Origin of the sequence: Okeania hirsuta (assembly GCF_003838195.1) — a bacterium.
GTDB lineage: Bacteria > Cyanobacteriota > Cyanobacteriia > Cyanobacteriales > Microcoleaceae > Okeania > Okeania hirsuta.
In genome coordinates this window covers 1-57671 of record NZ_RCBY01000007.1, presented here as the reverse complement: position 1 = coordinate 57671, position 57671 = coordinate 1, and the positions used below count along the sequence as shown (strand labels likewise).

The following is a 57671-nucleotide window of genomic DNA, read 5'->3' as shown; positions in this document are numbered from 1 at the left end:
CAGCTATGCTCGTTCTGACCTACTTGTAGAGACACAAGATGAAGATGAAGTATACGAACTCCAATTTGGCCGCTATTTTGGCAAAGGAAAGGTAAGAGCGGGATTGCCATTGGATGAAGATTAGAATCATTTTTCTAGTTATAGCCTGGATACTTTTCGCTGGCTGCCAAAACTCAAATCCCCCCTCGGGCAAAATAATCAGAGTAGAAAGGGTTGTTAGTGGACAAACCATCGAGATAACTGACCGTTCTGCTGCTGTACCTATACTAGAACCCATTCGCTTGATTGGTATTCAGGCACCAGATGTCAGACAAAAACCTTGGGGACAAGAAGCTAGAACCCAACTAGAAAAGTTAACCTTGGGGCAAGAAGTTTTATTAGAGTTTGATGTCCAGAAAAAAGATAAATTTGATCGCCAACTAGCTTATATTTGGCTGAATGGGAAATTAATTAATGAATATATGGCAGAAGAAGGTTTGGCCTTGGCAGAGCCATATTTTCCTAACAATAAGTATACAGAACGTCTTGCTAATGCCCAAGAAAAAGCTAGACTGATGGGGCGAGGTATCTGGAATCCAGAACGTCCAATGCGTCAAACTCCAGCACAATTTCGTCGTGAAAATCTTAAACAGTAGAATTAATAAAGTCAAAAGTCAAAAGTCAGAAGTTATTGTTGTTATGGAGATGAGTTAGCAACCCTCCAAAAATATTTCGCTAATCAAGGTGGGGTTTCCTGTTAATTATGTAAGTTAATTATTTTTATGAGTGCAGAACAATTACAAGTTTTCTTAGATATTGCCACTGAAGCTGCTCTTGCTGGTGGTGCAGAGTTGATGTCTTATTGGGGCAATCTTCAAGATATTCAAGAAAAGGGCAGTCCAGTAAATTTGGTAACTGAAGCTGACAAAGCTGCTGAAAAGGCGATCATCAAGGTTTTACAGCGACATTTGCCAAACCATGGCATTCTAGCTGAAGAGTCGGGAGAGTTGGGAGATACAACAAGTAGATATCTATGGGCAATAGACCCTTTGGATGGTACTACTAATTTTGCTCACCAATATCCTTTTTCAGCATCCTCGGTAGGATTATTAATTGATGGGGTACCACAGGTGGGGGTGGTATTTAATCCGATTTTAGATGAACTTTTTCGTGCAGCTAAAGGTTTGGGGGCAACTTGTAACCGCAAACCAGTTAGTGTGTCTCAGACTACTACGTTAGAAAGAAGTTTGACGATAACGGGTTTTGCTTACGACCGACGGGAGACTACTGATAATAACTACAAAGAATTTTGTCAAATATGTTATCTAGCTCAAGGTGTACGACGTTCTGGTTGTGCTTCTATGGATCTATGTTCTATTGCTTGTGGTCGTGCAGATGGTTACTGGGAAAGAGGTTTGTCTCCTTGGGATATTGCTGCAGGTATAGTGGTGTTGCAAGAAGCAGGGGGTAAAGTTACAGCTTATAATGGTAGTCCTTTTGATATGAGTTCGGGTAAAATTTTAGCGACTAATGGCAAAATTCACGATTTAATGAGCAAAGCGTTGATTGAAACTCCGCCTCTATCTCATTGGTCTACAATAGACATCTCTAGAAAAGAGGCAACAGGCAACAGGCAACAGGCAACAGGGAGAAATAATTGTTGAAGAAGGAGACAGGAGACAGGAGACAGGAGACAGGAGACAGGAGACAGGAGGAAAATTACATGGGGATTCTAACCCCAAGTAATTTTGAACACCGTGTAGACGGTGGGGTATTAAACCCACAAAGAAAATGATAATTTATTGATAATAATTAATTTTATTTTTGATTTTTGGAGATGTCTATTAGATATCTCCGAGAAAGAATAGACTTTTTGCAGAAGTAGGCAATAGGCAATAGGGAATAGGGAAGAAAATTTCTGAAAAAAGACACAAAAAATGATCTATATGTCTAATTTCCGGAGATGTCTAATTAGAGGTAAAAAGGATTAAGTTTAGATTCAATGTCATTTTGTTAAGGAAAAGTTGTTATTATGTCTTTTACATTTAAACAAGGATTATTCCAATTTGATTTCACAGACCATCACGCAATTTTAGGGGTTTCTCTAGATGCAGAATTTGGTGAGATTCGTAAACGGTATATGCGAGTGGCGCGTCGTTTACATCCTGATACTTCACCCTTTGAAAGTGAAACTGATAAAGAATTTGCTAATCAGTTGTTATCTAAGTTGGTGAGTCCTGCTTATAATAAATTTTCTAAGGAAGGCGATCGCGCTGAACTTTTTGTTGTTCTCAAAAATCTCAGTAATACTGTTTCTCAACAGCGCAGTCAAATTCAGTTGACTACTGATGCAGCAAAAAAAATTGCTAAGGCGGGAGATTATCAAAACATATATAAGGAAACTCTCAAGGAATTAAGCGATCGCGAATATGAATCTATTGACAAAACTTTAGATATCATTGGAGAAATTAGTGAACTGAATTTAGCTTATTTACTGCGCAAAAGTGGTTCTGGAGTTGTTAAACCCTCACCTCCACCTACACCGAAACCTCCTAGTGATTCTGCCAAACCCACAACTATAAAACCCTCAACTAAAAATCCTTTGGTAGAGCAAGCTTGTAATAGGGCTAAAATATTAATATCTAATAAAAATTATGTGAAGGCAATTTCAGAGTTAAAAGGAGCTTTGAAATTTGAGCAAAATGATAGTCTTTGTCATGCTTTATTAGGTTTTTGTTACTTCCAGCAAAAGCAAGGCACAATGGCGAAAATTGAAGTCAAAAAAGCTCTTTCATTAAATCCTCAAGAGCCAAAAGCATTAGAAGTAAAAAAATTATTAGAACAAGCGGCAACTGGCAATAATAAACCAAGTAAAAAAACAGGTAAAAAAGGAACTAAATCTGATAAAGGCGGTGGTTTATTTGGGGGTATTTTTGGTGGAAAGAAAAAGTAAGGAAGTAAGCAAACAGCGACCAGCTAGCCTCCTATGGTCGAAACTGCGTTATCAGCTATCAGCTTCCGAATAATCCTTTTAATAATTAATAGCCAGTAGTGCGTTAATTATTTATATTTTTCCCGATAAATTGTGGTCTAAAGCCTCCCTTTTTAAGGAGATAAAAAGCGGTCGAGAGATGGCGAAGTTTCCTCACCATATCTAATCGACCAAGAGAAGAATAAATTTTCCTTTGACTCAATCCTATCCGCTTTCAAGGAGAGGTAATTGTTAATTATTAATTATTAATTATTAGTTGTTGAATACTCCCCTACTCTAAAGATGAGGTAAAAAATGGCAAAAACAGATAAAATTAATTATAGTTGTCCTAGTGGATTTCCAGAATTCCTCCCTGGTGAAAAACGATTAGAATCTTACTTAATGGATACAATTCGTCAGGTGTTTGAACGCTACGGATTTACACCTATTGAAACTCCAGCAGTTGAACGTTTAGAGGTTCTACAAGCAAAAGGAAATCAAGGAGATAATATTGTTTATGGTTTATCTCCTATTCTACCTCCAAATCGTCAAGCAGAAAAGGAAAAAGCTGGAGATACTGGCTCAGAAGAAAGGGCGTTAAAATTCGACCAAACTGTGCCTTTGGCTGCTTATATTGCTCGGCATTTGAACGATCTAAATTTCCCTTTTGCTCGTTATCAAATGGATGTTGTTTTTCGAGGGGAGCGGGCAAAAGATGGTCGTTTTCGACAGTTTAGACAATGTGATATTGATGTTGTTGGTAGAGGTAAATTAAGTTTATTATATGATGCACAAGTTCCAGCGATTATTGCTGAAATCTTTGAAGCGATTAATATTGGTGATTTTCTCATCAGAATTAATAACCGCAAAGTTTTAACTGGTTTTTTTGCATCTGTGGGAGTAGCAGCAGAGAATATTGTGTCTTGTATTCGGATTGTTGATACTGCGGAAAAAGTGGGAGAAGTAAAAGTTAAAAAAGCTTTGAAAGAAATTGGGTTATCTGAATATCAAGTAGAAAAAGTTGGGGATTTTACTAATATTAAAGGTTCTGTTGATGATGTTTTGGATAAGCTGAAAAGTATGACAGAAACTTTGGATAATTCTGAGGTTTTAACTCAGGGAATTTCTGAATTAGAAACAGTAATTTCTGGTGTCATAAATTTGGGAGTTTCAGACAAACGTTTTTGTATTGACCTATCAATAGCTAGGGGATTAGATTATTATACGGGCACAGTTTATGAAACTACTTTAATCGGACATGAAGCTTTAGGAAGTATTTGTTCTGGGGGTAGATATGAAGAGTTAGTCGGAACTTTTATTGGAGAGAAAATGCCAGGAGTTGGTATTTCTATTGGTTTAACTAGATTAATGAGTCGTTTATTAAAGGCGGGTATTCTGGAATCTTTTGCTCCTACTCCAGCAACAGTTATGGTTGTGAATATGCAAGAAGATTTAATGGCAACTTATTTAGATGTTTCCCAAAAATTGCGTCGTAGCGGGATGAATGTTATAACCAGTTTTGATAGTCGTGGAGTGGGTAAACAATTACAACAAGCTGATAAGCAAAAAATTCCTTTTTGTATAATTATTGGTTCTGAGGAAGCAGCAGCTAATATGTGTAGTTTCAAAGATTTACGAACTGGCGAACAAATGAAAGTGCCAATAGCAGGTTTAGCAGGTGTATTAAAACAAAGATTGGTTCAATAATTGATAATTGATAATTGATAATTGATAATTACCTCTCCCTTTTAGGGAGAGGATTGACACGGTAGGGAAAAAATTTATTTTTTTACCCTTGAAAGGGGAGACTTTAAACCTGAATTATTTAATTATTAATTCTTCGGTAATGTTGTAGAGTAATTAATTAGTAGTCAGATATCAGCAATTAGCTTTTTTATCTGGCTATTAATAGACATTTCCATTAAGATTTAAACCTTTTCTGAAAAGCTTGTAGAGTCCTTCGGTGGAACAGCAAGCAATTCTGTTTAAGGAGACATTGATATGACTACCAACGATTTTTTGCCATGAAAAAAATGGTATAATATTGTTTATTGTTTGTAATTGCCAGAGATTTAGTTCTCAAAATTGTTATCAAATCAGAATAGAAATTGATCGCAAGTAAGTGAAAAAATAACAGAAGTTGAATCGATATAAATACTATGTTAGAAATCAGATTAGCTCGGACTCTTGAAGAAAGAGAATAAATTTTCAAATTGCGCTATCAAATCTATGCAGAAGAACTAGGATGGTTGGAAAATTTTCCAAACTATGAACCAAACCACCAACAAAAGAAAGTAGAAGACCTATTGGACTTATCTGCTAATCTATTTATGGCTCTCGATCATCATCAATTGGTTGGTACTATTTAGATGCAATTATACTAAAGACTTAGGCTTGGAAAACTTAGATTTAGACTACTATATAAAACTCTATCAAATGGAAAAAGTAGGAGATATAAATACCTTATATACATCAATTACTGGGAGATTTATGGTTCAAAGTAATTTTAGAGGAAAAGGTATAGGGTTGAAAATAATGCAAGCATTATACAAACAACAGTTGCTAGATGGAATCAAATTTGATTTTGTAGATGCCGAATTATACTTGGTTCCTTTTTTTGAAAAACTAGGTTATCAAACTATTAGTGAAATTGATTATCAAATGTATGAAAGTAGTGTGCTGATGGTGCTAGGCCTACTTGATTTTAAACATTTAGAGAAAGTTAAATCACCTTTTCAATCTTTGTATAGAAACTTGTTATAATCTAAGAAATAATATAGTTTTTTCAATAAAATGTAAATCTATAACGTGGTTTTTTATCATAAAAAAATGCTGTATTAAGTAGCTCTTCCCTTTTATTTTTCAGAATTTAATACTGTTTTTCATCCTTTAAAATTGCTAATTGCCTATTCCTTATTCCCTTTTTAAGAGGATTTGGTTTCCGCATCTCAAATAAAAACGCTATATCTCTAATTATGTTAGAAATCAGATTAGCTCAAACTCCTGAAGAAAGAGAAAAAAATTTAAATTGTGCTATCAAATCTATGTAGAATAACTAGGATGGTTGAAAAATTGTCCAAACTATGAACCTAACCACGAACAAAAGAAAGTAGAAGACACATTAGACTTATGTGCTAATTTATTTGTAGCTTTTAATAATCATGAATTAGTTGGTACTGCTCGATGCAATTATGCTAAAGATTTAGATTCAGACTATTATATAAAGTTTTATAAGATTAGTGAAACAGTAGGAGATGCAAATGTCTTATCTACATCAATTAGTAGGAGATTTATGGTTAAAAGTTATCTTAGAGGAACGCTAATAGCTTTGAAAATAGTGCAAGCACACTATAAACAACTGTTGTTAGATGAAATCAAATTTAATTTGATAGATAATTTAGCATACTTGGTTCCCTTTTTTGAAAAATTAGGTTATCAAACTATTGGTACAATTGATTCTTCATTTTATGAAAGTAGGGTGCTGATGGTATTAGATATAGTGAATATTGAGCATTTAGAAAAAATCAAATCACCTTTGTATAGAAATTTATTAGAATCTAAGAAAGAATATCAATTCTAAATATTTCGGAAAAAAAATATAGAGACGTTAAATAAAACGCCTCTACAAAGTTTGCTGAATTGGGTGCATTTCATATTTGCAAAAATACTTTTTTTTCCTATATATTCCCTATTCCCTGTTGCCTGTTGCCTGTTGCCTAAAAGCGATAAATTTTTGGCTTTATTCTTGCATTGAGATGCTCCCGCTGAAGTAGCATGAATTGTAATTAATTTTGCTCGATTTTCTCTGGTGGAAATGTCAGAAAATTTCCCACTGCTCCAATAGTCTGATATCTATTACCACGAAACTCAGTTGTATAAACACTAAATAATATTAAATTCTGACGTTGAGTGGCATTATCCATTAATTCTTTAATCGTAGTTCTTTGACTCTTAATTAGCTTTTCACAACTTTGAACTAAATCACCTGTAAAATCACTCAAAAAATCTGGAACTTTTGACTCTTTACAAACAGATTCTCTAATCTCACTTGCCAGTTTATTAGAAGCATAATTAACATATTCACTTCTAGGAGGATTAGTAAATCCCATGACTGTCGCTGCTACTGTCAGAGCGATCGCTCCTGCTTTGCTCAGACCCCAAAATATAGGTGCTTTGCTATAACCATTCTTATTTTTATCTTGTAACATAATTATAAATACCTGATTATTTTGTATAGTTTTAGATACAGAAAACAGTAGACTAATATTTCTTACTAAGAGAAACAAATATTTGTACATATTTCATACTATTAACTACATCTAGATACAAGCTAGTTTCCGGATAAATTTAGGAAGTAGAGTATATTTTTAATTCCCCTTAATTCGATTAATTTCCTTTTGCAGTTCCTGAATTTGACGGCGCAACTCTTCAGATTCATTTTTTGGGGATTCAACTTCAACCTCAACAGCACCCTCAGCACCAGCTCTTTTGTAGTTACCAGCACGAATTTGACGATATTCTGAAGAATTTGCCCAGTTTTGTAAATACTGTAGCCTTTCTACAGGGAAAGGATGACTCAACATTACACCCTGACCACCATTATAAAGCAAGAATTTATACACTTGATTTAGGCCATCTTGGTCTAAGTCTTGATAATTATCGGACTGACGAATAAACTCTTGTAAACTACACTCATTGGCATACTTACTACTTACCCCAGCCAACTTCATCATAGTTTCCATGACTAAATTTAGGTCATCCATCACTAACAAAGCCGCCCGGTCTGCTGATAACTCAGCTTTGCGTCGCCACTCATAGAAAGCATAAATCAATCCACTACTAACTACATTACCCAAACCAAATGTTACTTCCCCAATCATAGAAGCTATACCCATTGCCCAAATTGCCATCTGGTTTAAAGTTGGGTGGCCACATTTAATATGTCCTAATTCGTGAGCTAGTACAGTCTTTAATTCTTTCTCATTTAATAAGTCTAAAAGACCAGTATTTAGGATAATTAAAGGTTGTTCTTTGCCTAGAGAATAGCTATTTACTTGAGGATTTTGAGATACAAATAAAGTAGGTTCGGGGAGTATATCTAAATCTCTAACGCATCCCCGAAATATCTGATAGATACTAGCATATTGACGAGGCCCAACTTGAATACTATTTCCCATTAAATAAACATATTGTGGGCGTTCGTAAACAAATTCTACAAATTTGCTGGCAATCAAGTCAAACCCAGGCACGCTGCGTAAAGCATTTTCTGCTTCCCGGTCCAAGGGATGGCGAAAAGCTTCACTAGAAATTCCAGTATAGGTAGGCATGATAAAATTTTTGGCGTTGCTGAATTAGTGTATGATATTAATTTTAATACTTTAGGAGTCAGGATTCAGCAGAGGAGTAGGGGAGTAGGGGAGTAAGGGAGTGTGAGAAGTGTGGAGAGTTCAAAATTTTCTACCTTAATACTGTGACAATTTCCCACAAACAAACAGCACCAAGCCTGCTGAAGTTATTGTCAGTTGAGCTGCTCTGAGCGAATAAATATTTTTTAGTGATGATATTCTATCTTTGAAAGCAAACTAGATGAAAATTTGTTTGCTAGATTGCCTTGCAGTAGCTGGATTCGATTTAGTATCTATAAATTGCACAGAATCAAAAGTATTAATCCACAGATGAGCGCCACAACTTGCTGGTTTGTAAGGTCGATAGACTATTTGGCAAGGACCTGAAATATATAACTCATAACCATAATAGTTATGACCGCTGTGCTTGAGTGACACTACAGGTTCCAATTCTGTTGGAGGCTTAGTTTTATTACTTTGAATTTTGTTTTGATTGACATGAATCATTTTTGGTGTAGTAGTTTCTTTCTTGCGCCACATACCTTTCGGACCCCGCCGAGCCGGAATTATTACGGGCATTCCACTCGAAGATACTGGTATTTCCCAGAATCTACCTTTTTTCTGTGCTCCTTTAACTCTTCCTTGAGCAAGTAAAACTAATAAACGTTGACGAGATATACCTAATAAAAAAGATGCTTCTCTAGTACCCATGATTTTTTTCCTTAACTGTTGGACAATAGTTAAATGTCCAAAAATAGAACAACATTAAATTAAGTTATCTAAATATTTTTTTTGCTAATTTTAGCTATGTTAGTGTTAATTATTATTATGTTTACTTCTCCCCCACTTCCCTACTTCCCCTCCTGGGAGCAGTAGGGGTGGGTCTCCTGCTCAAGAAAGCGTAGAAAAGTTTTTGAGAAATGGTCTAATTTATTAGACATCTGGTAAAAATCAAGAATAAAATCAATTATTATCCATAAATTATCAATTGCTCCTCCCTGTTCCCTCTTTATCTTGAATGTAAACATTACAATCAATATACATGAATTTACCTTCTTTTCTCTGGCTATGGAAAATAGCAGCTTGGTCTATGGGTCTTTCCCTATTTGCCTATTCATTATTAGCAGTAACAGGCGGTTGGATGTTTTTTGCCCGCCATAACAAACAAAAACGCCCCCAATGGTTACGAGGTTTTCATTATATTATTGGTGGTACAATGGTATTTCTAGTAATTTTGTTACTGGCAATTGGTTTGGTGGGAACTATTGGTTATTATGGTAACTTGGGTCATTCTGCTCATTTACCTGCTGGTTTAACTGTTGTAGCTTTGGTTTTAGTTTCCGCGTGGAGTGCGACTCAGATTGATCCTAAACAACCTTGGGCGCGATCGCTCCATATCACGACTAATATTATTTTGTTGTTTAGTTTCGCAACAGTATCTTTGACTGGTTGGAGTGTCGTGCAGAAATATTTGCCTTGAAGCAAAGAATTAAGGTAGGCATTATAACATACGAAACTCGATCTTAAAAAAATTGGTAAATCCACTGATGCAGAGCTAACCAGAAAAAGTTTATGTTGAAATCAAACACACATTTTTCTTGACCCAAACATTAGTGGGTTTCTAGCAATGAGCAAAAATTTACCTGAAAGTCTTCCATATATATCCATAGGCGCAACAACTGGCGCAACCTTTTCTACCACAGTCGGCAATATTGGATTAATAGGTAGTTTTGGAGGTATCAGCATCGGCGCAACTCCTATTATCGGTGCAGGTGCAGTTGTCGGTGCAGCAACTTATGGAGCGGTCAAAGCTATCACAGAATCAGACCCCACTGCTATTGGTTTTATTGGTATGGGTAGTTATGGAGGAGTTACTCTTTCTTCTACTATTGGTGGTATAGGTTTGGGAGTTGGGGGGACTGCTTTTGGTGTTGGTATGGGAGCAATGGCAACTTTTGGTGGAGTAGTTGGTCTTGGTCTTTATGGATTTTTTCAAGCGATTAACTCATCCCCACAAAACCGAATAGTTGATTCTTTTGCTATTTTTGAGCAGATGGAGGGGAAATTTTTAGATCGAGTTTCGTGGCAAGAAGCTTATAATCAAACCATGGTTGAATTGGATTTTGTCTTGACTGAAACTGTGGCAAAGCAAAAATTTACTGATTTGGAAATAGAGGCAGAGTTGACACAACTGAAGAAAAATATAGGTTGCCAAAATAAATCAAGTTTTTCTACCTCACCCACAGAAACTTCGGAGCTACAACCGCAGCAAAAATTAATTTGGAAATGTACAAAAGTTATCAAAGCACATACCGCCTCAATTAATGCTGTGACTGTTAGTGGAGATGGTCAAACTTTTGCCACAGCAAGTAGCGATCGCTCAGTCAGCTTATGGAATATCAAAACTGGTAAACGTCTCTACACTTTTTTCGGATATTCACAGGAAGTACAAACTGTCGCTCTTAATATCAAGACTCCCATACTCGTTAGCGGAGACTTCGACGGAAAAATCACCACATATAATATAGAGACAAAACAACATTGTCACACTTTTTTTGCTCCCAACTCTCCTACCAGTCATGGAGACTCAGTTTTTGCAGTTGCTATTAGCAGCGATGGAAAAAATGTGGTTAGTGGGAGTGCCGATCAAACTATTCGGTTGTGGCAACTAGAAACAGGAAAACTCAAACGTATTTTTAATGGTCATCAGGATAAGGTTTGGGCAGTTGCTTTAAGTAGCGATGGTAAAACTATGGCTAGTGGAAGTGCTGACAGAAGTATTCGTTTGTGGAATATCAATAGCTATCAACCACCTCGTATTCTTCAACAGCATTCTGGTTGGGTAACGTCTTTAGCTTTTCACCCGAATTGATTGATTTTTTTATTATATTTTCTGTCTTTTTTCCTTCCCTACACCATTTGTAATATTTTTTTTCAAAATCATATAAAACCTCAATTAAAATAACGTGACTTACGGTTAATCAAATATAAAAAGATATAAATCCAAAATGTTAGACTAGGTAACAACCAAGGTAATAAAATTGCTGCTGAAATATAAATTTGTAGACTCGCCAGTGCATAAATTAAAGTTAATAAAAACAATAACAGAATAATTTCTTGTTTTTGAGTATTAGTACTATTCCCTAATACTAATACTGTTCCTTTTCCTAACAAAGCAGCTAATACAATTAACCATAAATTAGGAATAGGTATAACTAATCTTTGATTGAGCAAATGATGAACCATATAAGCATGAATTTCCCCTCCAGTAAATACTGTACTGGGGTTTGCAGGATGTTGAGAGCGCCAGAAACCAACAGCAGCAGGTAAAGGAAAATTGTCTCCTCCTGGAGCAACTAATCCTGCATCTTTATATCTAGCAGCAATAATTACTATTGATGGACGTTTATCTAGTGTAATTAGTGGTAATAATGGGGAATCATTACTCTCCAAAAGTTGCCAAGCAGGTAAACGTTGAAAAACTGCTTCTGGGGGAACAGAAAAATCTATAATTGGATGCATCCACATTTGCCCTAATTTATAGGAAAATTTAGTTAAAGGTTGTAAGCGAGATGAATTGGAAAATAAATCCAAAAATCCATATTCACCTGTGGTCTGATTAATATGATTTTTCACTTGAGATACCCAACTCTCTGAAGAATTAATCTGAGGTTGAAGCAACTCCCCAGATTGTTCAAAGTTTAACCGGTGAGCAACTGCTAACCAATAAGCAAAGGGCAATGGTCTCTTGCTAGAATATTGCCTTGGTAGCAGTGTAAAATGGGTAACGTAACTGTCATAACCGACAACAAAAGTATCTCCCTGTAGTTGCCAATTTGGAGATGCTAACTCTGGCAAGGGTTCAAACCAACTACCAGCTAGATTACGAGATGTCGCTAAAACAAACCAAGTATTTTGTTTTTTTATGGATGAGCGCAGAGTACGAGCTAGTTGTCGGTCGTTTTTTGGTTGATGGCGATCTAATAGATAATCAACACCAATGATTTTGGCGTTTATAGATGTTAGTCGATCGATGATTTTGGCTATATAGCTACGATCCATAGGTCTAGGATCGGATATTTTGGCTTTTTTGATGGACTCTTCGTCGATTTCAACTAATAGCACGGGAGGCGAATTTTTGCTATCAGGTTGATTGGTAAATTGCCGATACATAGCTTGCACTAATACTCGCTTTTCAATTAAAAAGCTTTGAGTTGATAATTGCCAACTGCATAAAATTAATGAACCGAGCGCCATCGCTTCTTGTTTGCTAGGTAACCACCGTTTGCATTTGTCTTTAATTCTAGATGGTTGAAGACAAAATAGTGGAGCATCCGGGTGGCAAAACAAAGACGGTATTAAATATGTACTAGGATAGGTGAGATTTTTCTCTAACTTTAAAAATTGACACGCTGATAATAATGATTCGTGAACATCTTTGTATTCGGCTAAACTTTGTAGAAAGCGCACTAAAAATTCTTGGGCGACTTGGTTATGAATAGGTTCTCGCATGACGGCAACTTGACTTAAACCCAAGTCTATCAAGGTGTTAGCGATGCTTAAACCACTACAGGAATTGAAGATGGCAAATTGTAAACCTCTCTGTTTGGCTATAGTTAAGGATTGAGCAATTTCGATCATGGATAGAGATATCCCTGGAGCGATCGCTAGTTCCCCTCCTGTATTCAGATTTTCATTACTGTGTCCTGCGAAAAATAAGATATCCCACCCACGTTCGTCTTTTATTGCTTTGACAATTTTGTCTTTTAGCTGTGCTTGACGCTCATGAGGTTGCCAACCCACAAACTCTACTTCTGCTATTGGGGATAATGATTTTACTGCTTCTCTATCTACCTGGAAATTTAAACCTGTATCATCTCCCAGTATTGCTAATACCCTAGCTTTACCTCGACAGGGTTTGGATTGATAATTGACTGGTGTATCGTGGATATTAATAGGTTGGCGGACTATTCTAATTTTACTGGATGCAGCAAATTCTGTAATTTCCCATACTTCCCAGGGTAAACGACATAATTCTTGGCAGTTACAAGTTAAAAATATGTCAATAGTAGGTACATGAGTGTTGTGCTGTGATGGTAGGAAATTTTCTGTTTTTTGTTTGGCTGCTTGAGCAATAATTGCTCTAATTTCAAACAGTTCTTCGTGTCTTAACCAACGATGAAATTCACACAGAAGTTTTGCTTCTGCTTGGACCAATTTTTGTTCCCAATCAACTTGTCTGATTATTGTTCCTGTACTTACTACCCTTCCTCGTAAAGCTCTATGATAAAAACTTAGATATTTTGTTTGCCAATCTTGATAAAATATGGTAAGGTTTTCAGGATAAGGAATAGTTACACTTAATTGTTGTCCTCTACCCCAGGCAAGTTCAAATAAGCAGACTTTTTCAACTTGTTGAATCTTCAGGTAGAATCTATAAGCAGTCTGAGTCATTTTTCTTTGATTTTGATCGCATACCTCTTTACTTTAGCAATTATCAATTAATTACAGAGAACTTAGAGATATATAAGGACAACTCTATTAAGCTATAAAAACAGCGATCGCTATATCTTTTCTTCCGTAAAATAAGCGATCGCCAAAGTTTTAAATAGAAAGTTGAAAGGGAAAACGCACGATGCAAGAGAATATTAAAACATCCGAACCTGTATTCACAGTGTTATACCTTCTTTTTATACTAATTTTCCCTCAATAATTCTATAACACTAGTTAGGGCTTGCTGATTAAATCTAAAAGCACTGACAGGTAAAGGTTTTAGCTTTTTTACACCGAAAAAAAGTGCAACTTTTTAAGCTTGAGCGACTAAAAAGTTAGGATAAAAGGCAGAATAATTGTAGAAAAATCAAGGGATAAAATATCCGACTCCCTCCTCTAAATTCCCTATTCCTCCTGGCTTGGTCTTCCTGAGGACTGACTCCTACCCCATACCAAAAGACTTATTCAGCAAACCCTAAGTTAGCGAAATATAGCAATTTGTAGAACACCTAGAAGACTTATTTGTAATATCTTACTTACATAACAAACAACTATTGCTCTGAAGATTCAAGATATTGATAAGTTTTTTTGGATACATCGCGAATCAAGTCTACGGCAGTTTGTTCGTCATCTAGGCGTTTCACCAATACAGCCAATAGATAGCGCTTGCCATTGAGCAAATCAATCATACCCACATCTGCTAATACGGACTTCAGGTTACCTGTTTTGTGAGCAATAATAGTACCTCTACCTATGCCCCGAGGTAACAATGAATCATTTTTAGTCCTTTCCATAATTCTAAACAGGCGATCGCGAGACTTTAGAGATACCAACCCACCTTGATTTACCTGTGAAATTAAATTTATCAAATCCTTGGGAGTTGTTGTATTAGTGCCAGAGAGGTCTGGTAAGGAGTCATTAATAGTAGTATTCTTCAAACCCCAACTCTGAAACAACTGATTCAAAACTTCAGATCCACCAAGTGTTTCAATCAACATATTGGTTGCGGTATTATCACTAATCACGATCATTTTTGTCGCTGTTTGCAAAGCCGTATATTTAGTACCAGGTCTGCGAAACTGCATATCTCCCGAACCCTCAGCTACATGAGATTCCTCCATTGTCAACATATCATCTAGTTTGATGCGGCCTTGGTCCACAGCTTGAAAAAAAGCTACTAATATTGGCACCTTAATGGTACTAGCTGCTGCAATAGCGACATTTCCATTAATATCTAGATAAGCACCAGTATCAACATCAATCAGGAATATTCCTGGGGTGAGTTTTGGATATTCTGCGATGACTGTATCTAGCTCTGTTTTCAAAGCTGTAATTTCTCTAGTTTGTTGTACTGCTAAAGGTACAATGGAGGGAGATTTCCATTCTTGATTTGGTTCTATATCTGCTGCTTGAGAAAGGACACTAGAACTACTTCCAGGTTTCAACATTGATAGCAATGTTCCACTAATTACCGCTATTCCCATACCCAAAATTAACATCCGAGTTGTGTACAACACTACCGAAGAAGACACAGAGCGTTTACGACTTGTGAGTGGGGACTTTTTTTGGAGTGGTGGCTGAGAAATAAAAGATTGGGCTTTTTCTAGCCGTTTTTGGGGTCGAGTAGATGTTTTGGGTTGTTGTTCTGCGATGGATCTTAATCTAGCCAGTTCATCTCTTCGACTACGTTTAGCTCTGTGAGATTGAAATCTAGGAACTTCTGTTTTTAAGGTTCTAGGGGGAACAACTTTCTTTCTTGGGGGGACAGACCTAAGATAAGGTTCCTCAGAAGGTGGTAGAGGAAATTTAGCTACGTTACGCTTTCTTTTGAGGGGTAGCTGCGGTTGTACGGGATGATTTTGTTGTCTACTACTAGATTGCTTCGATTGAGAATCTGGCCTAGTAGGGGATGATACTACTGAAAGAATTGATGGACTAGGAAATCTCTGAACCACTCCAAATACCTTAATTTATAACTATAATTTTGTTTATCTAACAGAAGTAAATCAAAATCAACAAAAATTGACTATTTCTGCATGAAAATTTATTGGACTTTCAGTTTTCAAGAGGTATATTAATTTATTCCATTTCACAAAAGTCAAAAGTCATATAACTAATATATCAAGGGAAAAAACTTAAGACCAAGAGAAAATATAGATAATTATTTGATTTCTCACGGGTTGTGACATTATTAATATTATTAATATTGAGTTAGATTGGTTAGAACTAGAAAACTAACTTAATCTCAGATTAACTTTGCTCGATCGCCTATAATTTAGGTAAGTTATCTATTACTTTAGCGCAAGTCGTAACTATATTTTGACTATTCTAGACAAAAAAACACTTTACAGATAAATCCAGAAGATTTTCACAAGCATCTCTAACTTGGTTCTCAGATATTTCTATTCAGCCATTTATTTATATATTGGACTTGTCGCTTTATAACTTAAAAATGTCGCTTTATAACTTAAAAAAATCCCAAAAACCTTGTTCTGTAAGGATTGTAGCTATTATTATGCAAAAATGCTTGTATTTATTGCTCTGTCTAGGTTAGAGTGATTTTTTCCCTTTATTTAGCGACAACTCTATTAAAGAATACCCAGAAAAAATAGATTAACTATCATTTTCACAATGATTAGAAAGTGCCCAATTCATTTGCCTAATCATTCCGCGTAACATGGCCACTTCTTCAGTAGAAGGATAGGCGCGATTGAATAGACGACGAATTTTTTCCATCCTGCTAGATGCTGTATGGGGATAAAGATAACCTATTTTCAGTAGCAGGGTTTCTAGATCCTGATAATATGCCTCTATTAAATCTATTGGAGCTTCTAAATTAGGGGCCGGGTTAGGTGGACTATCCTGACTTTTTTGGTCGCTCAGTGCTATAGTTTGCAAATGATATAGTTCATAACAACAGATAGCTACTGCTTGAGCCAGATTTAGTGAACGATAGGTATTATCTGATGGAATACGGACAAATCTTTGGGCATAGTTTAATTCTACATTAGTTAAGCCTCTGTCTTCTCTGCCAAATATTAAGGCTGCTGGATATCCTAATAGCCAAGGTAGGGAATGTCGGGGGTTTTCTAGCTTGGTGGGTAATGAACGGTCTAGGGATGTTGTGGCGATCGCTCTTTGACATCCTTTCAGTGCTTCAGGTAATGTTTGAACTATGGTGGCCGTTTCTAAAATTTCTGGGGCATGAACTGCCATTTTCCTGGCTTCTAGTCCATGGGGGTCGCATTGAGGATTAACTAAGACTAGGTGATGGAAACCCATATTTTTCATAATCCGGGCTACAGAACCAACATTCAGTGGTCCGGCAGGTTCTACTAATACTATTCTTATTTGTGTTGATTGTTGTTTAAGCATTAAGGGAAGAGGGAAGAGGGAAAATCTGGCGTTATCTGAGTTTGACAGCGCAATTCATTATATGTATTTGGTTTTTACTCTGATTTTTTAGTTGAATAAAAAGTCATGTATATGGGCAAACGCAACCCAATATATAATTCTATTCTCAGATTATCACGATTTTTTGTGACATACAACCCCTAATTTTTTGAGCTTCAGAAAATGAAGTTGATGAGTAAATCAAATCCCTTCCATTTGTTCTGTGCTTCTGAAAGCGAGAGAACTCAAAGGCATATTTTCTCAACTCCAGCTTTTTGAAACCTACAAAATCTGTGACAAAAATTGGCGCGTGCGCTCCTCCTTCGGGTTTTGAAAAAATTCTTCTGGGGTCGCCTCCTCTACCAATAACCCATCAGCCATTAATACGATCCGGTCTGCCACCTCCCTGGCAAAACCTACTTCATGAGTCACAACTACCATCGTCATTCCCGAATTTGCCAAATTTCGCATTACATCCAAAACTTCTCGCACCATCTCTGGGTCTAATGCAGAAGTCGGTTCGTCAAACAACATAATTTTTGGTTGCATCGCTAAAGCGCGGGCGATCGCCACCCTTTGCTGCTGACCGCCAGAAAGTTGACCGGGAAATTTTTTTGCCTGTTCCAAAATACCCACTCTTTCCAAAAGTTGCATTGCCACTTCTTCCGCTTTGACTTTTGGCCATCGACGCACCCATATTGGCGCTAAGGTGACATTTTGCAAAACTGTGAGATGGGGAAATAAATTAAACTGCTGAAATACCATTCCCACATCTCGCCTAATTGCCTCAATATTTTTCAAGTCATGGGATAAACTGATGCCATCAATAATAATGCTACCTTTTTGATATTCTTCTAAAGCATTAAAAGTACGGATAAAGGTGGATTTACCTGAGCCACTTGGCCCCATAATTACTACTACTTCTCCACGTTTTACTGTGAGACTTACTCCACGAAGGACATGAAAATTATTGCTGTACCACTTTTGAACATCTCTAGCAACTATTGCTAAATCAGAATTTATTTGTGCTTCAGTTTGTTTGGTTTTTGTTTCTGTCATGGAAGGGAATAGGGAATAGGGAATAGGGAACAGTAGGAAAAATATTTCCCTGTCTAAAGATAATTATCAGTATAAGTCCGCGCCTTATCTGTCTATTTCTATAATACCTGTGACATCCTCCCGACGCTGACCTCTAGGAGGTGCAGTGCGGGCTTCCAACATCGCTGTTAGACATTGCTGCCCTGCGCCACTTGTCTAGACAAAAAGTCCCCGACAGCCCGACTTGACAGCCCATTTCTTGCCCCCAGAGTCCCTGGGTACTAAGTTGCTCATAACCTCGGTTACATATTTCCTGTGCTGAAGCTACGTCTCTATCAGCCTCATATTTGCATTCTGGACAGCTATGCCATCTATTAGAGAGTTCTTTTCTGACTAGACTACGGCAGTTTGGGCAAGTTTGAGAAGTACCTTTGTGGTCTACTTGAGCAACGTATACTCCCCGCTGTTTCCCAACATCAAATAAAATACTCCTAAACTGTCCAAAACCTGCATCAACAGTATGTTTACCCAAGAAACCTTTAGCCATGGTTCTAAAATCTATGTCTTCTACAAAGATAGTCTCAGCCATGTCGCATAATTTATGGGCTAATTTGAGCTGATAGTCTTTGCGTCTGAATGCAATATGATTATGCTGTTTCTCTACTTTAATCCTTGCTTTCTCATAATTAGCAGAACCCTTATTTTTCTTAGACAATCTGCGTTGTAGCACTTTCAGCCGACTATGCTCTGTCTGGAAAAATTTTCGTCCAGGTTCTACGAAACCATCACTGGTCGCTAGGTATTTATCCAGTCCTACATCTACCCCGATGAAATGCCCGTGGGGTAGGGGTTCTGGAATAGAAATATCAGATTGAATAGTAATTACAGCAAACCACCCCATTGCCTTCTTTAGTATCCTGACCTGCTTGACAATAAAATCTTCAGGTATTGGACGATGCAAGTTTATTTGGACTTTTCCTAATTTAGGGAGTTTGAGAAGCCATCCTGTAATCGGATTGACTTTAAATTGAGGAAACAACATAGACTTCATTTGTCCGTACTTTTTGAAGCGAGGAAATCCATAACCTCTGTTCTGGAAAAAGTCCCAAGCATCGTGCAATCTTCGGATAGTTGTCTGCAATACCTGAGAAGGAACAGCAGCTAGTCGCGGAAACTCTTTCTTAGCCTTGGGGAGATTGTTTTGCTGTTGCTGATATCCAGGGAATGGGTAATCAGCACTCATAATATACTCACTGTCCAAACTACACCGGTCTATTGGACATTTTCTCGAGGCAATCCAATCCTTAAGTTCTCGAAGAGCATAGTTATAAGCACTACGAGAAGTTTCGAGCCATTCATTCAATAACTCGACTTGTTTTTGGTCGGGATAAATTCGATAAGTGTAGTTGAGTACGAGCATAGTTTGAACGATACCACAAAGCGCAATTGCTGTAAATGCTGATTTGAAGGGATCGATAGATAACTTTTGACTACTTTTGTTTTTGTTAATGATCGGTATTTAATTTTTTTTCTAACTGCCGACTTCCAATTGACATGGCATAACAAATAATCCAAAAAAGTATGCCGTTAAATAAATAAACTTCTGCATAATCTCCTAAAAATTGTGGTTGAGCTAAGATTGAGCGACTCATGCGTAATAATTCTGATAATCCGACGATTGATAATAAAGTTGTATCCTGAAATAGACTAATAAACTGACCTACAATTGAGGGAATAGCAACTTTTAATGCTTGGGGTAATACAATTAATCCTAATGCTAATGGAGTATTAAAACCTAATGCTTTTGCTGCTTCTGTTTGACCTCTTGGTACGGACTGTAAACCTCCTCTAATATTTTCTGCTAGGTAAGCTGAACTAAATAAAGTTAATCCTAATATTGCTCGTAAAATCCGGTCTGGTCGCATTCCATCTGGTAGAAATAGGGGAATCATAATTTGCCCCATAAATAAGATTGATATTAAAGGTAATCCTCGGATAATTTCAATATAACCAATAGAAAATATTTTGATTACTGGTAATTTACTTTGTCTGCCTAAAGCTAATAAAATTCCTAGAGGAAAAGATAGAAAAATGCTAACTATAGCCATTAATATAGTTAACATTAAACCTCCCCAGTCGTTTGTAGATACAGATTTTAAACCTAATCCTCCTCCGATTAACCAGATAATTAAGAGAAAGGCTATAAACCAAATAAAAGATATGTATTTACCTATATTTGGAATTTTTTTGCCTAAAATTTTTCCTACCCATGCAGTACTAATAACTAAAATAACTATTCCTATTAGTAAGAGTTTGAATGGGGTTGTTACTGGAATTAATAATAAAATGGCAGGTATGACAGCTAGAAAAATTAATACTGGTTGGGAAAATAATGTGGCTGAGTTTCTGGCAATAATTCCCCAAGAGAAACCAGATAAACTAGAAATTATGCTAACTATTAACCAGATGCGCCAATATTGGTCTTTAGGATATCTACCTACCATTAATAATGGCAAATTAACTTTGATTACTTCCCATTCTGCTTGAGTTGTTGCCCAAGAGATAAAACCTGTTATTCCCTTGGTAATAATGCTGAGTAAGATAATAGTTAATAAGGTGTTATACCAGGTACTAAAAAAATTTTGTCTGAGCCATTCTATAGGATTATTTTCCTGAAATGGAGGTGCTGATGATTTATTAGTATTAATTGTTTTCATATAATTAGGGTTTACCGAATAATTAATAATTAATAATTAAGAGTTGATAGTTGATAGTTGATAGTTGATAGTTAATAATTATTAATTCAACAATTCACGCCTTGAAGCAGCCCCTTGGATAGGGGACAAAATAAGTGCTTATGCAAAATTAATTACACATTAGTTCTTATGCAAAATTAATTACACATTTTATTATATATCTCCAATCTTATCCAGAAGTTATCAATTATTTCTCCCTGTTCCCTGTTCCCTGTTCCCTGTTCCCTGTTCCCTCTCTCAACTAGGAAATTGATTTTGCACGACTACTTAAAAAAATCATTTTAGTCAATCCTATCCGTTTTAAGAAGAAGTAATTATTAATTATTAATTGTTAATTGTTAATTGCTGAACTATCTAATCTCAAAGCATTGACTGATATTGGCTAAAGTGTTTTTAGGGTTGAAAAAACTGCCTGGTTTTCAGTCCAAAACCCTCAAGGGGAGCGGAGGAGTTAGGGAGATGGGAGGATTTTTCGCTGGTGGTGAATTGCCATTATTTTTGTGACGTAAGGAGAGTTCATTAATTGATAATGGATAATTGATAATTACAAGAAGGTTAAAACCGTTACGGAATTGAAAATAAGGAAATATTATTTCTTCTCTTGGTCGATTGGATATGGTTAGGAAACCCATCCATCCCACCCTTCGGGAAGCTCCGAATATCGACCGCTTTTTTGCCTTTGAAAGGGGAGGCTTTAAAGCAAAATTATTTAATTAATAATTATTAATTATTCGGTAATTATTAATTAGGGCTTGCTGATTTAATATTAAAGCATTGACTGATATTGGTTGTAGCATTTTTTTGTCTAAAAAAGTATGAGCTTTTCGGTGGAAAGAGCTGCATAAAGCTATTGTTTCGGGATGATTATGACAGAAAAATTAAGGGAAAACTTTTCCGACTACCTCATTTATAATTCCTATTTTTCCTGATTTATGACTCCTGACTTCTACCCCTAGCACTCATACTTGATTCAGCAAACCCTAATTAATAATTATTCATTATTCATTATTCATTGTTTTGTTATCTTTCTTTGAGTTGAACGCTTTTATTTAAGGAATTCATAGACAATGAAATTATCAAATTTATCAAAAGATAAACTGCCATAATTAGAATAAATACTTCTACTGGACGACCTGTTTGATTATAAGTAGTATTAGCAACGGAATATAAATCTGGATAACCAATAGCTATTGCTAAACTAGAGTTTTTTGCTAAGTTCATATATTGACTATTTAATGGTGGAATCATTACCCTTAATGCTTGGGGAAAAATTACCAACCGCATGACTAAACTAGATTTTAATCCTAAAGATTTTGCTGCTTCCCATTGTCCTTTTGGTACTGCTTGAATGCCGGAACGAACAATTTCAGCAATAAATGCACCTGTATAAAATACTAATCCTACCAGTAAAGCTGACAGTTCTAATGTTAAATTTAATCCCCCTTCTGTTGCGCCTGTTTCTGTTGCTATTGGTGGTTGCCAACCTAGAGCAAATATAATAATTAATAATTCGATAATTCCAATACTAATTACAGCGATAAGTTGAGGTTGACCAGAGGTAGCTTTTTCCGTCATTAACTTATTTCGCCACTGCCAAATAAATATAACAGCGATCGCTCCTAAGACCAAAACTATTAACCATAACCAAACATTCTGAGTATTTTCCGGCCAAGGAATAGATATTCCTCGTTTACTCATAAATATTGGTCCTGGTAATTCTAATTTTTCTTCTGGTTTGGGAAGAGTGAAAAAAACTGCAAAATACCAGAAAAATAACTGTAATAGTAGAGGGGTATTTCTGACAACTTCTACATAAACCCGATTCAAATTTCGTAGTAACCAGTTTTCGGAAAAGCTAGTAATTCCTGCTAATATTCCGACTATTGTTGTGAAGAAAATTCCCAAAATCATTACCCGCAGAGAATTAATCAGACCTGCTAATAATACTTGATTATAGGGGTCTTTTGCTTTGTAGGGAATGAGACTTTCACTAATACTAAATCCAGCTTCGTTTCCTAGAAAACTAAATCCAAATTTTGTACCTTGTTGTACTAAATTACGGTTAAGATTGCTAATCATTATAGCTACAACCGCAACAAAAATTACTATAGCGATAACTTGTAAGGCAATACGCCAAAATCTTTCATCTCGCCATAGTGGAATTTTTTGATTTTCCTGGTCAATCATTTTTATACCAAATTCAAGAAAGATTGTTACAGTAAAATATAGATGCTGAACGGAATTGAAAAATCTTCACTGTTTATTTCTTATACCTACCACCTACCACCTAACACCTAATACCTTGAATAGCCAATGTAGCAATATTTTTTGAAAATGGCATTATTGTTTAAAATTTAAAATTTTTAGCGAAAGGGAGGTGAATAAAGTAAACCTCCATTAGTCCACAAATTATTTTGACCGCGAGGCAGTTTAAATGGAGAATTTTTTCCTAGGTTTCGGTCATAAATTTCACCATAGTTGCCTACTTGTTTAATTACACGATAGACAAAATCATTACTTAAACCTAGACCTTCACCTATATTTCCTTCTACTCCTAAAAAACGTCTTATTGTTGGGTCATCAGAATTTTTATTCTCGTCTACATTTGCTTGAGTAATACCTAATTCTTCAGCTTCTATCAAAGCATAAATTACCCATTTAATTACATCAAACCAAGCTGAATCATTATTCTTTGTTGCTGGACTTAAAGGTTCTTTTGAAAGGTTAGTATTTAAAATAATATGTTGTTCGGAATTAGGTAAAGTGCTACGACGACCCAATAACTGAGATTTATCGGAAGTTATCCCATCACAACGTCCTTCTTCTGCATAAGCAGCATAAGCTGAGTCTGCTTGTTGAAATGTTAATGTCTCAGCTTGAATATTTCGTTTAAGGAGATTATCTGATAAAATAAGTTCTCTGGTCGTACCTGCTTCAACACAAATTGATTTACCTTCGAGGTCCTTTAAAGATTTAATTCCACTATCAGCACGAACCATCATTCCTTGACCATCATAAAATGTTGTGGGGGCAAATTCTAGACCTACGGTGGTATCTCGACTTACTGTCCAAGCTGTGTTTCGAGAAAGCATATCTACTTCTCCACCATTGAGAGCTGTGAAACGCTCAGTTGAATCTAGGTTACGATACTCTATAGCATTTTGGTCATTAAATAAAGCTGCTGCTACTGCCTTGCAAATATCCACATCTATTCCGGAATAGTTGCCATTTTTGTCTACAAAACTAAATCCGGGTATGTATCCTTCTACACCACAATGTAGTTTGCCACGTTCTTTCACAACATCTAAACGACTTTTTCCTGGTGGGGTTGGTTCAGATTGGGAATTTTCACAAGATGTCAAGTATGTGGAAAATAGCAAAATTGTCAATAGCAAATATACCCATTTTTGCATAATTTCTTTTCACTCTCCTGCTAAGAACTTTTCATTTACCGAATAATTAAGGTTTAAAGCCTCTCCTTTAACTTTTGAGGGGGTTTGGGGGAGCTATAAGTCCCGCGCTATATTCGCGGATAATTAGCGCCGGGATACATCGACTCCCCCAAGCTAATTTTATCCGGTCAAACCCGGTAAAATTAGCAGTTACTACAATCTGTTTTTTGTGGTAAGATTCTTTTCATGCTAAATCTAAACTACACCTATCGCATTTACCCCGATCAAAAACAAGTCGAGTTGCTCAATGAATGGCTCGAAACTTGTCGAGTAACTTACAACTACGCGCTCAGGGAACTGAAAGACTGGATTGCTTCTAGAAAGTGTCCAGTAGATAGGTGTAGCTTGGAGTCAGAGTACATAATGAGCGCCGATTATCCATTCCCTGGGTATCAGCAACAGCAAAACAAACTCCCCAAAGCTAAAAAAGAGTTTCCTCGTTTAGCAGCAGTCCCCTCTCAGGTTCTGCAAACAACCATCAGGAGATTGCAGGATGCTTGGGACTTTTTCCAGAATAGAGGTTACGGATTTCCTAGGTACAAAAAGTATGGACAAATGAAGTCGATACTTTTCCCTCAGTTTTCCACCAACCCAATTACAGGGTGGCAAATCAAGTTACCCAAGTTAGGGAGAGTCCAAATCAACTTGCATCGACCAATCCCTGACGGGTTTGTTGTCAAACAAGTCAGAATTCTCAAAAAAGCGATGGGGTGGTTTGCTGTTATTGCCATTCAATCTGATATTTCTATACCAGAACCAGAGCCTCATGGTCATTTCGTGGGAATAGATATCGGACTGAACAGTTATCTGGCAACCAGTGACGGCTTTACAGAACCAGGACGCAAATTCTTTGCAACAGAGCATCGTCGGCTGAAAGTGCTACAACGCAGATTGTCGAAGAAGAAAAAACGTTCTGCTAACTATGAAACAGCCAGGATTAAAGTAGAAAAGCAGCACAATCATATCGGTTTCAAGCGCAAAGACTATCAGTTCAAGTTAGCTCACAAATTGTGTGACATGGCCGGAACAATCTTCGTTGAGGATATTGATTTCCGAGTTATGGCAAAAGGATTTCTTGGCAAACACACGATTGATGCGGCTTTTGGGCAGTTTCGGAGTATTCTTTCTTATGTGGGAAAAAAGCGAGGGGTATATGTCGCCGAAGTAGACCACAAGGGGACATCTCAAACCTGCCCAAACTGCCGAATTGAAGTGAGGAAAGAACTGTCTGATAGATGGCATAGCTGCCCAGAATGTAAGTATGAGGTCGATCGCGACATAGCCTCAGCTCAGGAAATCTGTAACCGAGGCTACGAAGCACTTAGTACCCAGGGACTCTGGGGGAAAGAAATTGGCTGTCAAGTCGGGCTGTCGGGGGCTTTTTACCTAGACAAGTGGCGTAGGGCAGCAATATCTAACAGTGATGTTGGAAGCCCGCGCTTTATCTATTGATTCAGCGCCGGGAGGATGTCACCGGAATGGAGGAGAATAAAGTAATCCACCATTTGTCCATAAATTATTTTGACCGCGAGGTAACTTAAATTGAGATTGTGCTCCTAAATTACGGTCATAAACTTCACCATAGTTGCCTACTTGCTTAATAACTCTATAAGCAAAATCATTACTCAAACCCAAACCTTCACCTAGGTCTCCCTCTACTCCTAAAAAGCGTTTGACTGTGGGGTCATCAGAATTTTTCTTTTCATCTACATTTGCTTGGGTAATACCTAACTCTTCTGCTTCTATCAAAGCGTAAGTTACCCACTTAACCACGTCAAACCAAGCTGAATCATTATTTTTCGTCACAGGACCTAAAGGTTCCTTGGACATAGTAACATCTAGGATAGTATGAGTATCTGGATTAGGTAGAGTACTACGACGACCCAATAACTGAGATTTATCAGAAGTCATCCCATCACAACGTCCTTCTGCATAAGCAGCATAAGCAGGGTCTGCTTGTTGAAATGTTAATGTCTCTGCTTCAATGTTTCGTTTACGGAGATTGTCTGTTAAATTTAGTTCTGTGGTTGTACCTGCTTCAACACAAATTGATTTGCCTTCCAAACCCTCCAAAGAATTAATCCCACTATCAGTACGGACCATCATCCCTTGACCATCATAAAATGTTGTGGGGGCAAACTCTAGACCAACGGTGGTATCCCGACTTACTGTCCAAGTTGTGTTTCGAGAAAGCATATCTACTTCTCCACCATTCAAAGCTGTGAAACGTTCAGTTGAATCTAGGTTACGATATTCTACAGCATTTGGATCGTTAAATAAAGCTGCTGCAACTGCCTTACAAATATCCACATCTATTCCTGAGTAGTTGCCATTTTGGTCTACAAAGCTAAATCCTGGTATAGCTCCTTCTACCCCACAGTTTAATTTACCACGCTCTTTGACTATATCTAGACGACTGGTGGTTTGTTGACTTTCTTCTTCGCAGGCTGTTAATGGTAGTACCATTAACACAGTTGCTATTAGTAGAGATAAGCATTTTTGCATAGTTTATTAAGATTTTTTTAATCTGGGAAAAATAACCTATTCAAAACTACCATAACGTTTAACTTAGCGATCGCTTCTGGAGGATTTCAAGTAAATACTTTCCACATTTAGCAGGGAACAGGGAACAGGGAATAGGCAATAGGCAAAAGTTGGAAAAACATTTTCTAATCTAAGATTTGTCATTAGTTTATGTCTTAACCAATTCTTTCTTAGCTATATTTATTTAAATAGTTTCTACTTATATTTGACATTATTTGAATATATAGGACTATATTTCTGTAGAACTTTTACTATACCGATGGTGAAGGTTCGCTACCCAAACGTTCTTCAGCTAAATCTCTAATTAAAGACAGCCGAGACTGGATATATTCGTTAATTAAATCTGCTTCCCTGCCATTTAGGGAATTTCTAGTTTTCAACTGTTTGATTAACCACTGAACTAGGGTAGCATCATCTAGGGATATTAAGGTTGTAGCTTGGGAGTTCTCGATTAAAGACCAAAGCTGACGCAACATTGTGGGAGTCATAGAACCTCCATATAAGTATAAATAATCATCTTTTTGGCAGATTGGTACAGGCTAGTTAGTAACCAGGACGTAACCCAAAGCATATATATTCCCAATCTTATGCTTTCTTAACTATTCTTTTATATTTAGTTAATAGTAACTGAAATCTACTAATATCAGAAGCAGTTAAACACAATAAGTTACAATTATTACCAATATCTTTACAAACCGATGTTGTTCTTTACTTATTTTTGATGGGACTCAAAAGGTTTCATGGGTATTTTATCGGAACGAAAATTAAAGTTAAAGCAGTTTCCAAGTTGATTAAGTACATATATTGATGGTTTTAGGGAGTAGGGAGTAGAGGAGATGGGGAGGCAGGATAGGGAACAAACAAAAAAAATATTTACCCCGTCAGTGCTACCACATTAATCACCTAATCTGTTGCAGGTTGATGTACATATTTGTGAGGTAAATGATACTTTCTTTTGTATAAAAAACAGTATTCTTCTATACAAATATCTAATAGACATAGGAGTGGAAATTATACATATTAGAGATATCCAGAAAATAAATCTTTTAATTAGAGCAGACTAAGGATACGAAAAATTCACCCTAAAAAATCTTTTTTCGTGCCTTCGCGCGTAAAAACATCTTACCTGTTGCCTGTTGCCTTTCGGAGCTGTTGCCTACTCCTGCAAAAAATCTATATCTTTTTCGGAGATGTCTATTGATCATTTTTTGTGTCTTTTTTCAGAAATTTTCTTCCCTATTACCTCTGTTGGTCAGCATTCCCTTGCGTCTGTCGCCGAGGCGGGGTCTGACCACTTGTGGCTAGCCTTTTCCAGAGGAGCTAAAACTAACGTCGTCGCGGGGTCGCACCGCTGTTCCCTGTTACCTGTTCCCTACTTGTGCAAAAAGTCTATTCTTTTTCCCAGATGTCTAATATACAAATATCTAAGAATTAATTTGTTGATCAACTTTTTGTATTCTGTCCAATTCAAGGTCTGATAGATAATCTACACACCAGTTGGCCAAACGCTGGAGCATATGAAAAGGATAAGTATGAGCGACACCAACTACAGACATTCCTGCGAGTTTAGCTGCTTCAATTCCGGCAAAAGTATCTTCTATTGCTAAACATTCTGAAGGCTGTAGATTCATGTCTGGATATTGTTGATTTAGAATATTTACTGCCAACAAATAAGCATCGGGTTTTGGCTTACTAGCTTCTACATCATCTCCAGCAATAATTGTCTTAAAAAAATCAATTAAATTAGCTTTATTTAAGACTAATTCTACTTCGGATCGAAGAGCGCCACTAACTACAGCCATTTTCAGATTAGCTTGAGCGACCTGAGAAATAAAATCTATCGTATCTGAATAAATTGGTAACTCTTCAAGACTTTCTAATTGTTGTTGATAAGCTAGAGCTTTACGTTTAATTAACTGGTCTAAATACCCTTCATTAATATATCTACCTCTTTCCGTAAGTATTCCTTCTAAACAAGCACGATCGCTTCTTCCTAAACAGAATTGGTTGTATTCTCCTGGTCTAAGTAGCAAATTTTCATCAATTAATACTTGTTCTATTAATTTTTCATGGAGAAATTCATCATTAATAATTACACCATTAAAATCGAACAAAATAGCTTTGATAGTCATAAATTATAGCCATTTATATTTCAACTAATTATAATCAAAAAAAAATTCAGAACTCATATTTTTAGTGGTCTAAAATTATAGTAATTTAAAATAAGAATGAAACAGTTTTTATACTGAAAGTCTTTCAAGGCAAGAAACCCTATCTCAATCTAAATTTAAATGACTATATAATACTAAATAAGGTGGCAAAAACCAACTTTTCAATATTGATAAATATTTTTATATCAAGCAGTTACGGTATAAAAATAAGACATTTATGAAAACCGGATTTAGTATCAATAAGAAAAAAAGTATCTCAGGTTATAAGTTGACCCAATAACCTCTGGTTGTATAAATAGCTGTTTTAGCATTAAGGTCATTTCAGTTATCAGTTTAAGAAGAGGATTGACTAAAAAAGAATATTAATTATTTTCCTCCTTAATTAAAGAGAGACTTCAAACCTAAAATTATCAATTATTCAGTGAGGCGATCGCTTTATCCCTCCCAACATCATACTATTGCGGAATAGTTCCATAGCTTCTTGGTAAATTAAAAAGTTGCTGACCAATGGCGCTAGAAATTTTTCGTATTTTGTATTTTTCTTAACGGCCATCAAATTTTTCCTGTCTTAATTTCCTAAATGTCAGTATAAGGTGAGTTTTTCTTGCTTGCACTATGGAGCAAAAAATTAGGAAATTTTCTTCTGTAGAGCTTTTCTAGCAATTTTTGTCACATAAACGGTTACAGCAACTGTAGCTATTAGACCTATTCCATAAAGAATCCATTCTGCTGTGGTACGCGTCCCTCCTTCTGTGCCCAAAGTTGCCAAACTGCCAGCTAGGGAACCAAGATATACATACATTACTGTTCCTGGCATCATCCCAATCCAAGAAGCGAAAAAATAGTCTCGTAAAGATACTTGAGTTACTCCAAAAGCATAGTTTAGTAGGTTAAAAGGAAAAATAGGAGATAAGCGAGTTAGTCCAACAATTTTCCATCCTTCGTCAGCTACTGCTTCATCAATGGCCTTAAAGTTTTCATTTCCTTCTATTTGTTTAGAAACCCAACCTCGCGCTAGATAGCGACCAACTAAGAAGGCACAAGTTGCACCTATAGTTGAAGCAACAGAAACGTAGATGGAACCGAAAATAGGGCCAAATAACAGACCTGCACCTAGAGTTAGTAGTGAGCCTGGAAGGAAGAAAACTGTGGCCAGAATATAAATAATGATAAAAGCTATGGGACCCCAAGGGCCAAGAGTTTTTATCCAATCTAGGGCATTTATCAAGAGTTGTTGAGCGTTAAATTTATGAGCAATAACTAGGAGAGTTGCGACTACAAAAACGATTAAGAGTGGTTTGAGTAGTTTGTTTGATTTTGACTTTTTTTCTGTTTCTTGTTCTAGGTTATTCATCTATTAGTATATACGACATTTACAATAATCTTAGTATTAATGTATATGATACTCGTATATAGAGGTAAAAACCTTTATTTTCATCGTAGTCTTATCAGATTTTTATCTAATTTTCATGTAACATTGATTCTGACTATGGGGTATTTTGGGATAATTTTTTTGACGATTTCTTAGATATCTCTGATACTCATTTTTGACTGAGTTGCTTTATCAATAGAGATGTTTGGTAAACATTTAAAATTGAATGATTCCTAGAAAGAGGATTTAATTCAAGTTTAGATGTTATGCCTACTTTTCTAACAAATATAGCAATTAGAAATCATTTGTAAACAATCTAAGGATATATAAAAACTCTGAAACTTTTACCTCTATTCCCAGCTCCGGTGTTCCCTAAATTAAAAGATATTTTTACCCGCAACTGAAATAGGATTGCTACATTTTTATAGTCATTCTAAAATAGTTATTTTTCTCCATACCTTATTTGTTAAGTAGTGTAGGTGATATGACTAATTCGAGTCTTCAAATTAACTTGCTAATTAGTTGAAGTTAATGGCTCTGTAGCTACATCATTTAAACCTACTGAATTAAGTAGATTTTGCCATTCTGATTTAAGTTTGTTATCGTTCGGATTCAAACTAATTTTTTCTGCTAAGGCATCCAGTTTTTCGTGCCATATACCTGCGTCCGAATAAATTAACCAGCGGTCTCTCTCTGATTTTTGCTGTATTTCTGTTGTCAAATTTGGATTGGGATTAACTCTTTTAATTGAGCTTTGAACAATAGTTCCAGAACCACTTCCTTCGCAGCTCAAAGAGAATGTCCATTGATAATTTTCTCCTACTTTTAATTCTGGTTGATTGTTGGGAATTTTAATACGTATAATGCCCTGACTATTTGACACTGGTAGTAGCTTTTCATAAACTATTTTTTGACTAGAGTCTTTCAAGATAAATTCTCCAGCTATAGCTGTATTTTCTGGCACATACATATAAATTGTTGGATGTGAGGCTAAGGTTACTAGGGTTAATTCTTGTTTTTGATTTATCTTGGGAATTAGAGGAGTTAGAGGTTTTTGACCTTCATCTATACAATTATTTGCTCCTCGCGATCCTCCACCATAAGTACCTGTTGAACCACCTTCGACTCTAGGAACAATATTTGCTAAGGTATTTTGAGAAATACCTAGAGTAGTATTTGCTTTCCTATTAGTTGAACTAGCAGAATGAGTAGAGTTTGCTGATGTACTGTTGGGAAAAGAAGTAGTAAATAATCCTAAAACTAATGTCAAAATCATAGTTTTGAGAGTAATAGAAAAACGGAAATTTTGTAGATACATATTCTAAATTCCTTTTTTGGGTAACTGTTTTAATTACTTATTACTATTATAGTTTATCCATTTATGAATTGTGTAACTAGCTAGTTGAAGAAGGAATAAAGCAGGAAGAAGAAGGTAAGAAAGCTTGTACAATCAGCTTTTTAAGCTGATTTTAAGTGGTTATACGAATTCCCATGCATTAATGCTATACTCGCTATACTTAGGTAAAGTTCAGTTATTAAGTAATTAACACAGGCCGAATCACCTTTTTACTAATTTGAGTCAAGTTAATGTTAATTATTCTTATGTTTACTTCTCTGTAAGGATGTTGCATACAACGTCCTGTACGGATGTTAACGACCGCGCATACTTCCCAGGTGCCCCTACTCCCCTACTCCCCAGCCAAAGAAAATGTAGAAAAGTTTTTGAGAAATGGTATTAGTTATTTCCACCATCCTGCACTAATGTGTGAAAAAATAGTTTAATATTTTTTTGTGGCTGTAGAAAAATAGCAACATTGATGAGGAGTCAAAATTGAAAATTATTTGTTGTTTATGGTTAATTTAAAAATAGTTTTTCCCAGTAACTAAATATACATTTACTGGTATTTTTTTTCCTTTTAAATTTAAATTACCCCAAGCTTCTACTGAAAATTTTCTATCTAAATATTCCAAAGTTTCTTGAGCAATCAAAACTCGACAAATTCCTGGATGACGTTCTTTATCAAAACTTTCTAAGCGAGAAGCAATATTAACACCATCGCCAATTACTCCATATTCTAAGCGATTTTTTCCACCTAAACTACCAACTGTAACAGTTCCTGTATAAATCCCTATACGCATTTTTAATTCAGAAGAATTTTGTTGTTGCCATTTTTGATTTAATTGTGATAGATGTTGACCGATTGCTAAAGCACAATTAACTGCATTTTGGGCATCTATAGCAATCTCTTCAACACTGGTACGAGGTACTGGTATTCCAAATACTGCCATAACTCCATCTCCAGTAAATTTGTTGACTATTCCGTGATGATTTATGACAATATCTGTCATGGCACTCAGATATTCATTCAACCAATTCATTAAAGCTTCTGAAGTTTTTTTTTCAGAGATAGTGCTAAAGTTTTTTAGGTCAGTAAATAAAATTGTTGCTGTAACTGTTTTTGGAGGCAAAATTCCACTATTAATCAGATATGAACGTTCTTGCCAAAGAGCTTGAGCAATCTCTGGAGAAGTTTGTTGACCTAATAATTTCATCACCATATTTTGTTGTTGCCATGATGCCTGAATTTTGTAGACTATTACTACCCCAGTTGTCATGATTATTCCTAATATTGGTGCTGCTACAGGTATCCATCCCATCTTGATAAAAATGCCATAACTAATAGCTATTAAAGCTCCTAAAGCTAGAACATTAATTAGCAACAAAATAAAAGGTCGTCTGATATGCCAAGCAATACTACCACTGACTATTGACCAACTGAAAATCCATAGTATTTCCGTTGATTCATCCCAGTACCAAAATAGCTTTTGATCGTCAAGAACTGCACTAATAATTTGACTAGTAGCTTGAGCATGAGTCTCTACTCCTGACATCTTTGACTTTAACAAGTTTAACTGAGCAAAACTGTAAGGAGTAAGAAAAAAGTCGTTGCTACTAGAAGCTGTATTACCAATTATGACAATTTTGTTTTTAACTAATTCAGGGTCAAAGTTACCTAATAAAACATCTTTGATTGTGATTTTTGGAGCTATAGATTGAGAATTACGATAATTAATTAAAATTGGATATCCCTGAGCATCAATTTGTTGATATCCTCCAGAGTTTGGTTGTAATTTTTTAAATATTGCGTCACCTAATTGATATTCGTTATTTTCAGTTATCTGAGGGGATATTTTGTATTCTTGGAGATAAGCGAGAGCTAAATGTAAGCCAAACGCCACCATTGTTTCTTGATCATTATTAATAAATAATGAATAGCGACGCACTACACCATCTGGGTCTAGAGGAATATTATTAAAGCCAATTCTTTCCTTTGGAATACTAGGAGGTGGCGGTGTTGTACTCACAAATTGATTGCCAATAAAAGTAATACCAAAAACATTCGGTTTCTGTAGTTGTTCTACTAATTGTGTATAACCGGGATATTTAGGGAAATCTCGGTATAAATCTACACCTATTACTGAGGGTTGATGCTCTTGTAGAGAGGCTAAAACATCTGCTAAATTTTTGTCGGATATTGGCCACTGTCTTAAATACTGTATATCTTCTTCAGTAAGCTCTACTACTAATAATCTGGGGTCAGAGATTTCATCAGGCCCCAGACGCACCATCCCATCAAATACAAATAGCTCTAGTCGCTGTAATACTCCTAAGTACCTGAAAAATAATAAACTCAGAATTGCTCCACCAGAAACTAAAATTGCTGATATTGGTATTCCGTAAGAATGGACTTTTTTATCTATCCACTTAACAAAATGTATAGGATGCATAATTTTGATGGCCATTCATCCTGAATCTAATTAGGATGAAGCAAGTATTCTCCACACTCTTGGTCAACTTAAACAGAAAAAAGCATGGGAATTACTCAACTTCACCTAATTGCACTTACTCATGTCTTCCGCCATCTGGCATAATTGCACCGCTGAGGAGCGCCCCTTCTATACTAGCTCCTTCGAGGTTTGCTCCCCCTAAATTTGCTCCTTCTAGATTTGCTCCTGCTAAATTTGCACCTTCCAAATAAGCTCCTCCTAAGTTAGCTCCTGATAGATAAGCTCCTTCTAAATTTGCACCTTCCAAGTAAGCTCCACCTAAGTTAGCTCCTCCCAGATAAGCTCCTCCTAAGTAAGCTCCTCCCAGGTTAGCTCCTCCCAGGTTAGCTCCTCCTAACTTTGCTCCTGCGAGGTTAGCTACTGGTAATTTTGCTTCTCCAAGATTAGCTCCTCCTAAATTTACACCTCCAAGTCTGGCTCCTTCTAGGTAACAGTTTGGACATTCGCGAGTTTCGAGCAACAGTCTAATGTTTCGTTCTATTTGTTGGTTAGTCATTATTTGGAATAATAAAATATAGTCTAGATATCTATTTTATAAACTATAGTGCTATAGAGTGGATTAAATATTTTTACGACTGCTTATTAAGATATGATGTTAGTTAAATTATGAGATTAGTTAAAGCACCTATCTGTTGAGGATTAATTTAGAGGGTATTATTTTATATGTATTATCTATAATGTTGATTTTTATAAAAACTGGAGTCATATTATATCAGCTTAGATATTTGTAGTACTAAATTTGATTTACTTAAGATTGTTGATGAAAGGAGGAAGTAGAGCAAAATCATCAATTTTTTTTCATGTATGATACTTAGTATGAATCATGGGAAACAAGGAAAAAAGAGAAGACAAAATGAGGATTGGATAGAATTTTTTGGATTTTTAATTAAGCGGTGATGATATTAGTATTACCCTGATTTTCAGATTTGCTGCCAAATTTTACTGAAAAATTTGTGGGTATGCGCCTCCCCTTTTAAGGGAAAAAAAAGAGAATATTTCTTATGCCAAGCATCCTGATTGTAGAGGTACTGATAACTGTTAACTGATAACTGAAATAATCAGGCATTTCAGTTAATCATTATTGACACAAAGGTGAGCTGGTAAGGGGCTAATTTTTTGATATTCTGATAGGTACTTTTCTAAACTTTCAAGTTGAGATAAATTAAGACTGTAATATATCCAACGACCATCCTGGCGACTTTTAACTAAAGCAGCTTCTTTGAGATTTTTGAGATGAAAAGATAGTTTGGACTGAGAAACTTGAAGGCGATCGCATATATCACACACACATAGTTCTTGTGTACGCAACAGTTCTAATATTTTAATTCGTAATGGGTCAGAAAGTGCCTGAAAGCTTGCTGCCATATAAGTAGGGGATAAGTTTAGTGATGTTTCTAGCATTATTCTTGTGATAATTTGCTGGCTTTGTATATAAGTTAGTAATATATAGTATTGCTAATTTAGATATTATCATAGATTTGGGAATTCAGGAAATTAAACATCTCTAAATTAATCCTTTAGTAGTAGCTTGGGGATTAATTTAAACTATATTTTTTACTTGCTCTAAATTATATTAATGACCCACTGCAACTAGAGCCACAACCTGCTGTACAACCGTAACAATAATTTTCTGTCTGCACTTGTTCAATTATGTCTAAACTATTAGCTTCTAATAACTTAGCTACTGTGATTTTTTCAATTTTGTTAGTTTGAGCTGGGATCTTTTCCATCTGATTAAAGTCACAGTCATAGACATTACCTAAATAATCAATTGATAATTCATTTCGACACATTAAATTTTCTACAGTCTCAGAATTAAAATTTGACTCCAAAAAATCTAGATAAGGCTGATATATTTTTCTATTTTGCAGATATAGCTTAGTTCTACCTATGGGTAAATTGGTAATTGTAAGAAGTTGGTTAAAGTAGATGTTAAAATTCTCTTCTAAATATTTTTTATAATCTTCCTCTAGATTTTTTTGATTAGGAGGAAGGGTAAATTTATTTTTCTTTGGAACGGGAGGATTATAAACTAAATCTAAGATAAGATATCGATCTTTTCCATATCCTAATTTGTTTAACCATTGCAATGCTTTAATTGATTCACTATAAACGCCATAACCGCGCATTTTATCGACATTATCTTCTAAATAACAAGGCAATGATGCCACAATTCTCAGTTGATTTTCAGCACAATATTCTGGAATATCTGCAAATCCTTTAACAAAATAAATTGTCAAATTAGAACGAACAATTACTTCTTTTTTATTTGTTCTAGCAGCTTTAACTAATTGTTTAAAACCATAATTCATTTCTGGTGCACCGCCAGTCAAGTCAACTGTTTGAATTTGAGGAAATCTATTAATTAGTTCAATTAATTGTTCACAGATTTCTGGGGAAAGTTCTTCTGTTCGTTTCGGACTCGCTTCGACATGACAATGGGCACAGGCAAGATTACAACGTTTGCCAAGGTTAATTTGTAAAACAGTAATTTTTTTCTTAGTTAAGGTTTTATCAAGTTTGGTTTTGAAAGGTGTAAAAGCTGTCTGAATCATTGTTATTATTTGATAATAAGGAGTTGAAAAATTTGTGATATATTTTTTTTACAGATAAGTATTGATTGAAGTGAATTTTATATTTACATTTTCCTGAAATTTTTCATCATTATATTTTGATGTAATGATATTAATTTTAATGATTAATTACCACTTTTGTAAAATGGCTATATCTCTATTTTTTCAATAACTTTTGTACTCCTTTACTATAGTTTAAATCAAGTTTTTCATCAACAATTGTATTTACGGCTTCCTCGCACTAATTAACTTTGACTAAAGTAGGTTATGAGGTCAGTGCTACAGATAGCTATTCTATTTTTTTTGTAGATGTTTGTTTAAGAATTTTTACCAGTACAGAGATTTTTACTAGGGTCAGAGTTTTGGGCGATCGCTCCACTTGTATTATACCAATTTAAAAAAAGAATGTTACGAATAATAAGTGCGATAAAAAGATTTTACAGGAAATGTTCCTTTGACAAAAAAGATAATTTACACCCTAAAAATGGTATTAAAGCCATTCATTATGACTCCTGACTCCTGACTTCCCCTCCTGGGAGGGGGAGGGGCGAGGGGTGGGTTGACTCCTAAGAAATAGCCTAACTATTTGTAGCAAACATTTATCAAATTGGTATTAGTATTTGATTCAATAGTTGGTTTAGAGTTAGGAAAACAATCATTAGTTATTCCTACACTCAAATATAACAGTAATAGCAAATGTCATAAAATAGTGATGTTTGATAAAATTCAATTTATAGATTTTTTAATTTAATTATTAATTACAGACATTTATAATTAAATCTAGATAAACTGAGTTTAACCTGAGAAATAATTAAGAAATAGGCAAGTATCTATAAGTATCTGTGGTTTAAGTTAGAGAGTCAGGAGTCGGCATAAAAGCAAATTATTGAATAGTTCGGCAGGTAATTTTGTCAATAATTTAAGGTTTAAAACTTCTCTTTGACTTTGTCACTAGCTGTCGCCCTACAATATAAAAAAATTCTTTTAGTAAATCTTGTTCTTTTCAAAATAAATAATGATTAATTATTTATTTTTGAATATTAGCACCTTTTTTGATTTTTGCATGACTGCCCTGATAATCCTAAAATTTATACAATTTTATCCGCCAAATTTTTGGAGAGTTAGAGTAAGTTTTTTAATATTCAATCTGGGATAGATAAAAAATAAAAATGTCATTGTTTTATCCAGATTTTTAACATTTGCTTTAATACTAAATTCAAAAAATGTAGTTGCGTCTCTCTTGGTCGATTGGATATGGGGAGGAGACCATTCCCTACAGGACGGACGCGTTAACGTAGTTGTGCGCTATCAAAGCTATCCTACCCCTCGGGAAGCTCCACTTTTTCCGTTTGTCATGCTCCGCAAAGATGTCGCGCAGCGTTAACGCAGTTGTGCGCCAGCAAAACAACCGCTTAATCTATATTTTTGGCCTTAAGTCTAAAATTTTCTCACTCGCAGATATTGTAAATATTGAAATAGGTAGTTTATCGGATTGGAGAAGTTATTTTTAAGCATGATTTTCAGCTTTTTTTTTGTAGCATTCTTTTTTCAAATTGGTATAAGACCTCTACGCTTATTTAAAGAAATTAGTGGTGCGCCTTTGTGACAGGTATGAAACCCGCATTCTTCAAATGTTAACACAGTTCCTCCGTAGGAGGCTAACTGAGTCAAAATCTCAAAAATTATTTTATGGAAAGGATAGTTGTTGTGATTAGCAGGATTTTGTTTTGATCGAGTATAAGATTAAATTTAATCCTTGTATTTACTATGATTAAAAATTAGGAAGAAGGATGAAAGCTAGAAATAAGTTAATTAAAATTATCAGCAAATCTTTGCGGCCTGAAGATGATTATATATAGCTGTCCTAAATAGATTTTGAACAAATTTTAGTTATCTAAATACTGAGGATTAATTCTCTTGATCTATAGCTAATGTTCATATTCTATCTAGGATAGCTATAGCAGTGCTGAAAATCAAAAAAAAATCTTTTCTATTCCTTCTTTATTCCTCCTTTCCTAAAAAATGCTGCACTAACAAACCTAGTTATTTTAAAGAGTGGAAAAAATATTAATCCCCTAAGCTTCGTTCCACATAACCTTAACTTTATCTGGCATAAAATTAGCTATTTCTTGAATTCTTTCTGGAGAAAGTTCTTCCTTTATCGCAGAAAAAACAGCTTTAATTACAGTTTCCGGTGCTATTCCTTTAGGAACACCTGATTCTTGATTCACTCGGAAAATAAAAGTATCACCATCAAATGTAAGTGGTGGTCGAATTTTACTCAGAAAAGCAACAAGTGGATTATTATCTTTCCAAAGTTCTGCTATTTCATCTGGGTCTGGTTTTTCACTACCAGAATTTAAATCTGAAGCTACCTGATTAGATGCTTCTGTTGTCATTAAATCTCGCATTGTACGAAAGACAATAACACTAATATCTCTGGCATCGTAAATATCTGGTAATCCTGCCTGAGTTTGAACTTTCTGAAGAAAAGGCACAAATTTTTCATCTACAGGAACTTGTTGAGAATCTGTCATAATTAAATCCCTAAATATTATTAGATTATTAGATATTATCACATAGGTAAATACAAAAAAATAACTACTCAGGTAGTTTTTATCTACTCACTAATATGTTTGCCATCTAGATAGATAATAATTGAGATAGAATTGAGATAGAGCAGTCGCTTTTTAGTTTCCTAGATTTATTGGTTGTTGACTGGGGGGAGTTGTAAATCCAGTTTTATCAAGAATATAAACAACTCCAACCGATAAAATTGCTCCTACGATTAATCCAATTGCTATTAATACTAAAATAAACCGCTCCAGCATTACCTTAGTTTCAGGATTATAAGATTCTATAACTTCCATTTCGTCATTTTGGTCGTTTTTATTTTCTTCTGACTCAACTGAATAATTATCTAAAGGTTGAAAATTTGAATTAGGCATTTTATTCATTCATGGGTAATGGATAATTGGTAATAGCTCAAACACCCTCAAAATTTATGAAATGGTAGGTTTGTAGAACTGGATATAGTTATGGTATCTTATCATAACTGATTAGAAGAAGTAAGAAGGAAGAGATAAAAAGGAAAAAGGAAAAATCTTACTTTGTCTGAATTTTCAGCTTTTGATAAGCCTTAACCTTTCTTTCGACTGCTATGTATCAAAAGTTTTGGCAGTTCAAAAGTGGTTAAATATCAAGAATATTAGAACTATTCCCAACGTGGTAATTTCAGTTATCAGTTAACAGTTATCAGTTATCAGTATCTCTGCAATCAGGAGGCTTTAAATAAGAAATATTCTCTTTTTTTTATTCCCTTAAAAGGGGAGGCGCATACCCACAATTTCTCGGTAAATATGTAGCAATATTCTAAAATTGGGGCGGGCATTGCATCAGAATAATACCATTTTTAACGCATTATTGTTAAATATCCTTGAGAGTAGGGAGTAGGGCGAAAAGAAATAAGATATTTTGCTTTAATACCGATAATCGCATGCAAACATTACTGAAGCATTATTATCACTTAATAACTGAATTCGCATATAAACTATAGCATTATTTTTGGGAATTGGTATAATGTATTAAATTTCATATAGAGATTAAATGATTTTCCAATTTTTTTTTAAAGGATAAAGTCTTCCTAAAAAGATGGGAAATTCACTGACGAAGAGTATGATTAAAGCGTTCAATATAAGGGTGCATCTCAATTTTGAATAAAGCCAAAAATTTATCGCTTTTAGGCAACAGGCAACAGGCAACAGGCAACAGGGAATATATAGGAAAAAGTATTTTTGCAAATATGAGATGCACCCCAATATAACTTGTTGTACCTATTTATTTTTCTACTGTTTTATGTCTGATTGATAGAAAAACTTGATTATAAACTGACCAAAAATATGTACAGAACTAATTTGGCATCTATATCGATCGACTTTATATTATGAGAACCTCAATTCTGCCAAATTAAACAATGATTTTTAGAGAGCGATCGCTCGCCATAAATATTTCTTTTACCCGGTGGTATGCCTAAACTATAAAAATTTAAAAAAAATCAAAAATTAAGTATTTTAAAATTGAATAATTTTTATGACCGCTACATATCTACCACTTCCCCTAAAAGCTGAAAACTCAGACAACGCCAGATTTTTGCTTCTTCCTTCTGTTATACAAAAAAATACAGTAGAAATTAGTCTCTCGTTTCTACTGTATTTAAAGTCAAAGCATTGATATTAGATCCGCCTAATTAGTGATGAAAAAAATCATCTTCTCACTTCAACGGCAAATCTATCCCTGCTCTGCTACTCAATGATTTATAAGTATTAAACCAGACATGATATTAGAATTATCCCAGTCTGTAATTTAAGACTATTTTTGATTTAATTCAACCACAATCTGAAGGACTACAACAATCCGTATTATCATTAACACTTGTAATTCGATAATCTAAACCTTTAGTTTCCTTCGGATGCCTATTTTTAGAACGTCGGCAATCAAATTGTTGTGCTGAATTTAATGGAATATCTGTATAAGGTTCAACAGGCAAAAAATCTTGATAATAAGGACCATTTTGGTCTGTATAAATTTTGAAAGTTTTATCACAAACAGCCATTCTTTGACCTCTGTACAAAGTATGACCATCATCATCAACCACCTGTTTCCAAGGACCTTTGTAAATTACAGCCTGATTCCTTTCTAAACATTCTCCTTCTTTTCCTTTAAAAGCACGAACTGTCACAGAATTAAATTCAATTCCATCTATTACTTGCCATGGTTTTTCTTGACGTTTGAGAATTTCAACTCCATAAAAACCAGCCTCTTCAAACATTTTTAGAAAAACATCTTCTCGAAATGCTCCAGCAATACAACCACTCCATAATTCCGGGTCATTAATAATGTCTGGAGTGGGGTCTTCATCACAGACAATATCAGAAATAATTGCTCTACCACCTCGCTTTAAAACTCTATAAATTTCACTAAATAGTTTTTCTTTATCTTGGGGGCGAACTAAATTCAACACACAATTAGAAATTACTACATCAACACTATTATCTCGAATTAAAGGTTGTTCTTTGCGGAGAGCATTACATTCTGATTCAAAAGCTGCTAGAGCATCAATAGAAGTAATAGGATTTGCAGTAAGCCACTGTTCAACTATGTCTAAATCAAGGGCTAAATCCTGAATTTTTCCTTTGACAAATTTAGTATTTTTGTATCCAATTTTAGTAGCTATTTCATTTTGATATTTTCGAGCTAATCCTAACATATCATCATTAAAATCTACTCCTATTACTTGCCCTTCAGCACCAACTTTTTGAGCAAGAATATAGCAATTTTTTCCAGCGCCCGAACCTAAATCTACAACTGTTTCTCCAGGAGAAATATAACGAGTAGGGTCTCCACAACCATAATCTTTTTGAATAATTTCTTGAGGTAAAATATCTAGATAATTTTCCTCATATTCAGTCGGACAACATAGATCTGGTTGTACTTGTTGAGCGCCTGCTTGATAACGCGTTAAAACTGCATTTTCAATATTATAGTTAGCAGTCAATTTTTCATTTGTGGTTGTATCGGTCATAAATAAATCTTGTTCAAAATTTTCCCAATTCATTATATCTACCAAATAATCAAGCTGAAGATGACACACATTAAGTAAATTTTCACAAAGTATGATTTATATATTGTGAAAATTTATCTAGTTATATATTTTTATTTAAAACACTTTTAAATGAGTATTTGCTGAGAAAAAGTAAAGAATAAGAGAATAAATAGGGTTTGCTGAATAAGTTTTTTGGTATGAGGTAGGAGTCAACCCACCCCTAACCCCTCCCAGGAGGGGAAGTCAGGAGGAATGGGGAATTTAGAGGAGGGAGTCGGATATTTTATCCCTTGATTTTTCTACAATTATTCTCCCTTTTATCCTAACTTTTTAGTCGCTCAAGCTTAAAAAGTTGCACTTTTTTTCGCTCTTTAATAGAATTGGGCTAAAGAAGGCTGGCAACAGAGGGCAAAATAGAGCAGGCAATTTCTATCTTCAAACAAGCCCAAAAATGGTCGCCGGAAATTGACCTTGACCCCGATACAGAAACAAAAGAAACAGACCCAGAAGTTGTGGCGAAAAGGTTAGCTGCTCCTGGTAAAGTAGAACAGGGAAAAAAATTAGTAATAGAGGGCAAAATAAATGAGGCAATTTCTCTCTTTAAAGAAGCACAAGAATTCTTACCAGAAATTGACCTTGACCCCGATACAGAAACAAAAGAAACAGACCCAGCAGTTGTGGCGAAAAGGTTAGCTGCTACTGGTAAAGTAGAATAGGGAAAAAAATTAGTAATAGAGGGAAAAATAGAACAGGCAATTAGCCTTTACAATGAAGCACAAAAATTAGATTCAGACTTAGAAATAGGTGCTCAGGATTGGAATTCAATCTGTTGGTTTGGTAGCTTATATAATCAGGCTCAAGATGTGATGTTCGCTTGTGAAAAAGCAGTTGAATTGAGTCCTAATGATGGTGGAATTCTGGATAGTCGCGGTTTAGCGAGGGTATTAACAGGGGATTATCAGGGAGCGATTTCTGATTTTCAAGTATTCGTAGATTTGGTGGAAGATGGGGAGGAAAAAGCAAAACGTCAAAGTTGGATTTCGGCGTTGAAAAAGGGTGAAAATCCGATTACTTCTGAGGTATTGGAGAATTTGAAATAGAAGTCAGAATTCGGTAGGGACTTGAGAGTCAAGTAGGGTGTGTTAGACGGCATTAATTACTCGCTATCATAAGGTATTTAACAATCCGTTGTAACGCACCATTTTTAATTAACCGGGTATCATAATCATGCTGCTTTACATTTCATTAACGCACCCTACTAGACTGATATCATGTCCGCTGGGGCGCGTTTGTGTAAACCCAAGGGTGAATATCTACAGGGAATTTAAGTTTTTTTTATTGCCCTTAAGTATTCCTGCCTGTTCCCTGTTCCCAGTTAAGTGTTCCCTATTTTTGCTATACAATACTGATGCTACCGGACATGATATGAAATATCAAGAGCGATCGCTCTGTGTTAAAAAAGAGAGAAATATCTAGTGAAAAACTTCCAGGAGCATCCCCAAAGTATCCTTTTAATACCAATTTCATAAAATATTGCAAAGCGTGAGGACACAGGGAACAGGGAACACGGGAGCTGGGAACAGAGAAAGAAAAACATAAATATTAGAGTTGTTGGGAATTAAGCTAAAAAAATGGCTAAAACCCTTATTGGTCAAAGTTTATAGCGTTTTTCACTCCTAGAATCATGAAAACCTTATAGAATAAGCTTTTGAGCATTGTTCAATTGTTATTTCCCAACAACTCTATTAAAGAGGAAAAAAGGTGGAAATTTTAGAATTTATGGAATTTATAATTTTTTCTTTTAAGAAGAAATCACAAATTAAGATGTAACTGCCTTTGCGTGAATTTGGTATAACTGATTCCATCGCACCAATTTTACAACAACAACACCCAGATGGAAATTATGCCATCGGGCAAGATAGTGGTATCTATTGGCGAGAAACAGAACCCCCCGAAAAAGGTGCAGAAGCACCAAATTGGTTTTACATTCCCGATGTACCACCACTATTAAACGGTGCAATTCGTTGTTCCTATTGTCTGTGGCGAGAATATATGGCACCTTTAATTGCTCTAGAATTTGCTATTGGAGACGGAACAGAAGAATTAGACAAAACACCTTTGTCAGTTTCCGAAGATGGTCAAACAACAAAACCACGAAAATTTTGGGTCTACGAGCAGATTATCAAAATAGATTACTACGGAATATATCTCATCAAAACTGGCAGTTTAGAAATGTATCATTTAGAGGATAAGTCTTATCGCTAGATGTCTCCTAATGAGCGCGGTCACTATTTCATTGAACCCCTGGGAATAGAATTAGAAAAATTGGAAGGTTCCTATCAAAATCAAAGTTTATCATGGTTGCGTTGGTGGGACTCTGAAGGTAATTTGTTGTTAACAGGAACAGAAAGAGCAGAAGTAGAAAAAGCGCGTGGCGATCGCTTTGCCAACCAAGCTGAACAAGAACGCCAACGTGCAGAACAAGAACGCCAAGCACGAAGAAATGCTATTCCTCAATTATTAGCAACGGGAATGAGTGTGGAACAAGTAGCACAAATTCTGAGTTTAACTGTTGAGGAAGTGAGGAAAATTTCTAATAGACATCTCCTCCAAAAGAGGGAACAGGGAACAGGGAACAGGCAACCCACCCCTCGCCCCTCCCCCTCCCAGGAGGGGAATAATTGATAATTTATGGATAATAATTGATTTTATTTTTGATTATTGGAGATGTCTAATAGTTAGGTAATACAGCAGATTTCAAGTATATGAAGTACAGATATTAACAATTAAATCTTCCCAGTGCGGGCATCTTGCCCGTTATGAGTGTACCTCACCCTTGGTGCAATCTGCTGTATTATCTAGTCTATAGAACCCATTTGAGGTCTATATAATTATGGTAGTCAAGTCTTTTCGCGCATCAATGAGTGAGGAACAATCATCAGCAAGGAGTGTTGAATTTTTTATATTATTTCTCCCCACATCTACCCTCTTACCTCTTACCTTCCCCTCCTGGGAGGGGTTAGGGGTGGGTTGTCTCCTGTATTCCCCTCCTGGGAGGGGTTGGGGGTGGGTTGTCTCCTGTCTCCTAGCTCAAAAAACGCGCATATTTATGAAGATACGATCGGGGGTTCTATAAATTTTCTCAAGTTCCATTTGATTTCAACCACTCTTGATAACGCTGTTCATTACCGCCAAAAGATTCAACTGAAACTTGACCTTCTCGTTCATAAACTAAAGATTTATATTCCTCAATAGTCATTGGTTTTTTCTCACAATATGCAATAATAACTTCACGGAATAATGGCATATTTTGCAGGTCTGGTTCATAACGTTCTACATGAGAAACTATCCAGTCCGTAGGAATTGCCCTAGAAGAACGAAGAGTAGCACCAGAACCAGTAGAATAGAGTCGCCGACCAATTTCTTGTTCATACTGTCTTTTTTCTACCGGTTGCCAATCATAACTAGCACGAATAAGACGAGTTGTTTCATCTTTTTCAATTAACCCTCCTGAATGTCGAACCCATTGCTCCCCTTGTTTTACCATGTAAATAATGAGAGTTGCTTGATCGTCTAATAATTGTTCAATATTTTCAGTCATTGTCTTTCTCTTTGTGGTCTGCAAATGATGTTTCTCCCTCAAAAATACATTCTGTATCAAGAATAGATTTACTATCGTCTTTCCTAGTTTCTAATAATTTCCATTGATTTCTTTCTGCCATATTTTCACAATCTTCTTCTGAAACTGCCCAATGGCTAGATGTGTTGTTTTTATCACTATTATTCGGCTCTGACATTTGCTAAGATTAGAGTGTATATTTTGTTTGTTACTTGGGCTGAAGCTATGACTTCAAAGCCCAAGTTTTTTTGTACTAAGTCCCTAGTTAACTTCCAGGGATGCTTCATATTTTTATATTAAACGATGTATACGTCTGTATATAGCTTTTTTTGATAAATATTACTGATGTATACGTCAGAATAGAAGATTGAAGAAGGAGACAGGAGACAGGAGACAGGAGACAGGAGGAAAATTACATGGGGATTCTCACCCCAAGTAATTTTGAACACCGTGTAGACGGTGGGGTATTAAACCCACAAAGAAAATGATAAAAAAATATGACCGATGTATACATAGTATAATAGTATAATAGATGGAAAAATCATTAGCAAAAAATTATGTCCAAGTTAGTCAGAAATAAAAAAGGCCAAATAATGACCGTATTAGGTGAAGGTGAAAAGCCAAAAGCTGACAAACCTTTATCTGTAAGAGTTCCACAGGATATTGATCAGTATGTGCGATCGCTCCCTAATAGAAGTCAGTGGTTAGAGGAAGCTATAACAGAAAAGGCGAGAAAAGAAATGCACGAATATAGTAGGGAATAGTTTAACAATTAATAATTAATAGTGGGAAAAACATTTCTCCAGATAATATTTTTCCTTATTCCTAAATTATTCCCGCAAAACATAACCCACTCCTCGCACAGTTTGAATTAACCTTTTTTCTTCATTAGATTCTAACTTCAAACGTAAGTAACGAATATAAACTTCAATAATATTTGAATCGCCCATAAAATCGTAACCCCAGACAGTTTCTAATATTCTATCTCTTGTCAAAACTTGTCGAGGATGAGCCATTAAATATTCCAATAAATCAAATTCTTTTGCTGTTAATTCAATTGCCCTATTATCCCGATAAACTTCCCTGGTACTTCTATTTAAACTCAGGTCTTCAAACATCAATAAATCAGGATTAGGTTCTTGAGTACGTCTAAGATGTGCCCTAACTCTAGCTAATAATTCTTCTACACTAAAAGGCTTTAATACATAATCATCTGCCCCTGCATCTAAACCAGCTACGCGATCGCTCACATCATCCTTAGCTGTTAATAGAATAATTGGTACTTTATCACCAGTAGTTCGCAAACGACGACATAATTCTAACCCCGATAAACCAGGTAACATCCAGTCAAGAATTATCAAATCTGGCTTAATTTCTCGTGCCATTGTTATGCCAGCGAATCCATCATTAGCCACCGTTACTTGATAACCTTCATATTTAAGTTCTAGCTCAATAAATTGAGCTAGTTTTGCCTCATCTTCAACTACCAGAATGTTAGATGACATTTGTTTTTTAATCTAAACACTGCTATTTATTCTATAGTAGGGAACAGGGAATAGGGAATAGGGAATAGGCAACAGGCAACAGGCAACAGTCAGAAAAACATTTCCCTGTCTTAGGGTTCATTATCAACATAAGTCCTCAGCAACTCATTTCTTGCTATACTATTATTTTAGATAGTTAAGAAAGAAGAATTTACCAAATAATTAAGGTTTAAAACCTCTACGCATCAAAGAAAAAAAGAAATTTTTTTTTATTCAATCCTCTTATTCAAACACAAGTCCTAACAAGGAAATATTTGTAGTGCGGGCATCTTGCCCGCAATAGGTGCATCGTAATTATTAGACTTCTCCAATAATAAAAAATAAAATCAATTATCGCACAGAAATTATCAATTATTTCTCCCTACTCTGTAGGGACGTTGCATGCAACGTCCCTACGACCTACTCCCTCTTCTCTGAAGATATCTATTAATTATACAAATAAATAATTCTACTCAACTTCTTCTACCGGAATGGGAAATTTTTCTCCTTTCAAATAAGCATCAAAATGTTGCTTAAAATAAATCCAAGAAGTCACGTCATCCTTATCTAAAATAGATTTAGCTGCATTTTTAAACAATGGAACGCGAGTATTCATTTCATCCTGAATTAACTGGGGTAATTCTGCAACACTAGCCACCTTCCCACCCCAGGCACTATAAATTAGATTACCAGAGCGATCGCCCATTTTCATCCACGGCACCCAAGGACCTATTCTATCCCATGCCAACATTACCTTAGATACAGAAGTTGTGTCAGAATTTTGTAAATCTGCCGTGGGTACTGTCAACTTAAACAATTCGCTAGCTTGATAAAGAGATTGAGGACTATATTCAGCAAACTTTGGATCGTCGGCGAGGGGGTTGGGGTAGTTAGAAAACAGGTCAAACTTATAAGTAGTCAACTCCTGATCAACTAATGCAGGCATTGGTCTTTTAAACAACCCCTGTACCGGATTATTGGCCACATGAACTACAGGCAAAACTTCGTCCGTCCAGGGATTTTTCCAAGTATCCAACTTTTCCCCTGTTTCGGGGTCAAGATAAAATGTTAGTTCCCTAGAAGTAAAATCCCAACCTCCCTCCGACCTCGGAACACATCTGGCCACACTCATCCCTACTATTTGGAACAAATGCTGTTTCGGTTCCCCAGGAATAAAGGCATAAACCGAACCCTGCCAAGTCAGAAAAGATTGTTGAGCGTCGGTACTAGCACGCACTTTAACCCAGTCTTTTGCTTCCAGGAGTTTTTTGGTGAGATTGACCATTCGTTTGCTGATATAATGTTTTGTCTATCATAATATAGCAATTAGCATTCAGTTATCAGCTATCAGCTTGATTTTTTTTTGTTTTTTCGTCTAACTTTTCAGACATACTTTAAATGTGAAAGATAAAATTATAATTCAGAGCTAATTTTAATTACTAAATAGTCAATAAGCAACGATCAATTACTACAAAAATAACTTATATAGCAATCCTAAATAAGTTGTGACAAATCAAAAAGTAGATAAAAAAACTGAAACTTCTACCTGTTCCCTGTTCCCTGTTCCCTGTTCCCTGTTCCCTAAAAGCGGTAAGATTTTTATACACAAATAAAATAGGACTGCTATAGAAAGCTGGAGTTAATCATGGATGAATATTTTAATGACTATGAATTTGATAACTTAAATTTTTATAGAGAGAATCATGGTAAACAACTTTACTATAACTGGGGTGGAGAAGTTTGGTGGATAGAATCACCTGGAAAACCTCAAGAAAAGTTGTTTTCTATTATTGGGATGAATGCCACAAAAGTATTTATCAAACCACATCCAGAATATGGGGAAGCCGGACATAGAATTAATCGAGAAATATGTTTATTTTGCGACTCATCTACTCAAGAAGTATTAGACTATTGGCGACCTAGAGAAGAAGTAAAAGAAGTTCCTGTCGTACATATTGCTAACCGGATGGTCCAGGGTTTTGTCTCACCAAAAAAAATTGTAATCCCTCAGAATTCTGGATATGTGAAAAAAGTTATAGAAATTCCTTTAGAATATCCTCATCCTTTGGCAAAAGAAAGTAAATATCGAGATTATTGCCCTGGAGAAAAATTTAAAGAAGTAAAGCTGACAAAATTCAGGCATTCTACAATTCTTGTTTGCACCGTGGAACCCAATTATGTGTTAACGAGGGAAATACTTTAGCTTTACAATGTCCCTTTCATGGTTGGACATGGAAATTGGATGGTACTCTAGCTCATATTCCTTGTCGTTGGGATTTTGAACAAGTAGAGGATGAAGCTTTCCGGTTGCCTGAAATTAAGGTGGCAACATGGCAGGGTTTTGTCTTTATTAATTTTGACTCAGACTGTGAGTCTCTGGAGAGTTACTTAGAAAATCTACCCGAACATTTTCAACAGTTTGCTTTACAAGAAAGGTTTACAGCAGCTCACGTTGCCAAAGTGATGCCTGCTAACTGGAAAGTTACACTAACGGCTACTTTAGAATCTTATCATGTAATTACAACACATCCACAAATTCTCAAACTTATCGGAGATGTTAATTCCCAATATGACATTTATGGTCGTCACAATCGCATGATTAGTCCGTTTGCTGTTTGTAGTCCTCATCTCGGTAAACCAAAAGACCCAATGGTTCCCGCAAAAGCTCTAATAGAATTTAAAGGAGGAGACCCAGCAACATTACAGATGTCTGACGAAATGAACCCTCGTGCTTATGCAGCAGAGGTGACTCGCCAAACCTTAAAGCAACATCTTAAGATTGACTGCTCTGCTGTTTCTGATACAGAAATGCTAGATGCAATTTCTTACTTTATTTTCCCAAACCTTATGAACTGGCCTGGTGTCGGTCAACCGCTCCAATTTCGCTTTAGACCTTATGGTGCTAATCCTGATCTTTGCATTATGGATGTGCTTCTCCTCCAACCATTCCCACCTGGGATAACTCCACCAGCAGCAAAGATTACCTGGCTATCATTAGAACAGAATTTTGCTGATGCACCAGAATTACGAGGAATAGGGCCTTTTCTAGATCAAGACACTTCCAATTTTCTGCGACTGCAAAAAGGTTTGAAGGCATCCGCCAAACCTGGTATTACTCTGGGTAACTATCAAGAATCTCGCATCCGTCACTTTCATCAGGTTTTGGATGAATATTTGAGCTAATATTGTACTAAGCGCAATTTAGAATTTAGAAGTAATTCCTGACTGAATTTAATCAAGTCAATGTCAGTCCAGTAGGGTGCGTTAGTGGAACGAAGTGGAGCGTAACGCACCAGCAATATCAAAAATGGTGCGTTATGCTATCGCTAACAGCACTACTTTATGATAACTGTTAACTTCCAACTGTTTTCCCATAAGGTCGCTTCAAATATTTTCCTTGGGGCGACCCTAAAACTTCTCCTTTGTCATAAATCAAGTTTCCCCGCAAAAATGTACTTTTCACCTTTCCAGTTAACTCCATTCCTTCAAATTGTGTATAACCCTGTTGCGACTCTGACTCACTCGCACGCACAACAAAAGTTTTATTGGGGTCGAAAAGTACTAAGTCTGCATCATATCCTACAGCAATATCCCCTTTTTCTAACAAACCATAACGTTGTGCAGGATTCCACGACAACAACTCAGCGATATGATTATTAGACATTCCTCTTTTACTGCCTTCGCTGAAAACTCCAGATAATAAATATTCCGTACCGCCAAAACCAGATTTGGCTAACCAGATATTCTCCGGGTCTTGACTACTCGCTTTTTTCTCCGCCGAACAACAGGCATGATCGCTGACTATCCAATCAATTTGTCGATTTAATACCGCTTGCCATAAATATTCTACATCTTCACGGGAACGAATAGGTGGATTTACTTTCGCCCATTTGCCTGTAGGTGCATCCACATCTAATAATAAATGCCCCACTGTCACTTCTCGGCGAAAGTTGATATGAGGGAATGTTGTTTGCATCATTAATGCCGCTTCCACAGCTTTCTGGGAACTCAGATGTAATAAATTAATATTGACACAATTGGTTTCATAAGCTAAATAGGAAGCAATAACAATTGCTAGTGCTTTTGAATGGGGAGGACGAGCAGCACTATAAGCTTTGATACCAGTCAGAGAGCTATCATTTTGGACTATTTTAGTATAAGCATTGAGAATTTCAGCAACTTCGCAATGCAAACTTAAACTAATATAATCCTGCATTTCTGGGTGAGTTTCCCGTAATTTAGTTAACCCCCGCATGATAAATTCAAAATGAGCAAAATCGTATCTTTCTGATTTGTCAATCATCAAAAATAGGTTTTGTTGGTCTGACATTCCGTGCAAACCATAGCCGCCATAAAACATAAATATTTTGAATGATGGCACTCCATATTCCTCAAATAAAAATTGTAATTCATCAATATGACTACTGCTAATAGGGGCAAGGTGATAGCCATAGTCTACAAAAAAATTGCCTTCTGAAAGCTTCAATGCTTCAGGAAAAAAATCTTTGTAAGCACCGCCTCGGTTGAGATAATATTGCCCAGTCCGAATATAAGTTAAACCTGTTGTCACTCCACCCATAGCAGCAGCTTTTGTTTCTGTAATAGCGTCTTGAGGTAGAGGTTGATAAATACCAATGTGTTGATGGGAGTCTACTAACCCAGGAAAACCTAATAATTCTTTGGCATCGAATACCTCCTTACCTAATTCTGGGTTGATTTCTGGAGCAATATGAGCAAACTTGCCATTTTTAATTCCTAAGTCGAGGCGAGCGATCGAATTCTGATTTGGGCGCACTACCCGGACATTTTTAATAACTAAATCGAAATCTAATACTTCTGACATTAATTTATCCCCAATAATTGAGTAAGATTTTTATTTTGACATAATTGGAAATCATATAGCAATGGCAATGGAGGTGTTATAAGAAACCGGGTTTTTGAGAGGTAGATGTTAGTTAGTGGGGTATTTCAAACAAACTATTAGAAACCAGGTTTTTGAGAGGTAGATGTTAGTCAGTGGGGTATTTCAAACAAACTCGGTTTCTACGCTTTTTTATACCGATACCGCAGACAAACCCAGAAACCGGGTTTTTCAATGTTTATTATAAAAATAACGATTTATCCTATAAACCCGGTTTCTTTGCGTAATATCATCTCCGGTAGCATCGGTATTGTAAGGTAAGGAAGAAGGAAGAAGTAAACAAGGTTAAAAAGCTGGAAAAAACTTCAAAAAACTTAAATTTGCTGTAAATATTCACGCTAACTTTTACACAAACGATACCAGCGGACATGATATAAGTCCTAATATAGTTGAAAAACCAAATAGTTGAAAAAACCAAATTTTATGGTAAACTTTATTGTGGGTATTCAACTCTCACCAATAAGACTCTGTCCTGAAGGAAAGTGTTTAATGAATATAGACTTTAAGGTCAAGGGAGCCGACTTTCGTAGTAAGATTTAATTCTAACTCAATTAATCAAGCTCTAAGCATTCAGCTCTCAGCTTTTTAATGAATGAAGTAAGGATTCGTTGAACTTATACTACATTTTTAACCAGAGAATTGAAGCACAAAAACGACGAGTTTTAGTTGTCAACCCATACAATAAAAGCTAATAGCTGAAAGCTGACGGCTGATGCTTACATAAAGCTTTTATCTCACTAAAAGCAATAGCTGATGGCTGAATGCTGATAGTTTACACTTTATTTATGGCTTTTTTGGAGATATCTCAATGAAAAGAATTTTATATTATCATCCACTATCAAACTTTGCTCGAAAAATTCGGATATTATTAGCAGAAAAAAAATTAGATTATGAACTCAAGGCTGTTAATCTACAGAACAAACCCGATGATTTTCTGAAAATTTCTCCCATTGGTAAAGTACCTGTGTTTGTAGAAGAAGATGGCACAGTCATTTGGGATTCTACATTAATTGCTGAGTATTTAGACGAAACTTATCCAGAACCAAATTTTTACCCTACTCATCCCCAGGCAAAACTTGAATGTCGTAAATGGGAAGAGTTAGGAGATAATTTAGGGGATAATATTATCAATTTATGGAAACTAAATTTGACAAACAATTTTGACCCTACTGATTATCGAACACAATTAGAAACGTCAATTAATTGTCTCTTATCAGTTTTCGATCAACAATTAGCTAAATCTAAGTATTTGTTAGGTGATGAACAATGGACAGTAGCAGATGTAACAACATTATGTTCTTTGGGTTACTATAACCTTCGGGTAAATGAAGATTGGGTTTTGGAATATGAGAATTTAAAAAACTGGTTCAATAGATTACATCAACGTGAATCAGTAAAGTCTACTGTTCCTTTAAATAAGGAGTAGGAAGTAGGTAGGGACTAAGTATGCTTAGTCCCTACAGAGTCAGGAGGAATAGGAATTATAGAACCCACTTAGTATCTATAATTTATTACTTTTAGGATTTAGTAGTTGCGATCACCTCAAATTAAAAATCAAAAGTCAAAAGTCAAAAATAGTATGGTGGGTAAATGTAGTTGTTGATATTATAGCGCTACGCGCAAGGCAACAGGCAACAGGCAACAGGCAACAGGCAATAGGAGAAGACAAAAGGGTTTCAGCTTCTATTCATGTCAAACACCTTAATGCGTAGCGCTATAGTAATCAATAATGGATGCCCTAAACTTGTGGAATATAAAGAAAAGCTAAATAATAGTCAATCTCATAAAGTTTGTTATAGTCTGTGATTGGAGAAAACGTTCACACACAAAGTGACTTACGGAGTAATAAAAATGAAAAAAGCATTAGGCAAAGTCATCGTTGCATTTTTTGTCTGTTTACTATCTTTTGCAGTAGTTTCCCCCAGCCATGCAATGGCAGCTCAATATTATTGTTATTTAGGACAACAGCCACAATGTGTAGAAGACTTGCCGGAATCTGGAGACTTGTTATTTGTAGATATACCTCCATATGGAGTTAACGCTATAGATGTTACTGTCAGCAATTACTCACAAGAATATTATGCTATATTTAACACCGATCTTGGCAACCCAATAGAACTACCCCCATATAAAACTAGTGAAGTAATAACTTATCCAGTCCAACCATCGAGTTCAGCTACATTCTCAAATGCGAGTCGTGTTACAAATACACCTATACGGATCACAGTAGTTGCGAAATAGTGGTTAATTAAGATAATTTTTTGTAGGGGTGAGCTAATGTAGTGATTGATATTAGCAGTTAATAGACTTGATGTTTGCTCACCCTACCCATCACGAAACAATTGTAATAATAGAGGAAGAAACTCCTCTGGATATTTGGAGAAAACGTTCACACACAAAGTGACTTACGGAGTAATAAAAATGAAGAAAGCATTAGGCAAAGTCATCGTTGCATTTTTTTTCTGTTTACTATCTTTCGCAGTAGTTTCCCCCAGCCCTGCAATGGCAGCTGAATATTGTTTTTTAGGACAAGAGCCACAATGTTTTCGAGAATTGCCATTCTCTGGAGACTTGTTATATGTAGATATACCTGAATTTGGAGTTAGCTCCATAGATGTTATTTTGACCAATTTCTCAAATGGCAAAGAAGCTGTAGTTAACAGTGATATTGACTATCCAATAGTAATAGGCCCAGATGACCGTCCAGTCCAAAGAAATTATCCAGTCGTACCACGAAGCTCAGTTACATTCTCAAATGAGAGTCCTGTTCCAGATACACTAGTAAGAATCAGAGTATTTGGGAATAGTCGTTAATTAAGATAATTTTTTGTAGGGGTGGGCAAATGTAGTGATTGATGTTAGCAGTTAATAGACTTGATGTTTGCCCACCCTACCCATCAGATCAAATCTGGTAGCATCGGTTTAACGAAGTCAGAAGTCAGAAGTCAGAAGTTAACCCACCCCTCGCCCCTCCCAGGAGGGAAAGTAGGGGATTTGAGCTTCACTCCAAAAATATTTCGCCAGTCAAGGTGGGGTGGCGCGACCCATATTATTTTGATAAAATCTTTTGAAGGTAGGAGGACCGAGTCAGGTAGGGGAGCCGTCGGATTGGGGACGTACAGGATTCAGGAGGAGAAAGAATCACAAAGATGAGCGTATTTATGACGATTCGAGAATTTTTTTATGTTCAATAAAACGGATTTGATATCAGGAGCTAGAGAAATAGAATAGGGGAAAAAGCGGATGCAACCCCGCGACGACGTTAGTTGCATCTGGTAGCGCACCAAGCAGGTGGAAATTTGCCTCCCCATCACCCCATCACCCCACACTACCCTACTACCAAGGACTACCCACCATGGTAAACCCTGCCCAATAATAAGGGTGAGATAATTTTCGATTCCTCATTTCTCCTAGCACCGATGGTAACTCTACTGACTCACGACCTCCAACCCTCGCGATCTGATTTTTTTTAATCACTACATCCCCACGCAACATTGATAACTGCGCCTGTCTTACAGCTTCCGCCTTAATCCTAGTCTGATTCAAATGACTATAAAACTCAGTCATTAATGCTAAGGTGGCTCGATCATTCACATACCAAATACTAGCTAAAGCTGACTTTACTCCTGCTGCTATTGCTAATCCCGCAAATCCTAATTCGGCATCTTTGTCCCCAAAGGCGGTGCGACAAGCTGATAATACTAACAATTCTACAGAACTCTCATTCCAACCCAACTCCCTAATTTGGTCTAATTTTATTTGTTCTTCACCCCATAACTGAATGTAAGAATTACTAATTTTTCCCGGTCTAAAATCAGCATGAGTGGCTAAATGAATAATAGGATAAGGATAACTTTCTCTTTGAGTAATTAAATTATGAAGAGTAAAATCTTCATTTAGGAACATACTACCCTGCCATAGTTTTTGAGAAACAACTTCTAGTTCGACAGGTACTCCTGGTAAGGAATTGTGAGCAATAAACTCACTTGCTCCCATTGCTAATACCCGAGTATTTTGAAGCGTTCGGTAGTTGGTATCCATTAAACTAACACTGGGAATTAAACTCAGGCTATATTTTTCGATCAGGAATTGTTCGCCATCGTGTAATGCTGCTACGGCTAAAGTGCGCAAACCTTCATCCATACTGAATAGTAAGGTATCGATATTAGCTGCTTCTAGTTCCGATGCTATGGGTGCGATGAGCCAATTGTATAATTTTTGTGCTGGTGATAGATAACTATCATTATCTTGGTTAGCTGGAGTTGTAACTCTTATTCGTAATTCTAGTGCAACTTCCATGATTTGTTCGCGGTTAACAGAGGGAATGGTTTTGATTATTGGTTGACCTTCTTTGGTATATAAGATTATTTGTAATTGTTCTGGATAGACATTAATATAAACAATGGCAGATTCTTTTCCGGTTTGATTTGCCATGTCGCTTAAAATATCTCGGACGCTTTGTGTAGAAATTAATTTTTCCTCCAAATCTGCTCCCAGGTAATCTGAGTATTCCTGGAGACTGTTTCGTTCTAACGTTGTTACTACTTGGTCTGAAGCTGTAGCTGTTATTAGAGATTTGGTATTAACAGGATTAATTGTTTTTAAGATTTGTTGGGTGTCAGTTGTAGTGCTGATAGATGTTTCTGTTTGTTCTTGAGCAGTACCAGCATTGATTGTTTGGTTATTGTTAGTGGGAGTGGTCAGGGTGAAAAAATTGATATTGCTTGATATTTGCTGTAATATTGACTGGGTGGAAGTGGTGTCAGTTGAGGTGATTACTGGTATATCTGTTGAATTGTTAAGATTTTCTGATTGGGTAGGGTTAGTTTCTACTGGGAGAATCTGGTTATCAGTGTTATTTTCTGGTATAATAATGTCGCCACTATCAATATTAGTAATTGTTTCTATTTCCTGTGGGGCGATCGCTATTTGTTCTGGGGTATTGGTATTATCTGGAGTATTATTAATAGTTGCATTCCCGCCTTCAGAAATAGCTGTTTGCTCTTCTACGGAAATATTACCACCTGGTTGAATATCGATATTAGCATCTCCTTGATTGGCGATCGCCTC

Annotated in this window: 51 protein-coding genes and 1 pseudogene (1 of these 52 running past the window's edge); 22 read left to right on the top strand and 30 right to left on the bottom strand. The window is 35.9% G+C overall.

Annotated features, from left to right (window positions below):
• From D5R40_RS02380 to D5R40_RS02350, 9 genes are all read left to right on the top strand, one after another.
• Nucleotides 1-124: the end of a 2Fe-2S iron-sulfur cluster-binding protein gene (locus D5R40_RS02380; protein WP_124143588.1), read on the top strand. It extends 245 nt beyond the left edge of the window; only the last 124 of its 369 coding nucleotides appear in the window; its start codon lies beyond the left edge, outside the window; it ends in the stop codon at nt 122-124.
• Nucleotides 114-635 carry a thermonuclease family protein gene (locus tag D5R40_RS02375; RefSeq protein WP_124143589.1) on the top strand — a complete coding sequence of 174 codons (522 nt, stop codon included), beginning with the start codon at nt 114-116 and terminating at the stop codon, nt 633-635. Before D5R40_RS02380 ends, D5R40_RS02375 begins: the two co-directional genes overlap by 11 nt.
• A 126-nt stretch (nt 636-761) precedes the next feature.
• Nucleotides 762-1643, top strand: a complete 882-nt coding sequence (locus D5R40_RS02370; protein ID WP_124143590.1) for an inositol monophosphatase family protein — start codon at nt 762-764, stop codon at nt 1641-1643.
• Complete coding sequence (locus D5R40_RS40675; RefSeq protein ID WP_275670293.1) at nt 1640-1774, top strand: hypothetical protein; 135 nt, start codon at nt 1640-1642, stop codon at nt 1772-1774. The genes D5R40_RS02370 and D5R40_RS40675 overlap by 4 nt, the downstream gene beginning before the upstream one ends.
• A gap of 237 nt (nt 1775-2011) precedes the next feature.
• Nucleotides 2012-2932 carry a J domain-containing protein gene (locus D5R40_RS02365; protein ID WP_124143591.1) on the top strand — a complete coding sequence of 307 codons (921 nt, stop codon included), beginning with the start codon at nt 2012-2014 and terminating at the stop codon, nt 2930-2932.
• A gap of 333 nt (nt 2933-3265) precedes the next feature.
• Complete coding sequence (gene hisS / locus D5R40_RS02360) at nt 3266-4657, top strand: histidine--tRNA ligase (RefSeq protein WP_124143592.1); 1392 nt, start codon at nt 3266-3268, stop codon at nt 4655-4657.
• 506 nt (nt 4658-5163) lie between these two features.
• Nucleotides 5164-5319 (top strand): hypothetical protein, encoded by a 156-nt coding sequence (locus D5R40_RS34410; protein WP_161564359.1) that lies wholly within the window; start codon nt 5164-5166, stop codon nt 5317-5319.
• 25 nt (nt 5320-5344) lie between these two features.
• Nucleotides 5345-5713, top strand: coding sequence for a GNAT family N-acetyltransferase (locus D5R40_RS02355; RefSeq protein ID WP_124143593.1), 369 nt, complete (start codon nt 5345-5347; stop codon nt 5711-5713).
• A gap of 301 nt (nt 5714-6014) precedes the next feature.
• Nucleotides 6015-6530, top strand: a complete 516-nt coding sequence (locus D5R40_RS02350; RefSeq protein ID WP_124143594.1) for a GNAT family N-acetyltransferase — start codon at nt 6015-6017, stop codon at nt 6528-6530.
• Nucleotides 6531-6735: 205 nt separating this feature from the next.
• On the opposite strand, the gene D5R40_RS02345 is transcribed toward D5R40_RS02350, so the two are convergent.
• The 3 genes from D5R40_RS02345 to D5R40_RS02335 form a co-directional block, all read right to left on the bottom strand.
• On the bottom strand, nt 6736-7158 hold the full coding sequence (locus tag D5R40_RS02345; RefSeq protein ID WP_124143595.1) for a DUF4359 domain-containing protein: 423 nt from the start codon (nt 7156-7158) through the stop codon (nt 6736-6738).
• A gap of 159 nt (nt 7159-7317) precedes the next feature.
• Nucleotides 7318-8277, bottom strand: a complete 960-nt coding sequence (locus D5R40_RS02340; protein WP_124143596.1) for a M48 family metalloprotease — start codon at nt 8275-8277, stop codon at nt 7318-7320.
• Between the two features lie 255 nt (nt 8278-8532).
• Entirely contained in the window at nt 8533-9006 is a 474-nt protein-coding gene (locus D5R40_RS02335) for a hypothetical protein (RefSeq protein ID WP_124154184.1), read from the bottom strand.
• 331 nt (nt 9007-9337) lie between these two features.
• Between D5R40_RS02335 and D5R40_RS02330 the strand changes: the two genes are divergently transcribed.
• Nucleotides 9338-9775, top strand: a complete 438-nt coding sequence (locus D5R40_RS02330; protein WP_124143597.1) for a DUF4079 domain-containing protein — start codon at nt 9338-9340, stop codon at nt 9773-9775.
• 147 nt (nt 9776-9922) lie between these two features.
• Nucleotides 9923-11167, top strand: a complete 1245-nt coding sequence (locus D5R40_RS02325; RefSeq protein ID WP_124143598.1) for a WD40 repeat domain-containing protein — start codon at nt 9923-9925, stop codon at nt 11165-11167.
• An 80-nt stretch (nt 11168-11247) separates the two neighbouring features.
• Here D5R40_RS02325 and D5R40_RS02320 read toward each other — a convergent pair whose 3' ends face one another.
• The 8 genes from D5R40_RS02320 to D5R40_RS02285 all read right to left on the bottom strand — a co-directional run bounded on the left by D5R40_RS02320 (nt 11248) and on the right by D5R40_RS02285 (nt 24388).
• A complete protein-coding gene (locus D5R40_RS02320) occupies nt 11248-13749 on the bottom strand; it encodes a CHASE2 domain-containing protein (RefSeq protein ID WP_124143599.1) in 2502 nt (833 codons plus the stop codon).
• 590 nt (nt 13750-14339) lie between these two features.
• Nucleotides 14340-15743, bottom strand: a complete 1404-nt coding sequence (locus D5R40_RS02315) for a serine hydrolase (protein WP_124143600.1) — start codon at nt 15741-15743, stop codon at nt 14340-14342.
• Between the two features lie 658 nt (nt 15744-16401).
• Entirely contained in the window at nt 16402-17163 is a 762-nt protein-coding gene (locus tag D5R40_RS02310) for an RNA methyltransferase (protein ID WP_124143601.1), read from the bottom strand.
• Nucleotides 17164-17463: 300 nt separating this feature from the next.
• On the bottom strand, nt 17464-18240 hold the full coding sequence (locus tag D5R40_RS02305; protein ID WP_124143602.1) for an amino acid ABC transporter ATP-binding protein: 777 nt from the start codon (nt 18238-18240) through the stop codon (nt 17464-17466).
• A 133-nt stretch (nt 18241-18373) separates the two neighbouring features.
• A complete protein-coding gene (locus D5R40_RS02300) occupies nt 18374-19639 on the bottom strand; it encodes an RNA-guided endonuclease InsQ/TnpB family protein (RefSeq protein WP_124154183.1) in 1266 nt (421 codons plus the stop codon).
• An 85-nt stretch (nt 19640-19724) separates the two neighbouring features.
• Nucleotides 19725-20936 (bottom strand): amino acid ABC transporter permease, encoded by a 1212-nt coding sequence (locus D5R40_RS02295; protein WP_124143603.1) that lies wholly within the window; start codon nt 20934-20936, stop codon nt 19725-19727.
• 1059 nt (nt 20937-21995) lie between these two features.
• Nucleotides 21996-23162: an amino acid ABC transporter permease gene (locus D5R40_RS02290; protein WP_124154182.1), complete on the bottom strand. Its 1167-nt coding sequence runs from the start codon at nt 23160-23162 to the stop codon at nt 21996-21998.
• A 176-nt stretch (nt 23163-23338) separates the two neighbouring features.
• A complete protein-coding gene (locus tag D5R40_RS02285; RefSeq protein WP_124143605.1) occupies nt 23339-24388 on the bottom strand; it encodes an amino acid ABC transporter substrate-binding protein in 1050 nt (349 codons plus the stop codon).
• Nucleotides 24389-24613: 225 nt separating this feature from the next.
• Here D5R40_RS02285 and D5R40_RS02280 point away from each other — a divergent pair, with 225 nt between their 5' ends.
• The gene (locus D5R40_RS02280; protein WP_124143606.1) at nt 24614-25879 is read left to right on the top strand and encodes an RNA-guided endonuclease InsQ/TnpB family protein; all 1266 of its coding nucleotides are present in this window, start codon (nt 24614-24616) and stop codon (nt 25877-25879) included.
• A gap of 18 nt (nt 25880-25897) precedes the next feature.
• On the opposite strand, the gene D5R40_RS02275 is transcribed toward D5R40_RS02280, so the two are convergent.
• The 10 genes from D5R40_RS02275 to arsS all read right to left on the bottom strand — a co-directional run bounded on the left by D5R40_RS02275 (nt 25898) and on the right by arsS (nt 36918).
• Entirely contained in the window at nt 25898-26932 is a 1035-nt protein-coding gene (locus tag D5R40_RS02275; RefSeq protein ID WP_124143607.1) for an amino acid ABC transporter substrate-binding protein, read from the bottom strand.
• Nucleotides 26933-27222: 290 nt separating this feature from the next.
• Entirely contained in the window at nt 27223-27459 is a 237-nt protein-coding gene (locus D5R40_RS02270) for a hypothetical protein (protein WP_124143608.1), read from the bottom strand.
• A 936-nt stretch (nt 27460-28395) separates the two neighbouring features.
• Entirely contained in the window at nt 28396-29103 is a 708-nt protein-coding gene (locus D5R40_RS02265; protein WP_124143609.1) for an HAD family hydrolase, read from the bottom strand.
• Nucleotides 29104-29560: 457 nt separating this feature from the next.
• Nucleotides 29561-29695, bottom strand: a complete 135-nt coding sequence (locus tag D5R40_RS40670) for a hypothetical protein (protein ID WP_275670294.1) — start codon at nt 29693-29695, stop codon at nt 29561-29563.
• Between the two features lie 75 nt (nt 29696-29770).
• Nucleotides 29771-30496 (bottom strand): TVP38/TMEM64 family protein, encoded by a 726-nt coding sequence (locus D5R40_RS02260; protein WP_124143610.1) that lies wholly within the window; start codon nt 30494-30496, stop codon nt 29771-29773.
• Between the two features lie 532 nt (nt 30497-31028).
• Nucleotides 31029-31832 (bottom strand): DUF928 domain-containing protein, encoded by an 804-nt coding sequence (locus tag D5R40_RS02255; RefSeq protein ID WP_124143611.1) that lies wholly within the window; start codon nt 31830-31832, stop codon nt 31029-31031.
• Between the two features lie 542 nt (nt 31833-32374).
• Nucleotides 32375-34318 (bottom strand): CHASE2 domain-containing protein, encoded by a 1944-nt coding sequence (locus D5R40_RS02250; protein ID WP_124154181.1) that lies wholly within the window; start codon nt 34316-34318, stop codon nt 32375-32377.
• Nucleotides 34319-34418: 100 nt separating this feature from the next.
• The gene (locus D5R40_RS02245) at nt 34419-34859 is read right to left on the bottom strand and encodes a pentapeptide repeat-containing protein (protein ID WP_124143613.1); all 441 of its coding nucleotides are present in this window, start codon (nt 34857-34859) and stop codon (nt 34419-34421) included.
• 575 nt (nt 34860-35434) lie between these two features.
• Nucleotides 35435-35764: an ArsR/SmtB family transcription factor gene (locus D5R40_RS02240; RefSeq protein WP_124143614.1), complete on the bottom strand. Its 330-nt coding sequence runs from the start codon at nt 35762-35764 to the stop codon at nt 35435-35437.
• Between the two features lie 167 nt (nt 35765-35931).
• Complete coding sequence (arsS, locus tag D5R40_RS02235; protein WP_124154180.1) at nt 35932-36918, bottom strand: arsenosugar biosynthesis radical SAM (seleno)protein ArsS; 987 nt, start codon at nt 36916-36918, stop codon at nt 35932-35934.
• 269 nt (nt 36919-37187) lie between these two features.
• On the opposite strand from arsS, the gene D5R40_RS34405 reads away from it, so the two are divergent.
• Complete coding sequence (locus D5R40_RS34405; protein ID WP_161564360.1) at nt 37188-37334, top strand: hypothetical protein; 147 nt, start codon at nt 37188-37190, stop codon at nt 37332-37334.
• A gap of 1677 nt (nt 37335-39011) precedes the next feature.
• Here D5R40_RS34405 and D5R40_RS02230 read toward each other — a convergent pair.
• The 3 genes from D5R40_RS02230 to D5R40_RS02220 form a co-directional block, all read right to left on the bottom strand.
• A complete protein-coding gene (locus D5R40_RS02230) occupies nt 39012-39473 on the bottom strand; it encodes a DUF2267 domain-containing protein (protein WP_124154179.1) in 462 nt (153 codons plus the stop codon).
• A gap of 153 nt (nt 39474-39626) precedes the next feature.
• A complete protein-coding gene (locus D5R40_RS02225) occupies nt 39627-39884 on the bottom strand; it encodes a hypothetical protein (protein ID WP_124143617.1) in 258 nt (85 codons plus the stop codon).
• Nucleotides 39885-41320: 1436 nt separating this feature from the next.
• Nucleotides 41321-42517 (bottom strand): DUF8838 domain-containing protein, encoded by a 1197-nt coding sequence (locus D5R40_RS02220; protein ID WP_124143625.1) that lies wholly within the window; start codon nt 42515-42517, stop codon nt 41321-41323.
• A gap of 533 nt (nt 42518-43050) precedes the next feature.
• Between D5R40_RS02220 and D5R40_RS02215 the strand changes: the two genes are divergently transcribed.
• From D5R40_RS02215 to D5R40_RS02205, 3 genes and pseudogenes are all read left to right on the top strand, one after another.
• Nucleotides 43051-43254: a hypothetical protein gene (locus D5R40_RS02215; protein ID WP_124143618.1), complete on the top strand. Its 204-nt coding sequence runs from the start codon at nt 43051-43053 to the stop codon at nt 43252-43254.
• 150 nt (nt 43255-43404) lie between these two features.
• Nucleotides 43405-43638 (top strand): tetratricopeptide repeat protein, encoded by a 234-nt coding sequence (locus D5R40_RS02210; RefSeq protein ID WP_124143619.1) that lies wholly within the window; start codon nt 43405-43407, stop codon nt 43636-43638.
• Nucleotides 43639-44389: 751 nt separating this feature from the next.
• Nucleotides 44390-45130, top strand: a pseudogene (locus D5R40_RS02205) (Uma2 family endonuclease); the annotation flags it as partial.
• A 550-nt stretch (nt 45131-45680) separates the two neighbouring features.
• Here the strand turns inward: D5R40_RS02205 and D5R40_RS02200 are convergent.
• Nucleotides 45681-46139: a hypothetical protein gene (locus D5R40_RS02200; RefSeq protein ID WP_124143620.1), complete on the bottom strand. Its 459-nt coding sequence runs from the start codon at nt 46137-46139 to the stop codon at nt 45681-45683.
• A complete protein-coding gene (locus D5R40_RS02195) occupies nt 46132-46335 on the bottom strand; it encodes a hypothetical protein (protein WP_124143621.1) in 204 nt (67 codons plus the stop codon). The genes D5R40_RS02200 and D5R40_RS02195 overlap by 8 nt, the downstream gene beginning before the upstream one ends.
• A 379-nt stretch (nt 46336-46714) precedes the next feature.
• On the opposite strand from D5R40_RS02195, the gene D5R40_RS02190 reads away from it, so the two are divergent.
• Nucleotides 46715-46921 carry a hypothetical protein gene (locus D5R40_RS02190; protein WP_124143622.1) on the top strand — a complete coding sequence of 69 codons (207 nt, stop codon included), beginning with the start codon at nt 46715-46717 and terminating at the stop codon, nt 46919-46921.
• A 66-nt stretch (nt 46922-46987) separates the two neighbouring features.
• Here D5R40_RS02190 and D5R40_RS02185 read toward each other — a convergent pair whose 3' ends face one another.
• Both D5R40_RS02185 and D5R40_RS02180 read right to left on the bottom strand, forming a co-directional pair.
• A complete protein-coding gene (locus D5R40_RS02185) occupies nt 46988-47662 on the bottom strand; it encodes a response regulator transcription factor (protein ID WP_124143623.1) in 675 nt (224 codons plus the stop codon).
• 487 nt (nt 47663-48149) lie between these two features.
• Entirely contained in the window at nt 48150-48965 is an 816-nt protein-coding gene (locus tag D5R40_RS02180; RefSeq protein WP_124154178.1) for a DUF1838 domain-containing protein, read from the bottom strand.
• Between the two features lie 360 nt (nt 48966-49325).
• On the opposite strand from D5R40_RS02180, the gene D5R40_RS02175 reads away from it, so the two are divergent.
• Both D5R40_RS02175 and D5R40_RS02170 read left to right on the top strand, forming a co-directional pair.
• Nucleotides 49326-49883 (top strand): DUF1838 family protein, encoded by a 558-nt coding sequence (locus D5R40_RS02175; protein ID WP_124154177.1) that lies wholly within the window; start codon nt 49326-49328, stop codon nt 49881-49883.
• Nucleotides 49838-50863 (top strand): SRPBCC family protein, encoded by a 1026-nt coding sequence (locus tag D5R40_RS02170; RefSeq protein WP_205127588.1) that lies wholly within the window; start codon nt 49838-49840, stop codon nt 50861-50863. The genes D5R40_RS02175 and D5R40_RS02170 overlap by 46 nt, the downstream gene beginning before the upstream one ends.
• 169 nt (nt 50864-51032) lie before the next feature.
• Here the strand turns inward: D5R40_RS02170 and D5R40_RS02165 are convergent, their stop codons facing one another.
• Complete coding sequence (locus D5R40_RS02165; protein WP_124143624.1) at nt 51033-52523, bottom strand: dihydroorotase; 1491 nt, start codon at nt 52521-52523, stop codon at nt 51033-51035.
• An 886-nt stretch (nt 52524-53409) separates the two neighbouring features.
• On the opposite strand from D5R40_RS02165, the gene D5R40_RS02160 reads away from it, so the two are divergent.
• The 3 genes from D5R40_RS02160 to D5R40_RS02150 all read left to right on the top strand — a co-directional run bounded on the left by D5R40_RS02160 (nt 53410) and on the right by D5R40_RS02150 (nt 55415).
• Nucleotides 53410-54027: a glutathione S-transferase family protein gene (locus tag D5R40_RS02160; protein ID WP_124154175.1), complete on the top strand. Its 618-nt coding sequence runs from the start codon at nt 53410-53412 to the stop codon at nt 54025-54027.
• A 404-nt stretch (nt 54028-54431) separates the two neighbouring features.
• Entirely contained in the window at nt 54432-54842 is a 411-nt protein-coding gene (locus tag D5R40_RS02155; RefSeq protein WP_124147228.1) for a hypothetical protein, read from the top strand.
• Nucleotides 54843-55022: 180 nt separating this feature from the next.
• The gene (locus D5R40_RS02150) at nt 55023-55415 is read left to right on the top strand and encodes a LolA-like protein (protein ID WP_124147227.1); all 393 of its coding nucleotides are present in this window, start codon (nt 55023-55025) and stop codon (nt 55413-55415) included.
• A gap of 522 nt (nt 55416-55937) precedes the next feature.
• On the opposite strand, the gene D5R40_RS02145 is transcribed toward D5R40_RS02150, so the two are convergent.
• A partial coding sequence (locus D5R40_RS02145; RefSeq protein WP_124154174.1) for a CHAT domain-containing protein occupies nt 55938-57671 on the bottom strand: 1734 nt, incomplete at its 5' end.

What these genes read in the sequence shown, in the direction of transcription:
- D5R40_RS02335 (WP_124154184.1), bottom strand. Translation starts at nt 9,006, where the DNA reads ATGGGTACTAGAGAAGCATCTTTTTTATTAGGTATATCTCGTCAACGT.
- D5R40_RS02220 (WP_124143625.1), bottom strand. Translation starts at nt 42,517, where the DNA reads ATGACCGATACAACCACAAATGAAAAATTGACTGCTAACTATAATATT.
- D5R40_RS02225 (WP_124143617.1), bottom strand. Translation starts at nt 39,884, where the DNA reads ATGCCTAATTCAAATTTTCAACCTTTAGATAATTATTCAGTTGAGTCA.
- D5R40_RS40670 (WP_275670294.1), bottom strand. Translation starts at nt 29,695, where the DNA reads ATGGCCGTTAAGAAAAATACAAAATACGAAAAATTTCTAGCGCCATTG.
- D5R40_RS02340 (WP_124143596.1), bottom strand. Translation starts at nt 8,277, where the DNA reads ATGCCTACCTATACTGGAATTTCTAGTGAAGCTTTTCGCCATCCCTTG.
- D5R40_RS02280 (WP_124143606.1), top strand. Translation starts at nt 24,614, where the DNA reads ATGCTAAATCTAAACTACACCTATCGCATTTACCCCGATCAAAAACAA.
- D5R40_RS02210 (WP_124143619.1), top strand. Translation starts at nt 43,405, where the DNA reads ATGTTCGCTTGTGAAAAAGCAGTTGAATTGAGTCCTAATGATGGTGGA.
- D5R40_RS02165 (WP_124143624.1), bottom strand. Translation starts at nt 52,523, where the DNA reads ATGTCAGAAGTATTAGATTTCGATTTAGTTATTAAAAATGTCCGGGTA.
- D5R40_RS02310 (WP_124143601.1), bottom strand. Translation starts at nt 17,163, where the DNA reads ATGCTTAAACAACAATCAACACAAATAAGAATAGTATTAGTAGAACCT.
- D5R40_RS02180 (WP_124154178.1), bottom strand. Translation starts at nt 48,965, where the DNA reads ATGGTCAATCTCACCAAAAAACTCCTGGAAGCAAAAGACTGGGTTAAA.
- D5R40_RS02250 (WP_124154181.1), bottom strand. Translation starts at nt 34,318, where the DNA reads ATGGCCATCAAAATTATGCATCCTATACATTTTGTTAAGTGGATAGAT.
- D5R40_RS02375 (WP_124143589.1), top strand. Translation starts at nt 114, where the DNA reads ATGAAGATTAGAATCATTTTTCTAGTTATAGCCTGGATACTTTTCGCT.
- D5R40_RS02365 (WP_124143591.1), top strand. Translation starts at nt 2,012, where the DNA reads ATGTCTTTTACATTTAAACAAGGATTATTCCAATTTGATTTCACAGAC.
- D5R40_RS02150 (WP_124147227.1), top strand. Translation starts at nt 55,023, where the DNA reads ATGAAGAAAGCATTAGGCAAAGTCATCGTTGCATTTTTTTTCTGTTTA.
- D5R40_RS02330 (WP_124143597.1), top strand. Translation starts at nt 9,338, where the DNA reads ATGAATTTACCTTCTTTTCTCTGGCTATGGAAAATAGCAGCTTGGTCT.
- D5R40_RS02260 (WP_124143610.1), bottom strand. Translation starts at nt 30,496, where the DNA reads ATGAATAACCTAGAACAAGAAACAGAAAAAAAGTCAAAATCAAACAAA.
- hisS (WP_124143592.1), top strand. Translation starts at nt 3,266, where the DNA reads ATGGCAAAAACAGATAAAATTAATTATAGTTGTCCTAGTGGATTTCCA.
- D5R40_RS02345 (WP_124143595.1), bottom strand. Translation starts at nt 7,158, where the DNA reads ATGTTACAAGATAAAAATAAGAATGGTTATAGCAAAGCACCTATATTT.
- D5R40_RS02195 (WP_124143621.1), bottom strand. Translation starts at nt 46,335, where the DNA reads ATGTCAGAGCCGAATAATAGTGATAAAAACAACACATCTAGCCATTGG.
- D5R40_RS02175 (WP_124154177.1), top strand. Translation starts at nt 49,326, where the DNA reads ATGGATGAATATTTTAATGACTATGAATTTGATAACTTAAATTTTTAT.
- D5R40_RS02295 (WP_124143603.1), bottom strand. Translation starts at nt 20,936, where the DNA reads ATGAAAACAATTAATACTAATAAATCATCAGCACCTCCATTTCAGGAA.
- D5R40_RS02185 (WP_124143623.1), bottom strand. Translation starts at nt 47,662, where the DNA reads ATGTCATCTAACATTCTGGTAGTTGAAGATGAGGCAAAACTAGCTCAA.
- D5R40_RS02300 (WP_124154183.1), bottom strand. Translation starts at nt 19,639, where the DNA reads ATGCTCGTACTCAACTACACTTATCGAATTTATCCCGACCAAAAACAA.
- D5R40_RS02255 (WP_124143611.1), bottom strand. Translation starts at nt 31,832, where the DNA reads ATGTATCTACAAAATTTCCGTTTTTCTATTACTCTCAAAACTATGATT.
- D5R40_RS02240 (WP_124143614.1), bottom strand. Translation starts at nt 35,764, where the DNA reads ATGCTAGAAACATCACTAAACTTATCCCCTACTTATATGGCAGCAAGC.
- D5R40_RS02245 (WP_124143613.1), bottom strand. Translation starts at nt 34,859, where the DNA reads ATGACTAACCAACAAATAGAACGAAACATTAGACTGTTGCTCGAAACT.
- D5R40_RS02325 (WP_124143598.1), top strand. Translation starts at nt 9,923, where the DNA reads ATGAGCAAAAATTTACCTGAAAGTCTTCCATATATATCCATAGGCGCA.
- D5R40_RS02275 (WP_124143607.1), bottom strand. Translation starts at nt 26,932, where the DNA reads ATGCAAAAATGCTTATCTCTACTAATAGCAACTGTGTTAATGGTACTA.
- D5R40_RS02160 (WP_124154175.1), top strand. Translation starts at nt 53,410, where the DNA reads ATGAAAAGAATTTTATATTATCATCCACTATCAAACTTTGCTCGAAAA.
- arsS (WP_124154180.1), bottom strand. Translation starts at nt 36,918, where the DNA reads ATGATTCAGACAGCTTTTACACCTTTCAAAACCAAACTTGATAAAACC.
- D5R40_RS02305 (WP_124143602.1), bottom strand. Translation starts at nt 18,240, where the DNA reads ATGACAGAAACAAAAACCAAACAAACTGAAGCACAAATAAATTCTGAT.
- D5R40_RS02290 (WP_124154182.1), bottom strand. Translation starts at nt 23,162, where the DNA reads ATGATTGACCAGGAAAATCAAAAAATTCCACTATGGCGAGATGAAAGA.
- D5R40_RS02320 (WP_124143599.1), bottom strand. Translation starts at nt 13,749, where the DNA reads ATGACTCAGACTGCTTATAGATTCTACCTGAAGATTCAACAAGTTGAA.
- D5R40_RS02190 (WP_124143622.1), top strand. Translation starts at nt 46,715, where the DNA reads ATGTCCAAGTTAGTCAGAAATAAAAAAGGCCAAATAATGACCGTATTA.
- D5R40_RS02285 (WP_124143605.1), bottom strand. Translation starts at nt 24,388, where the DNA reads ATGCAAAAATGGGTATATTTGCTATTGACAATTTTGCTATTTTCCACA.
- D5R40_RS02270 (WP_124143608.1), bottom strand. Translation starts at nt 27,459, where the DNA reads ATGACTCCCACAATGTTGCGTCAGCTTTGGTCTTTAATCGAGAACTCC.
- D5R40_RS02265 (WP_124143609.1), bottom strand. Translation starts at nt 29,103, where the DNA reads ATGACTATCAAAGCTATTTTGTTCGATTTTAATGGTGTAATTATTAAT.
- D5R40_RS02200 (WP_124143620.1), bottom strand. Translation starts at nt 46,139, where the DNA reads ATGACTGAAAATATTGAACAATTATTAGACGATCAAGCAACTCTCATT.
- D5R40_RS02230 (WP_124154179.1), bottom strand. Translation starts at nt 39,473, where the DNA reads ATGACAGATTCTCAACAAGTTCCTGTAGATGAAAAATTTGTGCCTTTT.
- D5R40_RS02370 (WP_124143590.1), top strand. Translation starts at nt 762, where the DNA reads ATGAGTGCAGAACAATTACAAGTTTTCTTAGATATTGCCACTGAAGCT.